Below are 56,337 nucleotides of genomic sequence, written 5' to 3' on the forward strand. Positions count from 1 at the left end.
GGGTCGCGTTTGTCATCTACACATCGGGGTGCCCTCGACCACCAGCTCGGTGCAGGGCCGCGGCCGTCTCACCGGTCGAGAACGCCTCCGCCTTGGCCACCAACCTCCCCGACACAATCGCCATCCGCGACAGCAAAAACCCCCACGGCCCCAAACTCCTCCTCACCCCCACCCAATGGCACACCTTCATCGACGACATCAAAACCGGCGAGTTCGACCGGTAGGACACCCCTTCGACAGTCCGGCGCCCTTTCCGAACCGGCCCACGGCACGGCGTGGCGGCGGCCCGCCGGGCGCGCTGGAGGAGCGACGTCCCACGGAGCCCGGCACCGTGCTGCGGGGGGCGCCGGGCGGGCGGAGCCGTACGAGAGTACGGCTTTGGAGGGGGGCCTCCTGGGGAACGAACTCTCATACTTCCTGACCGGGGAGATCGGGGAGAGAGTGGAGGGGACGCGGTCTCCCCGGTGGACGCGCCTCAGCGGCAACCCCCGGTATGCGCGCTGCGGGCTCCGCGAGGCGACGGCCGGACATGCGGCGGGCACGACTGACACGGCAGCGCCGAGATGGCAGCATGGAAGCCCAGGGAGGTGTCATGAGCGTCAACTTCACAACCATCTATCCCCAGTTGGTCAGGCTGTGCGAGAAGTACGGCATCGCTGAGCTGGCCGTCTTCGGTTCGGTCGCTCGTGGCGAGGAGGAGGACACGAGCGACGTCGATCTCCTCTACGTCCTCAAGGCGGACAGCGACATCGGGCTTGAGTTCTTCGGCTTCCAGGAGGAGGTGGAAGCCCTGCTCGGCCGTAAGGTCGACGTGGTCTCCAAGGAGGGCCTCCACTGGGTCATCCGTGACCAGGTCATCAACGATGCCCGGGTGCTGTATGCAGCGTGAGGGCCTGTACCTGGTGGACATCGTGGAAGCCGCCAGGAAGATCGCGTCTTACCTCGAAGGCGTCTCGCCGGAGGATTGGGCTGTTGACGCCATGCGCCGAGATGCCGTCATATGGCAACTTTCCATCATCGGGGAGGCAGTCGGGGGGATCTCAGCTGAAACCCGAGCCTCCGCCCCTGCGATTCCTTGGAAGCTGATCAGAGGGCTCCGCAATAACGTGGTTCACCGATACTTCAGCGTGGACTGGAAGATCGTGCACAACACCGCCACGACGGACGTTCCCGCCCTGGAACGGCAAGTCCGAGATCTACTTCAGCGCGCCTACCCTGACATCTTCAAACGCCTGGAGCAGGAGGAGTCCCGCAACACCTTCCCCCTTTGAACCGGCCCACGGTACGGCGTGGCGGCGGCCCGCCGGGCGCGCTGGAGGGGCGGGATTCCACGGAGCCCGGCGCCGTGCGGCGGGGGGCGCCGGGTGGGCGGAGCCGTACGAGAGAGCGTGGGGTTTCACGGCTGCCTGCAAGGAACGGGCCTGGTGCCGCCGTAACTCGCCTCGGCGGTCCCCGAAGGCCCAGATCGGCATTCGGTATAACCGAAGATATCTTCGGTCTATCCGAAGCGTCGCAGCGTGCCTTTCCCGCTGTCGGGGATCTCGACCTATCTCCAGCCCGTCCACCAGGCCGGAACCGTTCGACCCCGCCACGCGGAAACTCCCCGTACGGCGGGACGCCCATCATGGAGAAGACCTCCACATTAGGGATGTTGCCGGCGTGTCCTTCAGGAAACCAGTCCGTTCTCCGTGGCCCAGGCCACGAAACCACCGGAAGGAGAGGGGAGATGATACTCGGTCGAGAGAAGGTCGTCCGCGAGCGCGCCGACGAGCGCTGGAGTGAGCAGCCCCTACCGGATCGACTCACACAGGAGGGCCAACGTGGGGCAGAACTTCACCTTGAGCGACTCCGCGGCCTTCCGGGCGGCACGATCGTCGATCACGGCCACACCGCCCATGGTCGACGCGAGGGCGAGAACCCCGGCCTCTCCCCGATTGCGCTCCTTTTTGACCAGTAGCTCCGAGAACCGGCCGAAGGCTTCGATCTCCTCGGGAGTACTGAGTTCTCGATGCTCGATCCAGGCGGCGTCCAGCACGGCGGCGATACGGCCGTCCCGAGCCGCTCCGACCCTCAGCTCCTCGACGACGACATCGGGGATGACGGCACGGCGCTCACCGACAACGGCCTTCAACGGGCCGAGCCAGTTGTTCAGGGAAAAGTGGCTGAGCGGTCCGGTGTCGAACACAAGTATCTCGTCGGCGTCCATAGGGGGTTAGGAGACGAACTTCCAGATGGCGCTCTCCGGAAGTTCGGGAAGCACGGGGAGGTCGTCTTCGGTCCATGTGTCGAAGAGGAGGTCGGTTGCCCGGGCCGCGGACACGGTGGCGTTGCGATAAAGCCGCAGAACCGATTCAACATAAGGCTTGGCCAGGAAAGGCGCGCTCAACTCGTCTTGAGTGACCAGGTTGAAATCAATGATGTCAGCCTTTGTCGTGCGAACCGCGCGAACCTTGGAGGAGTCCGCCTGACCGATGAGACCGAGCTCCAGCAGCCGACGCGCCAACGTGAACATGTCCACCTGAAAAGCACTCGCGATCTTCACAGCGGCAACGCGTAGGTCCCTGTCCTTGGCGCATAGCCGCTGCCAGGTTTCCTTGAGCCCCTGTGGCGGCAGCAGAACGGCACGGGCGAAGCGATCCAGCCACGCCTCCCACATGTTGCCCCCACCCTGCTCGGCGACCCGCCAATCGACGGTGTACTCGTCGGCGAACAAGCAGTGGCCCAGCTCGTGTGTAAGAGCCAGGCGGCGGCGTCCGACACGGAGGTTGCCGTTGACGATGGCCACCCCTCCGCTGCCCAGCAGGATGGATGCGGCATCCGCCGCGTCCGCCCCCAGGTCAAAGGAGAAGGCCAGTACTCCGATTTCGGCGGCACGGCCGGGTGCGTTCAGAAAGGGTTCGGCGGCATCCAGACCAAACAGCTTCCGAGCTCTCGCGGCCGACCGCTCCGCCTCGTCCACAGATCCCGGGCGCGCCAGGGTGGGGGTGCTGAGTCTCAGATTTTCATCGTGACCGATGACAAACTCGACGTTCCTCGCGATCTGCTCGACCAGCCGGTCGATAGCCGGACTCACGGCTCCCGGCTCCTGGAGGTTGCGGTGAGACACGATCGCGGCCGGTGTCTGCTTGATGAACCACTCGATCCGCTCGTCAAGAGCGTCGGCGATGCGGGCGAGCTCCAACGCCGTGACACGCCGCGAGCCGTTTTCGATCTTGGCCAGCGCGGACCGATTAAGCGAAATCGTCGTGGCGAGGTCCGCCTGTGTCATCCCTGCCCGATGACGGGCGTCCGCGATCCGCTCGCCCAACCAATCGCCCATCATGGCAGCCACGTGTGCGATTCTAGAACATCCCACCTGGGTTCTCAATCGCCGTCCTTGATATACGGCCAGTTCAGAAGAGGGTTAACAGCGAAACGACCGTCGAGGTCCGAGGCCACATCACGGCTCGGTCGCGACGCCCTGTCCCGTGCCGCCCGGTTGAGGCCCCGAATCGTGCGGCTCCACCGATGCGGCGTGGCGGCGGCCCGCCGGGCGCGCTGGAGGGGCGGGATTCCACGGAGCCCGGCACCGTGCGGCGGGGGGCGCCGGGCGGGCGGAGCCGTAACGGGTTCCGGGCACGTGGTGCACGTGGTGAGGACGGATAGTCCGTGGCGCCGGAGAGGGGCCGGGTGCGACGATGGCGCCATGACCGAGGTGCGGGTGGCTCATACCGCCGATCTGGACGTCGCCGTCCTCAAGGCCGCGCGGGCCCTTCTCGACGAGGTCTTCGAGGGCGACATGGATGACGACGACTGGGAGCACGCCCTCGGCGGCGTTCACGCCCTGGTGTGGGAGGGGGCCGAGCTGATCGGGCACGCCTCCCTGGTCCAGCGGCGGCTGCTGCACGGCGGCCGGGCGCTGCGCACAGGCTATGTCGAGGGCGTCGGGGTGCGCGCGGACCGTCGCGGTCGCGGACACGGCGCGGCCATGATGCGGGAGCTGGAGCGGGTGGTGCGCGGCGCGTACGACCTGGGGGCGCTGGGCGCCTCCGACGAGGCTGTGGGCTTCTACACGGCACGCGGGTGGAGGCCGTGGCGGGGACCGACCTCGGCGTTCACCCCCACCGGCATCACGCGTACCGAGGAGGAGGACGGCTGCGTCTACGTCCTCCCGCTGGCCGTCCCGCTGGATCTGTCCGGTGAGCTCACCTGCGACTGGCGCGAGGGTGACGTCTGGTAGGCACGCCGTCCGGCGTCCGCCCTCCCGCCCGGCCGCGTCGGTCGGCGTCAATCGACCTGTCCGGTTTACCGTTGTCGAATGAACCGCTTTCCGGAGGGGGCGAGCCCAGGCGACCGCGCGAGTGATCATCTGGCCAACGAGCGGACCTATCTGGCGTGGCTGCGGACCGGGCTCAGCATGGCGGCACTGGGCGTGGCCGTCGCCAAGTTCGCCCCCGGTAAAGGCATGCACGCCGTCATCTCGGGCATCATCCTGCTCCTGGCCGGTCTGATGCTGATCTTCTACGGCACGTCGCGCTATCGCACGGTGAGACAGCAACTGATCGCCGGTTACTTCACGCCCGCCAGGTTCGGCGCCGTCGTGACCGTGACCCTGGCCACCCTCCTCACCCTGATCGCCGGCCTGGTCTTTCTCTGAGCCGGAACTCCGAGGGCCAGTACCGGTCGGCGGCGAGGAGCAGGGCGGCGGCGCCGACCAGGCCCGCGTCCTGCCCAAGGGCCGCCGGGACGACCCGGACCCGCCGGGCGAACTCCAGCCGGGTGTGGTCGCGCAGCGTGGCCTGTAGGGGGTCGAACAGCAGCGGCCCGGCCTGGGAGAGACCGCCGCCGATGGTGACGACGTCGAGGTCGCAGAGGTTGACGGCGGAGGCGATGGCCAGGCCCAGCGCCCGACCGGCCCTGCGCATGGCGGCCAGGGCGATCTCGTCGCCCGCCCCCGCGTCCAGGGCGAGCTGCCGCCCGCTGGCCGCCGCCTCCTCCACATAGGACGGCCCCCCACGGGACGGAGCCGCGTGAGACGGGGAGTGTACGGTTCCTCCGCCGGACAACCCGCCCCCGGCGCCGGGGGTCCAGCCCTGTTCCAGCGCCCAGGCGGCCAGGGCCGGGCCCCGGGCGATCGCCTCCAGGCAGCCTCGGCCGCCGCAGCCGCACGCCGGTCCGCCGGGCTCGACCACGATGTGGCCGATGTGCCCGGCGTTGCCGCTGCCGCCGTGGATCAGCCGGTCGCCCAGGACGAGCCCGCCGCCCACCCCCGTGGACACGACCATGCCGAGCATGTTGGCGCTGCCGCGCCCCGCGCCCCGCCAGTGCTCGGCGACGGCGACGCAGACGGCGTCGTTGTGGATCCGGACCGGTACGCCGGGGAACCGTTCGACGAGCCCGGCGCGGAGCGGAAAGCCGCGCCAGCCCGGTATGTTCAGCGGTGAGACGACCCCGTCCGGCCAGCTCATCGGGCCGCCGCAGCCGACGCCCACCCCCTCGGCCGCGGAGCCGTCCAGCACGGAGTCGATCAACTCGACGAGCGTCTTCCACAGGGCCGGGGCGTCGCCGCCGGGGGGTGTGGCCACCCGGCGGGCCCGCTGGATCTCTCCCCCGGATCCCCCGGATCCCCCGGAGTCGACCAGGGCCGCGGCGAGCTTCGTTCCGCCGATGTCGACGGCGAGCACCGATCCGGACATCTAGTGATCGTAGAGCGGGTCGGTGGCCGGACGGGAGGAGAAGACCAGGACGGAGGCGGTGAAACCGTGCACGTGGTTGTGGCCGCCGACCGGGCCGACCTCCCCCGCCGCGAAGAATCCGGCCACGCCGATGGGGCCGAGCGTGTCGTGGACCGCGACCGCGTCGTGGTCGGCGCTGCCGAACATGGCGGATCCCCTGCCGTTGCAGGAGAACAGCAGCGCCCCGTCCACGCTGCCGAACTCCTCGCGGTGGGCGTCGAGCAGTTCGTAGAGGTCCTCGTCGGCGGTGGCGGCGTCGCGGACCTGGAAGCGGACGGTGCGGCCGATCTCGACGACGTCGCCGATGGCCACGGCCTCCCGCTCCGGGTCGATGCCGAGCACGCCCCGGATCAGGAAGTCGCCGCGCTCGTGCCGGTCGGCGTACTCGTCCATGGCCACGCCGATCTGCAGCCCCGAGGCGACCAGGTCCCGGTCGTCCTCGTCCAGCGCGCTGACGATCTCCTCCAGCCTGGCCAGGGCGGGCTGTCCGGCGAGTTCGAGGAGCAGGTTCTCCTCGACGTCGGTGACGGCCATGGTGGGGCCGATCGGGCGGCAGCCCTGGCTGACCACGGTCCTGACGTTGACGGAGCCGCCGAGCAGCACCCCGACGGCGCCCTCGGTGTAGATCTTTCCGTCGGCGAACAGGCGCACCGCGCCCCGGCCCTGGAGGGCGTTGGCCAGCCCGCCGATGAGCGGGAGGTTGCCCAGCACCTCCTCCGAGCGTTCGACAAAGCCGTCCGTGGGAAAGCTGTAGGGGTCGGCGAACAGGATGGCCGCGTGGTCGTCGGGGTGGCGTTCCGGCAGACCTACCACCACAAAACGGTCATCGGCCCGTAAGGTGTCCAGGGCGAAGGTGGTCAGCCTGGCTCCGTCCAGGGTGGCGGCCCACGCGCTCACCGAGGGGGTGACCTCGACCCCTCGGCCGTCGCCGATCACCCCCGTCGCGCTGCAACCGACGACCGAGGCTCCGGGGACCATGCTCATGGCCCGCAGCCCGGCACGGGAGACGTCGTCGGGATCGTCACCGCAGATGAAGAAACAGACCAGGTGAGGGGGTCCGGTCAGGCCGGAGACGGCCTGGCGCACCGCGGTCTCCGCGGCCGTCACCAGGTCGGTTCCCACGGCGAGACCGTCGGCGAAACAACTCGTCAACAGCGCCACTCGTCTCACCTCCCCTTCTTGTCCGAAGCCTTGCCTTGGAGCGATTCTCCCCACTGTGGAGACAAGCACGCGCATTGGCCGCCACGCGATGGTCAAGATCCGAAAGCGGGATAAGAGTGCCGGTTTCGGCTCCGGGGACGTAGGCTCGATCCCGTGCCTCAAATCCCAGAGCCGCGTACTCTGCGCGAGCTTCGCGCGAGTGGCCATATGCACCGTACGGTAAAGGCCGAGATCCGCGAGAACCTTCTGGCCCGTCTCCGGGCCGGAGAGCCGCGGTTTCCCGGAATCGTGGGCTTCGACGACACCGTCCTGCCCCATCTGGAGCGCGCCCTGCTCGCCGGGCACGACCTGGTCCTGCTGGGCGAGCGCGGCCAGGGCAAGACCCGGCTCATCCGCACCGTCACCGGCCTGCTCGACGAGTGGACCCCGGTGGTCGAGGGCTGCGAGATCAACGACCACCCCTACCAGCCCTCCTGCGTCCGCTGCCGGCGCCTGGCCGACGGGGCGGGCGAGGACCTGCCGATCTCCTGGAAGCACCGGGACGAGCGGTACGGCGAGAAGCTCGCCACCCCCGACACCTCCGTCGGCGACCTGATCGGCGACGTCGACCCCATCAAGATCGCCGAGGGCCGCACGCTCGGCGACCCCGAGACCGTCCACTACGGCCTGGTCCCGCGGAGCAACCGGGGCGTCTTCTCCGTCAACGAGCTGCCCGACCTGGCCGAGCGGATCCAGGTGTCGCTCCTCAACGTGCTGGAGGAACGCGACATCCAGGTCCGGGGATACAACCTGCGCCTGCCACTGGACATCCTGCTGATCGCCAGCGCCAACCCCGAGGACTACACCAACCGCGGCCGGATCATCACCCCGCTGAAGGACCGCTTCGGCGCCGAGATCCGCACCCACTACCCGACGTCGATCGAGACCGAACTGGAGCTGATCCGCCAGGAGGCCGCGCTCGACCAGGTGGGCGCCGACCTGCCCGGCCACCTGATCGAGGTGATCGCCCGCTTCACCCGGCTGGTCCGCGAGTCCACCGCGGTGGACGCCCGTTCCGGGGTGTCGGCCCGGTTCTCCATCGCCGCGGCCGAGACCGCCGCCGCCTCCGCCGTACGGCGTGCCGCGCTGACCGGCGAGGAGCGCGCGGTGACCCGGGTGGCCGACCTGCCGGGCATCGTGCACACGCTGCGCGGCAAGGTGGAGTTCGAGGTCAGCGAGGAGGGCAGGGAGACCGAGGTCCTCTCCCACCTGCTGCGCCGCGCGGTGGCCGAGACGTTCCGGGGCACGCTCGGCGGCGTCGACCTGACCGCGCTGCTGGAGAGGTTCTCCGAGGGCGCCCAGGTCGAGTCGGGGGTCCTGGTGCCCGCGGCCGAGCTGCTGCGCGAGGTCGGCCCGGTCTCCGGCCTTTCCAAGATCATGTCAGGGCTCGGCATCGGCGACGAGTCGCCGGGGCACGCCGCGGCCGCGCTGGAGTTCGCCCTGGAGGGCCTCTACCTCCTGCGCCGCCTGTCCAAGGACGAGGTGGACGGCATGACGGTCTACCGCACCTGAGACACCCGATGTCGGTGACGTCCTCCCCGGGCCGAGGTCCGGGGTCTGCGCTGGAGGTGTTCGATGAGCTACCGCTACGGCGAATACCGGGACGGGCCCGATCCGCTCGCCCCGCCGTACGACGTGCGCTCGGCGCTCGACCAGATGGGCGACGCCGTGCTGACCGGCGCCAACCCGGGTCACGCCCTGCGCGACCTGCTCAAACAGGGCCTTCCGGGTGCGCAGGACCGGCGCGGGCTGGACGACCTGCTCCGTGAGGTACGGCGCCGCCGGCGTGAGCTGCGCGAGCGCGGGCGACTCGACGGGACGCTGGAGCGGGCGAGGGCCCTGCTGGAGCGGGCGATCGGCCAGGAGAGGTCCGAGCTGTTCCCCGACCCGTCGGACGACGCCCGGCTGCGTGAGGCGGAGCTCGACGGCCTCCCGGCGGACACCGCGAGCGCGATCCAGGAGCTGAACGGCTACCGGTGGCGCTCGGCCGCCGCGCGGCAGACCTTCGAGGAGCTGCGCGGCCTGCTCCGCCGCGAGGTGCTCGACAGCCAGTTCCGCGGGATGCGGGAGTCGCTGGCCAACCCCGACCCGGCCACGATGGAGCGGGTCAGACAGATGATGTCCGAGCTGAACGGCATGCTGGACCGGGATGCGCGCGGCGAGCACACCCAGGCCGAGTTCGAGCGGTTCATGCAGAAGTACGGAGACATGTTTCCGGAGTCGCCCCGGAACCTGGAGGAGCTGGTCGACGCCCTCGCCCGCCGGGCCGCCGCCACCCAGCGCCTGCTGGCCTCGCTCACCCCCCGCCAGCGCGACGAGCTCAACGAGCTGATCAACCAGACGCTGGAGCAGGCCGGGCTGGGCGAGCAGATGCGCCGGCTGGGCGAGTCCCTCCACGCCCGCCGCCCCGACCTCGCCTGGAACACCCCGGAGCGGCTCACCGGGGAGGGGCCGATGGGAATGGGCGAGGCGGTGACCGCGCTGGAGGACCTCGCGGACCTGACCCAACTGGAGGCCGCGCTCCGCCAGGACTATCCGGGCGCCCGGCTGGACGACATCGACGAGGCGGCGATCCGCCGTGCCCTGGGCCGGGGCGCCGTCGACGACCTGGAGGCGCTCAGGCGGATCGAGCGTGAGCTGGAGCAGCAGGGCTACCTCCGCCGCCGGCGCGGCAAGCTGGAGCTCACCCCCAAGGCCGTCCGCCGCTTGGGCGAGACCGCGCTGCGCCGGGTCTTCGCCTCCCTGGACTCCGGCCGCCGAGGAGATCACGACCAGGTGGACGCCGGTTCCGCCGGAGAGCTCACCGGCTCCTCCCGGCCCTGGCGGTTCGGCGACGAGCAGCCCATCGACGTGGTCCGCACCGTGATCAACGGCGTACGGCGCGGCGGCTCCGGCCCCTCGGTGACCCTGTCGGTCGACGACTTCGAGGTGGCCGAGACGGAGCGGCGCACGGCCGCGGCGGTCTGCCTGCTGGTGGACCTGTCCTACTCGATGGCGTTGCGCGGCACCTGGGCGGCGGCCAAGCAGACCGCGATGGCCCTGCAGGCGCTGGTCGCCTCGAAGTTTCCCCAGGACTCGGTGCAGATCGTCGGCTTCTCCAACTACGCCCGCGTCCTGCAGCCCGGCGAGCTCGCCGGGCTGGAGTGGGACATGGTCCAGGGCACGAACCTGCACCACGCCCTGCTGATCGCGGGCCGCCACCTGGACCGCCACCCCGACTTCGAACCCGTCGTGCTCGTGGTGACCGACGGCGAGCCCACCGCCCACCTGCGGCGGAACGGCTCGGCCGCCTTCGAGTGGCCGCCCACCCGCGAGACGCTGGAGCTGACGCTCGCCGAGGTGGACAAGATGACGCGGCGCAGGGCGACGCTCAACGTGTTCATGCTCGCCGACGACGAGCGCCTGAAGGAGTTCGTCGACGAGGTGGCCCGCCGCAACGGCGGGCGGGTCTTCTCCTCCGGCGCCGACCGGCTGGGCGAGTATGTCGTCAGCGACTTCCTGCGGACCCGTAGAAAGCGCTGATCCTCACCGGCACGGAGCGCCCGGCCACGGAATCCGCCCCTCCCGGAGGGCGGGAGGGGCGGGCGCCGGAAGGCGGAGGATCAGGCGTAGGCGAGGTAGCCGTTGAGAGCGCGGTCGAAGCCGTCGCGGTAGTGGCGGTAGGAGCGGTAGCAGGGCCGCCAGGCGGTGCTGTTGCCGAGACCCGCGCGGGCGTCGGCGATGGCGTCGGGGACCCGCTCGGGGGTGAGCAGAAGGCCGCCACCGAGATAGCGGGTGTCGGTGAGGATCGTGCAGTGCTCGCGGTCGCCGATCACGTAACGGCCACAACGCCAGCCGCTCTCCTCGTCCCAGACCAGGGCGTCCCCGTCGATCAGCAGGACGGTGATGGTGCGTGGGTCATATGGTCCCTCCCACCAGCCGACGACCTCGGAGCGGAGCGCCTCGACGACGCGGCTCACATAAAGAGTCGGCTGATGCAGCCACTCCTCGGTATACGGTTCAGCATGTTGAACGATCACAGCGGGCACTCCTTTGTGCCAATGTGCACGGGCTGGTTCGATGCTCGCCCGGCACAACCGCGACCTCACCGACGACGGTCTCATCACACGGGAACGAGCTCGTCAGCGATCCTACTCACTTCATTAGAGTGCTCAGGGAAGAAATAGAAAGATCTACCATCGCGCTTCCCCATAAATAAGCACTATCTAAATTGTCATGTTCCAGAAAAACCTCCCGCTAACCGATGGCCGTCGCCCCCTCGACGATATTCACCCCCGAGGGGGCGGAGACCGGAGGCCCCGATCGCCCGCCCCGCCCCGGCACGCCCGCGACGGCCTTCCAGGGGGCGTCGTCGGGCGGCGGGCGTGCGCGCGCCGTACCCGGATGAGATCACAGCGGGCTAATGTCTGGTTCATGACAGACCTGCTGCTCTGGCTGCACATCGGTTTCGCGATCTTCACCCTGGGGCCGATCACCGCGGCGACCATGTCCACGCCACGATTCATCCGCACCGGAGACCTCAACGTCCTGCGCTACCTGCACAAGACCACCCGTGTGTACGGCATCGCCGCCGTCGGGGTGTTCCTGTTCGGCCTGATCCTGGGCCGCGAGTATCTCGGCAAGCCCTACCTGTCGATCTCCATGACGCTCTTCATCGTCGCCGCGGTGCTCCTGGTCATCGTGGACCGCGACCAGATCACCGCCATCCGGGTCCTCGGCAACGAGAACCCGGACGACGACGCGAAGATGCAGACCGGGCGGATCGCCGCGCTCGCCGGGATCATCACCCTGATCTGGCTGGTCATCCTGGTGCTGATGGTCTGGGGCAGCCCGTCCTGACCGCGGCCGGCCCTGACCACCCCCGTCCCCCCGAGCCCGCCCTGCCCGAACCCCCGTTACCGAGGCGGCCCGGCCGAGGCCGCCGTCGGCCGCTCCGGCCGGGCCGCTCCGGCCGGGTCGCGCTAGCCCAGCGCCCTGCTCAGGTCCGCGAGCAGGTCGTCGATCGACTCGATGCCGACCGACAGCCGGATCAGGTCACCGGGGACCTCCAGCGGCGAACCCGCCGCGGAGGCGTGGGTCATCCGGCCCGGGTGCTCGATCAGCGACTCCACGCCGCCGAGCGACTCGCCCAGGGTGAACAGCTCGGTCCGGTCGCAGATCTCGACCGCCTCGGCCTCTCCCCCGGCGACCCGGAAGGAGACCATCCCGCCGAAACGCCTCATCTGCTTGGCCGCCACCTCGTGCCCGGGGTGCTCGGGCAGGCCCGGGTAGAGCACCGAGGTGACCTTCGGGTGGGCGAGCAGCAGGTCCACCACCCGCTCGGCGTTGTCGCAGTGGCGCTCCATCCGCACCGCGAGCGTCTTGAGCCCGCGCAGGGTCAGCCACGCGTCGAACGGCCCCGCCACCGCGCCCATGGCGTTCTGGTTGAAGGCGAGCCGGTCGCCCAGGCCCGCGTCGGCGGTGACGAGCGCGCCACCGACCACGTCGGAGTGTCCGCCCACATACTTCGTGGTGGAGTGCACGACGATGTCCGCCCCCAGCGCCAGCGGCTGCTGAAGGTACGGCGAGGCGAAGGTGTTGTCCACCACCAGCAGCGCGCCGTTCTCGTGCGCGATCTCGGCCAGGGCCGCGATGTCGGCGATGCCGAGCAGCGGGTTGGTGGGCGTCTCCACCCATACGACCCTGGTCTTCGGCGTCATCGCGTTCACCACGGCGTCCAGGTTGCCGAGCGGCACCGGGTCGTAGTGCAGGCCCCAGTCCTGATACACCTTGGCGAACAGCCGGTAGGTGCCGCCGTAGGCGTCATTCGGGATGATCACGTGGTCACTCGGCCTGCAGACCGTGCGGAGCACCGCGTCCTCCGCCGCCAGGCCGGAGGCGAAGGCCAGGCCGCGCGCACCGCCCTCGACGGCGGCGACGGCCTCCTCCAGCCCGGTCCTGGTCGGGTTGGCCGACCGGCTGTACTCGTATCCGGCGCGCAGCCCGCCCACGCCGTCCTGCTTATATGTGGACACCGCGTAGATCGGCGGCACAACGGCCCCGGTGTGAGGGTCAGGTTCCTGACCTGCGTGAATGGCCAGAGTCTCGAATCCTTCAGTCATAAGCCCACGTTACTCGTAAATGGGCGGCGACATCCGACGCCCTTATGGACGAAACGCCCCAGCCGATATGTCTCCGCCTCCCGGTCGTCGTCCCCCCGGCCTCCTCCTCCGGGCCCCGGCTTCCGGGCCCTGACCTCCCGCCCCCGGCCGCCACGGTCCCGGCCCGCCGGGGGACGTCCACTCGGCCGAACGGCTGATACTCCAGGTCAGCCGGGGGGTTAGGCTCAGTGGCCGTGGCGGAGACCCATCGCGTCGTCTACTGGATCCAGCGGCTCAGCGAGATCGTGTTGATCGGCTGGCTCCTGCTGCTGCTCCTGATCGACGTCGGGATGGCCGCGTCGAGTAGCGGCCCGACGATGTGGCCGGGCGTGATATGCGGCGTCGTCGGCATCCTGGCCGTGCTGTGGCGCCGTACCCGGCGGGTCGGCGGCCTGACCGTTCTGCTCGGGGCGTCGTTCGTCCTCACCCTGATCACCGGGATCAGCCGCGTCGGCGCGGTGCCCGGCCTGGCCGAGACCGGGTCGCTGCTGATCCTCACCATCGGCGCGCTGCGCTGGATCGAGCCGATCAGCCGGGCCGGGCTGTTCGCCCTGGCGTCCATGGTCGTGCTGGAGACCGCGGCGGGACGCCTCCGCGACGACGCCCCCGCCCTGGCCACCGGGTTCGTCATCTTCGTCGGCTGGGCCGTCGCCGCCGGGATCGGCGCCTACCTCCGCTTCCAGCTGGAGCGCCGCAAGGAGGCGGTGCGCTCGGTACGGCGGGCCGAACGGCTGGAACTCGCCAGGGAACTGCACGACCTGGTCGCCCACCACATCACCGGGATCGTGGTCCAGGCGCAGGCGGCCAAGGTCGTCGCCGAGGGGAAACCGGAGGCCGTCGTCCCCGCGCTGGACGCGATCGCCGGGGCCGGGGCCGACGCGCTGACCTCGATGCGCCGCCTGGTCAGCGTGCTGCGCGCGGAGGACCAGGCGGACCGTTCCCCCGGCACCACGCTCATGGACATGCGCACGCTGGTGGAGCGGTTCTCGGCCGGCGGCCCCCAGGTCTCGTTCGACATCGGCCAGGGCATCACCGACTCGACCCTGGCCCCGGAGGTGATGACCACCCTCCACCGGATCCTGCAGGAGTGCCTCACCAATGTCCGCAAGCACGCCCCGGGCGCCGGCTGGGTGGAGGCGGACCTCCGGCTGAGCGACGGCTCGGACCAGCGGGCCCGGTCCGGCAGGGGTCCCGGCGCCAGGCGGGACCCGCGTGACCAGGCGGGCCCCGGGACCTCCTGGGTGTGGCTGCGCGTGCGCAACTACGGCTCGGCCGCCGACATCAGGATCTCCCGCCTGGGCGGCGGGTTCGGGCTGGTCGGCATGGCCGAGCGCGTCGAGGCGCTCGGCGGGCGCCTCACCGCCGGTCACACCCCGGAGGGCGCCTGGCAGGTGCTGGCGGAGTTTCCCATCTGACCCCGGCCGGTCTAGTGGTTGTTGACCAGGAAGGCCAGCAGGTCCTGGCGGGTGAGCAGGCCGACGGGTTTGCCGTCGTCCAGGACGACCGCGGCGTCGGCCTTCTCCAGCGCGTCGACGGCGATGGAGACCGGCTCACCCGCGCCGATCATCGGCAGCGGCTGGGACATGTGCTCGGCCAGCGGATCGGTCGGCCGCACCCGGCCCCGGTAGAGGGCGTCGAGCAGGTCGCGCTCCAGGATGGAGCCGACCACCTCGGCGACCATGACCGGCGGTTCCTCCTTCATCACCGGAAGCTGTGACACGCCGTACTCCCGCATGATGGAGATGGCGGTGTCCACCGACTCGTGCGGATGGGTGTGCACGAACTCGGGCAGGCCGGAGCCCTTGCGGTTCAGCACGTCCCTGACCAGGCCCTCGTCGGTGGAGGTGGTCAGGAAGCCGTAGTCGGCCATCCACTCGTCGTTGAAGATCTTCGACAGGTAGCCCCGGCCGCCGTCGGGCAGCAGCACCACGATCACGTCATCCGGACCGGCCTGCCTGGCCACGCGCAGCGCCGCCACCGTCGCCATGCCGCAGGAGCCGCCGACCAGCAGCGCCTCCTCGCGGGCCAGGCGGCGGGTCATGCCGAAGGAGTCCTTGTCGGAGACCGCGATGATCTCGTCGCAGATGGTGGTGTCGTAGGTGGCCGGCCAGATGTCCTCGCCGACGCCCTCCACCAGGTACGGCCGGCCGGTGCCGCCGGAGTAGACCGACCCCTCGGGGTCGGCGCCGATGACCTTCACCCGGCCGCCGGAGACCTCCTTGAGGTAGCGTCCGACGCCGCTGATCGTGCCACCCGTGCCGATACCCGCCACGAAGTGGGTGATACGCCCCTCGGTCTGCTCCCAGATCTCCGGGCCGGTGGAGTGATAGTGGCTGTCGGGGTTGTTCGGGTTGGAGTACTGGTCGGGCTTCCAGGCGTTCGGCGTCTCCTTGGCCAGCCGGTCGGAGACGGAGTAGTAGGAGTCCGGATGGTCGGGAGAGACCGCCGTCGGGCAGACCACGACCTCGGCCCCGTAGGCGCGGAGCACAGCGATCTTGTCCTGCGCCACCTTGTCGGGCACCACGAACAGGCACTTGTATCCACGCTGCTGCGCCACGATGGCCAGGCCGACCCCGGTGTTGCCCGAGGTGGGCTCCACGATCGTGCCGCCGGGAGACAGCGCTCCGGATCGCTCGGCGGCGTCGATCATGCGCACCGCGATCCGGTCCTTCACCGAACCACCCGGATTGAAATACTCCACCTTGGCCAGCACCTGGGCGGGCGATCCGGCCGCCACCCTGTTCAGCCGGACAAGTGGGGTGTTGCCCATCAGTTCAACGAGCGAGTCATGCACACGCATCGCGACGATCACCTCGAAATACCAGAGCCTTGTGAGCTTGTCTGTTGAACGCCGTGACCCCCAGGGGGCGGGTGGGGCTCGGCTCTTTCAATGGCCACGCTACCGATTCAAAGGCCACGCTACCGAAGCGCGGACCGAAGCCCCGGCCCGTCCGCGACGGAGGCGGGGCGGAAACACAGCGGAGGCGGGGCGGAAACGACCGCCGGACGGACAACGGAGGGATTCTTAGGCGAAATGACCCTCGTAGGCGGGTAAAACAGAAATATGTTCCGCTATCCCGGCAGGAGGTAGTGACCCACCCGACGCCGCACGTACGGCAGGCGGCAATCGCCGTCCCCCCCGGACGGCGAGGATGCCGACGTCGCATCTCATCGAGGGGGCAACGTGATCTGGACACCGGGGGCGGCGCGGGCCGCCCGGCGCATCGCGGCCGGTGCGGCCGTGGGAGGAGGAGGGCTGACCGCGCTCGGCGCGGTCACCTACGGGCTGTTGCTCGCCGAGGCCGAACTGGCCCGCCGCATCGTCGGCCGGCCGCACGGCATGGAGGGACCGCCGTCGGACGGGATCTACGGCGACTTCGGCGGCGAGCCGATCCGGCTGGTCATGCTGGGCGACTCCACCTCGGTGGGGCTGGGCACCACCGACCCGGCCGAGACCCCGGGCGTGCTGATCGCCACCGGCCTGGCCGTCATCGCCGAGCGGCCGGTGCGGCTGACCGTGGTCGGCAAGTCGGGGGCGGCCTCCGCCGAACTCGACGAGCAGGTGGAGCAGGCCGTGGAGTCCACCCCCGAGATCGCGGTGATCTTCATCGGCGCCAACGACGTCACCACGCGGACGCTGCCCGCGCAGGCGGTACGGCACCTGGGGAAGGCGGTACGGCGACTGCGCGAGGTGGGGGTGGAGGTGGTCGTGGGCACCTGTCCCGATCTCGGCACCGTCAGGCCGATCGCGCAGCCGCTGCGCTGGGTGACCCGGCGCTGGAGCCGCCGGCTCGCCGCGGCCCAGACGGTCTGCGTGATCGAGGCCGGCGGCCGTACGGTGGCCTTCGCGGATCTGCTCGGTGCGGAATTCACTGCAAATCCGGGTGAAATGTTCGGACCCGATCAATACCACCCATCTGCCCAAGGTTATCTACAGATTGCTTACGCGGTGCTACCTTCTGTATGCACCGCGTTTGGATTGTGGCCCGAACCACGCCCCGAACGCAGTGAGTCGATTTACCTCGCGGCGGCCATGGCCGCGGAGGAACCCGGCGCCGAGGTCTCCGCAACCCAGGTCGCCGGCCGAGCAACCGGAACCCACGGACGGTGGGCGATGATGTTCCGCCGGAGGCCAGGGGTGCTGCCCAACGACGCCTGAGCACGGTTACCCTCCGCGGCGAAGCCGTAACGCCTCGCCCCCATTGGAGTGCAATGCCCGTGACCCGGCCTCACGTGAAAGCGGCTCTGGTGCTCGTCGGAGCCCTGTCCCTGGCCGGCTGCTCCGGCAGCGAAGCGGCCACACCGCCCCATCCGACCTGGCACAACGGCGAGGTGAACGCGGTCAGCCGCACCACCGCCGCGGCCGGTGTCGCCATGACGACCTCCCTCCGGCCGGAGGGCACCCTGGAGACGGTGGCCCTGGACCTGGCCACGGGCAGGAAGCTGTGGGCCCACCCCGCGACCATGGCGGGACGCCTGCCGGGCATGGGGGTTCCGGCCCCGGCGATCGTCGAGACCGGCGAGGGGAAGGCCGTCGCGGTCGCCGTCGACCCCACCCGCGCGGGCCGGTGGAACGCCACGCTCATCGGCCGCGACGCGAGGACCGGAACGCAGCGGTGGACCCGCCCCCTGCACTCCACGTTCGGGCCGCAGCGGTGCGGGGCCTTCATCTGCGTCTCCGAGCACACCGCGCTCGCCAAGGCACGGATCGTCGTGCTCGACCCGGCCACCGGCAGGCCGATGTGGAAGCTCCCCGGCATCGCCGAGGTCGAGTGGTCCGACGCCTCCCGGGCCGTGTTCCTCCGCCTGGCCCGGCACCCCGTCCTGGAGGCGCACGACCTGAAGTCCGGCAAGCTCGCCTGGCGGCTCCCGGTCGAACAGGCGCTCGGCGCCGGGGTCGACATGTCGGGCGGCTGGTCGTTCGGCGCGACGGACGACAACCTCATCGGCTACGTCGCCCCCTACACCAGACCGGCCACGGAGAAGGTCTCCTCCTTCGGCCTCTTCTCCGTCAAGCTCGCCGACGGCACGGTCAACTGGATCCGCCCCTCGGTGGTGCGGGTCTACCCCAGCGGCAGCCCCGGCTTCGCGCCGGTGGTCCGCCCGGTCGACCGGCAGGGCCGGTACGGCGGCTTCGCCCGGCTGGACGCCGAGAGCGGCCGGGTCCTCGGGCAGATCCCGGCGGCCCAGGTCCCCGGCTCGGGCTGGTGGCTGGCCTTCCCCGCCCGGATGGAGAAACTCGGCTTCCTCAAGCACGGCCGGCCCGGCACCGCCTTCGATCTGGCCACCGGCCGGGCCGCCGAGATCAAGACCGAGCGCGGCTGGTCCTTCTGCGTCACCGACCCCAAGCCGCTCCCGCTGAAGGACCAGCCCCGGGGCTTCTACTCGGTGGCCTCGCTCTGTGAGTTCGACCTGGCCGGCGGCCGGAAGACGCCCGGGGCCGAGGCGCCCCCCGCCTGGTTCACCGGCAGTCAGGACGGCTGGCGGACCTGGCGCGACGAGGCGGGCGGCCTGCACGGGATCAAGGACGGCGCCGGAACCACCCCCGGCATGTACGGCTGACCCGCCCCCCGTCCAGGATTCCCGCGTCCCCCGTACGGGGGCGCCCGGCGGACACCCGTACGGGGAGTCCCGCGCGCCCGTACGGGGAAGCCGGGCGGGCACCCGTACGGGGGAGCCTCTCGGGCACCCGTACAAAGTTCTGTTCCGGGCCGCCCCGGTCGTGGCCGCCGATCCGGCGCGAGATAACCTCCGCAAAGGAGCGACCAACCAACCCAGGAGAGCCATATGCCCGAGGCAGTCATCGTCGCGACCGCGCGCTCGCCCATCGGACGTGCCTTCAAGGGATCACTCAAGGACATCCGTCCCGACGACCTGACCGTCCAGATCATCAGTGCCGCGCTGGCCAAGGTCCCCCAGCTCGACCCGGCCACCGTCGACGACCTGATGCTGGGCTGTGGCCTGCCCGGCGGCGAGCAGGGGTTCAACCTCGGCCGCGTGGTGGCCACGCTGCTCGGGCTGGACACCGTGCCCGGCACCACCGTTACCCGTTACTGCGCCTCCTCGGTGCAGACCACCCGGATGGCCCTGCACGCCATCAAGGCTGGTGAGGGTGACGTCTTCATCTCGGCGGGAGTGGAGTGCGTCTCCCGTCTCGCCAAGGGCGACTCCGACTCGCTGCCCGACACGCAGAACGACCTGTTCGGCGAGGCCCGGTCCCGCACGGCCAAGACCGCCGAGGGCGGCGGCGGGGTCTGGCACGATCCACGCGAGGACGGGGTCCTGCCCGACGTCTACATCTCGATGGGCCAGACCGCGGAGAACCTCGCCGGGTTGAAGGGCGTGTCCCGCCGGGAGCAGGACGAGTTCGGCGTCCGCTCCCAGAACCTGGCCGAGCAGGCGATCGCCAACGGCTTCTGGGAGCAGGACATCACCCCGGTGACCCTGCCCGACGGGACCGTGGTCGGCAAGGACGACGGCCCGCGGGCGGGCACCACCTACGAGACGGTCTCCCAGCTCAAGCCGGTCTTCCGTCCGGACGGCACGGTCACGGCCGCCAACTGCTGCCCGCTGAACGACGGCGCCGCCGCGGTGATCGTGATGAGCGACACCAGGGCCGCCGAGCTGGGCATCACCCCCCTGGCCCGGATCGTCTCTACCGGCGTGACCGGCCTGTCCCCCGAGATCATGGGGCTGGGGCCGGTCGAGGCCTCCCGGCAGGCGCTGGCGCGGGCGGGCATGTCCATCGGCGACGTGGACCTGGTGGAGATCAACGAGGCGTTCGCCGCCCAGGTCGTGCCGTCCTACCGGGATCTCGGCGTCGATCTCGACCGGCTCAACGTCAACGGCGGCGCCATCGCGGTGGGGCACCCGTTCGGGATGACCGGTGCCCGGATCACCTCCACCCTGATCAACAGTCTCCGCTTCCACGACCGGTCGATCGGCCTGGAGACCATGTGCGTGGGCGGCGGCCAGGGCATGGCCATGGTCCTGGAGCGCCTCGCCTAGTGCGGTGACCACATGCCCTCACCGGGCTGACGGCCTGTCCGCCGGCCCGGAACGCCCGGACGCGCCCGCAGGCGTCGGGCGGTTCAGCCGTGGACGTCGGGACCGGCGCGGGTGATCTCGATCCTCAGGATCACCCGCCGGTCCCGCTCCATGGTCGAGCGGTACTCGTCCCAGTCGGGGTGCTCGCCGGAGATGTCCCGGTAGTAGTTCACCAGCGGCTCCATCGCCTCGGGCAGTGGGACGACCTCCGTGTCGCCCTCGATCTGAACCCACGGGCCGAAGAAGGCGTCGGTGGTGACGCAGAGCACCGCCCGGGGGTCCACGCGGAGGTTGCGGACCTTGGCCGCGGTCTCCCGGCTGCTGACGACCGCACGTCCCTCGGCGTCCAGCCCCACGGTGACCGGGGACATCTGCGGTCGCCCGTCGGCGTGCCGGGTCAGCAGGACCGCGCGATGGTTGTCGCGGATGAAGTCACGCGCTCTGTCGAGTTCCATGATCCCATGATGGCCGGGCGGCCGGGCAGGCGAAAGCCCGCACCGCCGGGCGGAGGCGCGGGCTCGCGGAGAGGTGGTCGGCGGCTTACAGATAGCGGCTGCGGCGGTGCCGCTCGTGCTCGCGCACGATGGCGGCCGCGTAGCCGTGGGTCAGCCCGTGCTCGTCGGCGAGCCAGTTGGCACGCTCTTCACAACGCAGGAAAGACGGGCCGTTGTCGATGGCTTGAAACCACTCTGGGAGTGCGCGTCCGGTGATGTCCGAGACCCTGGCGATCAGCTTGCTCTGCGTCTCCGGTGAGTGGTTCAACGACATGGGCACCTCCACGGATAGAGCTCCTTTGCTTGACAGTGCCTCACGAACTCCCAGATGGCAAGCCCTCACAACCGGGTCCCCCACCATTTTCCGTCACTCGGCGCCCGCTCCCCGTTCTTCTCGGGTCCGGCCGTGGGACCGTCCGACGATTACCGTCCGCCCGCCGCCCACCTGCCGCCCACCTGCCGTGCGGCAGCCGCGAGAGGCCGCACGGCAGCCGTGGGAAAGGAAGAACCCCCGCCGGAGCGAACTCCGGCGGGGGTCCTCATCCGTCCGCTAGTCGCTGCTGGTGAAGTAGCTCAGCAGGCGCAGAATCTCCAGGTAGATCCAGACCAGGGTGACGGTCAGACCGAAGGCCATGAGCCAGGAGTACTTCTCCGGGGCCCCGGCCCGCACACCCTGCTCGACCGCGTCGAAGTCGAGGAGCAGGAAGAAGCAGCCGATCAGAATCGCCGCGATGCTGAACACGTACGCCAGCGGGCCGCCGGAGCGGATGCCGATGCCGTCGGCGATGAAGAAGCCCGCCACCAGGTTGATCAGCATCAGGCCCATCAGACCGAGACCCGCCGCGACGACGAACTTGGTGAACTTCGGCGTGACCCGGATGATGCGCAGCGAGTACACCGTCAGCATGGCGGCGAAGGCGAGCGCCGTGCCGACCACCGCCTGGAAGACGATGCCGTTGTACAGGTCGTTGTAGATGTGACTGACCACACCGATGGCCACACCGTAGGAGACCGAGTAGCCGAGGATCAGCACCGGGTTCGTGCTCTGCTTGAACGAGACGATCAGCGCGAGCACCAGGCCGATGAGCGCACCCGCGATCAACGCCCCCTGCCCGAGGTTGAGCGCCCAGGCCACCGCGGCGGAGACGACGAGGGTGCCCAGCGTGATGAATCCACGCACCACCACGTCGTCGATCGTCATCGTCCGCTGCGCGGGGGGCGCGTAGGACGGTGCGTCGTACATACCTCGGAGCTGGTCGGGGGTCGGCGTTCCCCAGGCCTGCTGGCCATGGGACTGCCGGCTGAATACGGGGTTCTTACTCTCCATCGCTGCCTCCACGCTGCGACCTACGCGATCAGCGTATTAGATCGGTTGTCACACGGCCGTATCGTGTTCATATCCATTTTCGGTGGGAGCGGCCGTACGGCTACCGCCGAAGGATCCAACGAACGATCGTCACTCCCGGTTCCCGATCTCACAGCGACACCGTGGTCCTCTCGTCGAAGAGGCGCCGGGAGGTCTCCACCTCGTCGCGGTGGCACCGGACCCACTCGCAGATGCCGGTCACGGTGACGAGCAACTCCCGCCCGATCCCGGTGAGCGTGTACTCCACCCGGGGCGGGGAGGTGGGGTGGACGTCGCGCGCGACGATGCCGTCGCGCTCAAGAACGCGGAGGGTCCGGGTCAGCATACGTTGGTTGATCCCCTCCACCCGAGCCTTGAGCACCGAGAAGCGCTGGACCCCGTCCCCGAGCGCGGCGATCACCAGGATGGACCATTTGTCGCCGAGTGCGGCGATCACCTGCCGGGCGACCCCGTTGGCCCGCAGCACCTCGCCCAGGTTCCCTTCATCACCCATGGTTACCATTTTATACCGACTCTCGATAAACGTCAGCACCGGAAACCGCGAATCACCCCGCAACAGGTACGAACCATCCCGAAACCATGCGACAGTAACCACATTCCGTTATCGCCAGTGAACCCGCCGTGTCACCCCGGAACTTTCCTACGGAACGCGCCCGGGCCGACCGATCCCCGGCCGGGGAAAGACGCCGGCGCCCTGATTTCCCGTGCGGTTCACACGAAGGCCGACGCCGTTCCCGCAAAGAACGGTCCAATGCCGGGCCGGGCGGAGAAACCCGATCATCCATTCGCCCTGGTCGCCCGCGACGCTGGGTGACAGCCGTGGACAGCGGGGTGACACAGAACAGCCCGTGCCGACGTTTTCGCCGGTCACGGGCTTGATTCCGCAGATCAACACGAGTGCCCCCGGAGGGACTCGAACCCTCACTCTAACCCTTTTAAGGGGTTTGCCTCTGCCATTGGGCTACGGGGACGCCGCAATCATACGTAACTGACCACTCATCCGAGGAGCACAACTTTGTATCAGGCGTCACACGGACCCGTGATGAGGCGTTCCAGCCGTGGACCGCTTTCTCGTATGAGCACGTGGAAGCATGTCACGTGCGCCGGAGAGGTGACCCCGCGGCCGGAGAGCGCGGCCGCGGGGACGGGGAACCTCAGGGGAAGAAAGATGGATCTTCGGTGACGATCAGGACGATGCCGCCTTACGGAACTCGCTGCGCGGGGCCTCGATCTCGCCGAGCGAAACGGTCTCCCGCTTGAAGAACAGCGCCAGGGTCCAGTCCATCACCACGCGGACCTTGCGGTTGAGGGTGGGCACCCGCGACAGGTGATAGGTGCGGTGCATGAACCAGGCGGGGAACCCGCGGAGCTTGATCCCATAGACGTTGGCGACCCCCTTGTGGAGACCCAGCCCCGCGACCGACCCGACATACCTGTGCCGGTACTCGACCAGCGGCTCGCCGCGGAGCCTGCGGGTGATGTTGTCGGCGAGCACCCTGGCCTGCCGTACGGCGTGCTGGGCGTTGGGCGCGCAGTACTGGCCCGGGTTGGTCACGTCGGGCACCCCCGCCACGTCTCCGGCGCAGAAGGCGTCCTGGACCCCGGCCACGGTCAGGCGGGTGGTCGTCTTGATCCGGCCGCGCTCGTCCAGGGGAAGGTCACCCGCGCCCGCGATCGGGCTGGGCTTGACCCCGGCGGTCCACACGATGGTGGCCGACTCGAACTCCTCGCCGTTGGAGAGCTTCACCAGGCCGCCCACGCAGGAGTCGAGGCGGGTGTTCAGCTTGACCTCGATGCCGCGCTCACGGAGCTGCTCCGCGGTCCATCTGCCCATCTCGGGGCCGACCTCGGGAAGGATGCGGTCGGTCGCCTCGACGAGGATCCAGCGCATGTCCCGGCGGGAGAGGTTGTGGTAGTAACGGGTCGCGTCGACCGCCATGTCCTCCAGCTCGGCGAGCGCCTCGACACCCGCGAAGCCGCCGCCGACCACGACGAACGTCAGCGCCCGGCGGCGCAGGGCCTCGTCCTCGTCGGTCTCGGCCCGGTCGAGGAGCTCCAGCACCCGGTTGCGCAGCGCGATCGACTCGCCGACCGTCTTGAAGCCGATGGCGGCGTCGGCGAGGCCGGGGATGGGGAGCGTGCGGGAGACCGAGCCGGCGGCCATGACGAGGATGTCGTAGCCGATGTCGTGCGAGGTGCCGACGTTCGGCGCGAAGGTGACGGACTTGGCCGCGTGGTCGACCCTGGAGACCTTGCCGTTGAGGATCGTCGCCCTCGGCAGCACCCGGCGGAGCGGGACCACCACGTGCCGGGGCGAGAGGTTCCCCGCCGCGGCCTCCGGCAGGAAGGGTTGGTAGGTCATGTGGGATTCGGGGGTGAGGACGGTGACGCGGACACTGCCGTCGCGCAGTTCCCTGCGGAGCGTGTGCTGCAGGCGCAGCACGGTGTAGAGACCGACGTAGCCCCCGCCGACGACCACGATGTGCTTGGAGTTGCGGTTCACTGGGAACGCCATCCTTAGGTCCGGGGCTTGTGAAAGCTTTCACAAGCATATGTCCCCTCCACAGGGATCGCCACGACCGTCTTGGGCAATTTGCGACACAGTTTCCGTATTTAGAAGATCACCCCCCTCTTCTAGAGGAAAGTTCGGCGAATATTCGTCGGATGACGGGCCTTGTGATCGAATTCACAAGGCGCGGAGCGCGTTCGCCCTGGCGAAGAGCCGGTCGAGCATCTCGGCGGTCACCCGGCCGGTGAAGGTATTCTGCTGGCTGGGGTGGTAGCACCCCAGCAGACGGGCGGCGGTCCCCTCCCGGGAGATCTCCACCTCCACACCGTGCCCGAAGAGCGGACGCGGGCTCGGCAGCGCGTATCCGGCGTCCCTCAACGCCGGCCAGATCGCCTGCCAGGCGAAGCCGCCCAAGGCGACCACCACCCGCACGCTGCCGGCCACCAGCGCCACCTCCCTGGCCAGCCAGGGGAGGCAGGCCACCCGCTCCGACGGCTCGGGCTTGTTGGCCGGCGGGGCGCACCGCACGGCGGCCAGCATGCGGGCCCCCACGAGGCGCTGCCCGTCTCCCGCGTGGACACTGGTCTCCTGTACGGCCAGGCCCGTCCGGTGGAGCGAGGCGAACAGCCAGTCACCGCTGCGGTCTCCGGTGAAGATCCGCCCGGTGCGGTTCCCGCCGTGCGCCGCCGGGGCCAGCCCCACGATGAGGACCTCGGGTCTCTCCTCCCCCCAGCCCGCGATGGGACGCCCCCAGTAGGTCTCCGTGACGAACGCCCGCCGCTTGACCGTCGCCACCTCCTCGCGCCACGCCACCAGGCGCGGGCAGGCCCGGCAGACGGACTGCCGGGCGGTGAGTTCACCGAGGGTACGGCTCGCCTCCGCGAGCCGCCTCACCTGGGCGGGGTCGCCGGCCACCGGGGTGTCGGGCCGGGCGGGGTCGCCGGGCCACCCGGAGCCGGGAGGAACGAAGCTCATACCCGCGATCGTGCCACGACGGCCGTCGTGGCATCACCGCGCGCCGCGAGACGGCGGAGACGTCAAGGGGAGGAGGAGACACCCGAAGGGCGGGAACGCGCGAAGGACGGGAGCACGAGAAGGACGGGGCGCGAGGACGGTACACGGAGGCGGGAACGCGAAAGGGCGGCGCCCGCCGGATGCGGGGCCGCCCCTCCTTCACCTGACGCTCCTCAGGCGGGGCTCGGCGTCGGCCGGCCCCCTCCTGCCCCGCGCCTTGCCGCGAAGTGCCTCCTGGCCGATGGACGTCGCCCTACGCGGGCGGGGCGCTCGGAGTCGGGGTGCTCGGGGCCGGGACGGTCTTGCAGGTCACCTTGCCCTCGACGGTGCCGGTGGTCGAACCGTTGTAGAGCTCGATGGCCCGCTTGGCGGTCCCGGACTCCGAGGCGGTCCAGGAGTCGGACACGCCGCGAGCCTGGTAGCCGCGGCCGTCGAAGGAGACGGTCTCCCAGCCACCGGGGACACCGTTACGGATCCAGCGGTACTTCACGGTGCCACGACCGTGCGAGACGCTGATCGTGCCGGTGAAGGCCCGGGTGGTCGGGCAGGTGCCGTCGTAGAGGTCCGGGGCGCTGACGGAGGCCGTGACCTTCGGCGCCTCGTCCTTGCACCAGATCTTGAAGCCGACGCGGTTGGAGGAGTTGCGGACCGGGTCCACGATCTCCAGAGCCGCCCAGCCGCGCAGGTTCTCATGCGGCCTGATCACGTGAACGACCTTGCGGGAACCCTCGACGCGGACGGCGTCGCGGTCGACGACCTCCCCGTTGACGACCCAGCGGTAGTGCACCCAGCTCGGGCTGGAGGCGGTGATGCGACCGATCAGGGCCGCCTCACAGTTGCCCTCGTCGACCCAGAGCTGGGCGCCGATGCCGGGCTGGATGACGCGCTTGTCGTCACCCCGGTCGTCGCCGCCACAGGAGACCTTGAAGTAGCCCTTGCCCGAGGTGACGGCGCGCGGCGCCAGGACCTGGAGCGCCTGCCAGCCCTTGACGGACCCCTTGAAGGTGGTCCTCTCCGCGACCGTGACGCTCTTGCTGCCCTTCCCCTTCAGGGTGAGGGTCTTGACGTTGCTCTTGGACCCGTCTCCACGCAGCCAGCGGTAGGCGACCGTGGTCCTGCCCGCGACGGCCTTCACCTTGATCTTCGAGGTGAACGTCACCTTGGTCGGGCACCGGCCCGCGGGGTTGGAGAGGGACACCTTGGGGGTGCCGGCCGAGACCGAGGGCCTCGGCGCGGCGACGGCCGAGGCGGCCGTCTGGTTGGATCCACTGGCCGCCGCCGCGGGCGACGCCAGCAGACCTGTCGCCATCGTCGCCAGCATGGCCGCGCCGGCTCCCGTTGCGGCTAGCCTGCGTGCTAGTCCGGACTTCATGAGGGGATGCTCCGTTTCGTTGGGAGGCTAATGCGCTACGGAGACGGTTGCCGCCCCGACACCAGCTGTGCCGGGCCCCACGGCAAAGCCTCGCTAAAGCTTCTTTACCTAACCATGAACGGAACGATCTCTCAATACGCCATCAATAAGACGGTTGTCTAGACGCTAGGAGGGTTTGGCCACCGACCAGGCGATCCCGTCAAGGATGTCGCGCTCACTGACGACCACTTCGGCGAAGCCGTACCGCCGCAGGATTCGGTCCAGAATGAGGGCTCCGGCCCCGATCACGTCGACCCGGCCGGGGTGCATCACAGCAATCGCGGCCCGCTCGTCGTGGGTCATCTCCAATAGGCGGCGGGAGATGTCATGGACGCGATCCGCCGCAATTCGCGAATGGTGAATTTTATGCGGGTCATATCCGGGCAGGTCAAGCGCCATTCCCGCGACGGTGGTGACGGAGCCCGCGAGGCCGACCAGGGTCAGCGCCCGTTCCACGGGGACCTTCTCGGCGACCCGGTCGAGCGCGTCGTCGATGTCGGCGGTCATCGCCTCGACCACTCCGGGCGGCGGTGGGGCGACGGCGCCCCGCAGGTGCCGCTCGGTCAGCCGGACGCAGCCGATGTCCACCGAGAGCGCGGCCTCCACGTGCGTCGAGCCGATCACGAACTCGGTGGAGCCACCACCGATGTCGAACACGAGATAGGGCGGCCGGGTGCCCTCCGGGGTGGGCAGGCCGGTCTCCGGCGAGAGCCGTACCAGGTCGTGGGTGGCGCCGGTGAAGGAGAGCTCGGCCTCCTCGGCCCCCGTGATCACCTCGGGCTCCACCCCGAAGATCTCGCGCACACCGGCCGCGAAGTCCTCCCGGTTGGCGGCGTCCCTGGTGGCGCTGGTGGCCACCACGCGAACGGCCCGGACCCCGTGCCGCTCGATGAGCTCGGCGTAGCCGCGCATCGCGGTGAAGGTGCGCTCCAGGGCCTCCGGGGCCAGCCGGCCGGTGCGGTCCACCCCCTGTCCCAGCCGGACGATCTCCATCCGCCGCTCGACGTCGGTCAGGGTGTCGGCCCAGATGTCCGCGATGAGCAGGCGGACGGAGTTGGTGCCACAGTCGATCGCGGCGACACGGGTCACGTGCTCTCCTCGTGGGTGTTCGTGGTCGGTTTCACTCCGGGCCCCGGGTGGCTCCGGGGCTCGTCCGGCTCGCCGCGCGGCTCGGCCGGACAGCACGGTCCGCCGGCCCACCACTCGCCGAGCGCGTCGAGGGCCTCGCGGCCGAACGGGTTGGTTCCGGGCGCCGCGAGCTCGTGCCCGACCAGGGCGTGCAGGCACTTGACCCGGGAGGGCATCCCCCCTGTGCTCTGCATGTCCCTGGGCAGCGGCTCCAGGCCGTCCTCGGCGGCGGCCTTGTCACGGCGCGCGACGTAGTCGTCGTGGGCGGCCCGGTAGGCCCCGGCCAGATCGGGATCCTCGGCGAGCCTGGCCTGCATGGCCCGCATCATCCCCGAGGTCTCCAGCCTGCCGATGGCCGAGGCGGCCCTCGGGCAGGTGAGGTAGAACAGCGTCGGGAACGGCGACCCGTCGGGCAGGCGGGGCGCGGTCTCCACCACGTCGGGCAGCCCGCACGGGCAGCGGTGCGCCACCGCCCGCAGGCCGCGCGGCGCCCGGCCGAGCTGCCGCTCCACCGCCGCCACATCGCGGTCGTCCACCATCCGTGACACCCCCCTGAAAGACGACATCCAGGTTATCGGGGTCATCCGCCGGCCTCGGCCGCCTTCTTGCCGTTACCGGTGTCGGCGGCCTCGACCGACTCCCAGAGCGTCTGGTACCAGGGCGGCCTGGCGATCTTCTTGGCCGCGGTCGCGCCCTTGCCCTGGGCGGGCCGTTCGTTCATGACGACGTAGCACTTCTTGCCGGGGTCGCAGTAGAAGAGCCGCTCCCTGGCCAGCCGCCTGGTGTAGCCGGGGTCCATGAGCTGCCTGCTGCGATCCTCCTGCTCCTTGATCGCGGCGAGCTCCCTGGCCTGCTGCTGTTCGAGCTGGGCGATGTCGCGGCGCTGCGCGACGTACTCCCTGACCGGGTAGGCGAGGCTCATCGCGATCGCGCACACCACGACCGCGAGCACCGCGGCCCGTCCCGTCAGCTGCGGCCGTTTCGCCACACGCCCCTCCCCCTCCGTGCTCTGCCCGGTTGCCCGGCGGGTCGGCCCGCGGGGGCTCCGGGCGCCCCGACGGCGTCCCGGCCACGTCCGGTAAATCCGGCCATGTCCGGCAATATCCTGCGACGTCCTCCGGAATCGGACGGCCCGCCTCGCGGCACGACTCGCGCCCGATCAAATCGGGCGCAAGCCGTACAGTGCGAAACTACCGCTGGAAGCGCGGGAAAGCCGTGCGACCCGCGTAACGGGCGGCGTCGTCGAGCAGCTCCTCGATGCGGAGCAGCTGGTTGTACTTGGCCACGCGGTCGGAGCGGGCCGGGGCGCCGGTCTTGATCTGGCCGCAGTTGGTGGCCACGGCCAGGTCGGCGATCGTGGTGTCCTCGGTCTCACCCGAGCGGTGGCTCATCATGCAGCGGTAACCACTGCGGTGGGCCAGGTCCACCGCGTCGAGGGTCTCGGTCAGCGTGCCGATCTGGTTGACCTTGACCAGCAGCGCGTTGGCGGTGCCCTCGGCGATGCCCCGGGCCAGGCGCTCGGGGTTGGTCACGAACAGGTCGTCGCCGACGAGCTGCACCTTGTCACCGAGGGCACCGGTGATGGCGTTCCAGCCCTCCCAGTCGTCCTCGTCCAGCGGGTCCTCGATGGAGACCAGCGGATAGTTCGCGACCAGGTCCTCGTAGAAGGCGATCAGCTCGGTGGACGACAGCCCCTTGCCGTCGATGGTGTAGACGCCGTCGGAGTGGAACTCCGAGGCAGCCACGTCCAGGGCCAGCGCGACGTCCTGACCGGGCAGGTATCCGGCCTTCTCGATGGCGACCAGGATCAGGTCGAGCGCGTCGCGGTTGGACGGCAGGCTCGGCGCGAAGCCGCCCTCGTCGCCCAGGCCGGTGCCGTAGCCCTTCTCCCTCAGCACGGCCTTGAGCGCGTGGTAGACCTCGGTGCCCATGCGCACGGCCTCGCGGAACGTCTCGGCGCCCACGGGTGCGATCATGAACTCCTGGATGTCCACGTTGGTGTCGGCGTGCGCGCCCCCGTTGAGGATGTTCATCATCGGGACGGGCAGCACGTGCGCGTTCGGCCCGCCGAGATAGCGGAAGAGCGGCAGCTCGGCGCTCTCGGCGGCGGCCTTGGCCACGGCCAGGGAGACGCCCAGAATGGCGTTGGCGCCCAGCCTGGCCTTGTTCGGTGTGCCGTCAAGGTCGATCATCACCTGGTCGACGCTGCGCTGCTCGGCGGCGTCGAATCCAAGAATCTCGTCGGCGATCTCGTCGGTCACCCCGAGCACGGCCTTCTCGACGCCCTTGCCGCCGTAACGCCGGCCACCGTCACGCAGCTCCACGGCCTCGAACTGACCGGTGGACGCGCCGCTCGGAACCGCCGCACGCCCCTCACTGCCGTCGTCCAGCAGGATGTCGACCTCAACCGTCGGGTTGCCCCTGGAGTCAAGGATCTCTCGGGCGGTGACACCCTCGATGGAAGCCACGAAGTGCTCCTAAAGTCGCAGGACAGTTTGCCCTGGCAGCCTATCGAGCTAGCCGCCGGTACGGCGGTGCGGCCGCCCTGTCTCCGACTCCCAGGCACGGACCCGGTCGCGGTAGAGACGGGCCACGGCGCGCAACTCGGTCTCCGGGTCGAGGCCGGCCGCGTGCGCCTGCCGTACCAGCTCAAGCAGCCGCTCTCCCAGATCGTCGGCCGTGGCGGGCCCGGCGGCCCTAGCGGGGGAGGCGGGGAGAAGCGCGGCGGGGGCGCCGGCGCGCTCGGCGCGTCTGATCAGCTGGGCCGCCAGGGAGAGCGCGGGCTGGCCCATCGGCACGCCGTCCAGCACCGAACCGGAGTCGCCGCCGTTCTTGGCCGCGCGCTCGGCCGCCTTGATGGTCTCCCAGTTCTCGCCGACCTCCTGGGCGCCCTCCACCCTGGTGCCGGCGAACACGTGCGGGTGACGGCGGACGAGCTTGGCGACGATCCCGTCGGCCACGTCGTCGACGTCGAACCCGTCGGGGCGGTCGCGGGCGACCCGGGCGTGGAAGACCACCTGGAGGAGCAGGTCGCCGAGCTCCTCGCGCAGCGCGGCGTGGTCACCCGCCTCGATGGTCTCCAGCACCTCGTACGCCTCTTCGAGGAGGTAGGGCACCAGCGACTCGTGGGTCTGCCGGGCGTCCCAGGGGCAGTCGACCCGGAGGCGGTCCATCACCGCGACCAGGTCGAGCAGCCGCGCCCCCGGCAGGTCGTACGAACCCGGCACGACCTCGATCGTCGGCGGGTCGTCGAGCGCGACCGCGGCGTAGCCGATGGCGCGCATCAGCGCCTCGTCGGCCTCCAGCCACACGACGGTCTCGTCGCGGGCCCGGCGGACCAGCGCCGCCGGGTCCGGCACGACGACCTCGACGGCGACCCCGGCCTCGGCGAGATAGGGCAGGTGCGGATGGTCCGCCGACCCGGTGCGCACCGGGCCGTCCGCCAGAACCTGCCACGCGCGACGGCTGAGCAGCCCCGGAGCGACCCGGGGCGAGGTGGTGACGACGATCAGGGGCATGCCCAGAGGTTACTGGCCCTGCTTGACCGCGGGGATCGCGCCGAAGCGGCCCGCGTCGACGAAGAGCAGCGGCTGCGCCTGGCTCCGCTGCTCGTTGATGCGGCCGTAGCGCGGGTTCCAGGTGATCGGCATGGCCTGGAGGTCCTTGACCACCCGATCCTGACCCCGCTTCATGGCGGCCTCGTCGGTGCCGCCGCCGTACTTGGCCACCAGCTTGGTGAGCAGCAGGGTCGCCCTGGTGTGGTCGCGCACCCGCGAGGGCGCCACGGCCTGCTGGAGCATCTGCTGCCCGTACTCGACCTCGCCGCCGGCGGCCGTGATCGCCTGGTCGATCTCGGTTTCGGTGACCTTGACGCCCTTGCTCTCGGCCAGTTTGGTGTACTGCTTGGCGGTGGCGAGCTGGAAGAGCACGACCTGCGGGACACTGCCGGGGAACTCCAGCTGCGACGCGGAGACGTTGGCCTTGGCCAGCGCGCCCTCGTACTCACGCACGGTGCCGTCCAGCTCGCCGGAGCTGATCCGGTCGCCGCCCACGATGGCTGCGGCGCCGGCCTGGGCCGGCGAGCAGGCGGTCAGCGCGACTCCCGCGGCGGCGACCGCCAGGATGACGCGCACTTGAGTCGACTTCACATGCGATCCCTTCATGACAAACGCCGTTTACTTTACCGGCATGTTTTCGAGGAACATGGCCTCGACCAGGTCGCCGCACCACCTGAGCAGGTCCAGGTCGCGCAGCGGCTGGCCGCCGAGCGGCCTGGTCTTCGGCACGGGCACCAGCAACGTACCGGCCGCCTGCTTCAGCAACGCCTTCGGGTACAGCCTCTGGAGCCTGACCTGCTGGGAGTCCTTGAGCGTCACCGGAGCGAACCTGATGTTCTGGCCCTGCAGGGTGACGTCGGTCAGCCCGGCCGTACGGGCGCGGATCCGGAAGCGGGCGACCTGAAGGAGGTTCTCCACCGGCTGGGGCGGCCTGCCGTACCGGTCGACGAGCTCGTCGCGCACCGCGGCGACCTGGACGTCGGAGTCGACGGCGGCGATCCTCTTGTACGCCTCCAGGCGCAGCCGCTCGGAGGTCACGTAGTCGTGCGGGATGTGCGCGTTGATCGGCAGCTCGACCTTGACGTCCGGCCGCCCCTCCGGCACGGAGGCGCCCGACAGCTTGGCCTTCTGCTCCTGTACGGCCTCGGCCATCATCCGCACATAGAGGTCGAAGCCGACGCCCGCGATGAAGCCCGACTGCTCGGCACCCAGGATGTTGCCGGCGCCGCGGATCTCCAGGTCCTTCATGGCCACGTACATGCCCGCGCCCATCTCGGTGTGCTGGGAGATGGTGGCCAGGCGCTCGTGGGCGGTCTCGGTGAGCGGTTTCTCCGGGGGGTACAGGAAGTAGGCGTAACCGCGCTCGCGCCCCCGGCCGACCCGGCCCCGCAGCTGGTGGAGCTGGGACAGGCCGTAGTTGTCGGCCCGGTCCACGATCAGCGTGTTGGCGTTGGGCACGTCGAGACCCGACTCCACGATCGTGGTGCAGACGAGCACGTCGAAGTCGCGCTCCCAGAAGCCCACCATGATCCGCTCAAGCTGGTGCTCCTGCATCTGGCCGTGCGCGACGGCGATCCTGGCCTCGGGCACCAGCTCGTGGAGCATGGCCGCCACCCTGTTGATGCTCGCGACGCGGTTGTGGACGAAGAAGATCTGGCCGTCGCGCATCAGCTCGCGCCGGATGGCCGCGGCGATCTGCTTGTCGTCGTAGGGGCCGACGAAGGTGAGGATCGGGTGGCGCTCCTCGGGCGGGGTGAGGATCGTGGACATCTCGCGGATGCCGGTCAGTCCCATCTCCAGGGTGCGCGGGATCGGCGTGGCGGACATGGCCAGCACGTCCACCTGCGTGCGCAGGTGCTTCATGGCCTCCTTGTGCTCGACCCCGAAGCGCTGCTCCTCGTCGACGATGATCAGGCCGAGCTCCTTGAACCTGATCTCCGGTGAGAAGAGCCGGTGGGTGCCGATCACCACGTCGACCGACCCCTCCCGCAGACCCTCGATCGTCGCCCTGGCCTCGGCGTCGCTCTGGAAACGCGACAGCGGGCGGACGTTCAGCGGGAACCCGGAGAACCGCTCGGCGAAGGTGGAGAGGTGCTGCTGGACCAGCAGGGTGGTCGGCACCAGCACCGCCACCTGCTTACCGTCCTGCACGGCCTTGAACGCCGCCCGCACCGCGATCTCGGTCTTGCCGTAGCCCACGTCACCGCAGATCAGCCGGTCCATCGGGATCGCCCGCTCCATGTCGCGCTTGACCTCGTCGATGGCCTCCAGCTGGTCGCCGGTCTCCACATAGGGGAAGGCGTCCTCCATCTCCCGCTGCCACGGCGTGTCGGGGGCGAAGGGGTGCCCGGGTGAGGCCATCCGGGCGGAGTAGAGGCGGATCAGCTCCCCGGCGATCTCCTTGACCGCCTTCCTCGCCTTGGTCTTGGCCTTGGCCCAGTCGGCGCCGCCCATCCGGTTGAGCGTGGGCGCCTCGCCGCCGACGTAGCGGGTGACCTCGTCGAGCTGGTCCGTGGGCACGTAGAGCCGGTCGCCCTTGGCGTACTCGATCACGAGGTACTCACGGGTGGCGCCCTGCACGGTCCGCTGCACCATCTCGACGTAGCGGCCCACGCCGTGCTGCTCGTGCACCACGTGGTCACCGACCTTGAGCTGGAGCGGATCGACCATGTTGCGCCGTTTGGAGGGCAGCCGCCGCATGTCCTTGGTGGACGCCTTCTGCCCCACCAGGTCCAGGTGGGTGAGTACGGCCAGCCCGGGGCTGACGAAACCGTGCTCGACCAGGCCCGTGGTGACGTGGACGACCCTGGGCTCCGGCTCGCGGCCGAGCCCCCGCTCCAGCCTCGCGGGCAGATCCACCCCCTTGAGCAGCTCGACCATCCGCTCGGCCGGGCCGTGCCCCTCGCTGAGCAGCACGACGACCCTGCCGGAGTCCAGCCAGCCCTTGATGTCGCCCAGCGCCCGCTGGGTGTCGCCCCGGTACGCCTCCACCTCGCGCGCCTGGAGGGTCAGCCCGTCACCCAGGTCGTCGCCGCCGAACGGCGCGATCGACCACCAGGGCAGGCCGAGCCCGCGCGCGCGGTCGCGGACCTCCTCCAGGGTGCGGAACGCCGCCGCCCCCAGGTCGATCGGCGCCTCTCCCCCCGCCGCCGCGTTGATCCAGGACGCCTCCAGGAACTCCTGGCTGGTGCGCACCAGCTCCTCCGAGCGGCCGCGGATCCGCTCCGGGTCGCACACGAACACCGCCGACCGTGCCGGCAGGTGGTCGATGAGCAGGTCCATCTCCCCGGCGAGCACCGGCGCGAACGCCTCCATGCCCTCCACCGCGACACCCTCGGCCAGCTGGTCAAGGGTCTCGGCCAGCGCGGGATGCTCCCCGGCGAGACGCCGGGCGTTCTTCCTGACCTCGTCGGTCAGCAGCAGCTCCCGGCAGGGGGCGGCGAAAAGCCCGTCCTCCGCCACCTCAAGCGACCGCTGGTCGGCGACCTTGAACCAGCGGATCTCCTCGACGGTGTCGCCCCAGAACTCCAGCCGCAGCGGGTGCTCCTCGGTCGGCGGGAAGACGTCGAGCAGGCCGCCCCTGACGGCCACCTCTCCACGCTTCTCCACCATGTCGACCCGGCTGTAGCCGTTCTCCACCAGCCGGCGGACGACACCTTCGAGATCGGCGTCGTCACCGGCGCGGAGCCGTACCGGCCAGAGGTCTCCCAGGCCGCGCACGATCGGCTGGAGCACCGCCCGGATCGGCGCGACGATCACGTGAAGCGGACCGGCCGCGACGTCGCCCTCGACCGGGTGGGCCAGTCTCCTGAGCACGGCCAGGCGCTGGCCCACCGTGTCGCTCCGCGGTGACAGGCGCTCGTGCGGCAGCGTCTCCCAGGCCGGGAAGACCGCGACGGCGTTGCCGTCCAGGAGACTGGTGAGCGCCGCCGCCAGGTCCTCGGCCTCCCGCCCGGTGGCGGTCACCGCGAGCACGGTTCTGCGCGCGCCGCCCCCGGCTCCGTCTCTGGCCAGCGCGGCCACGGTGAACGGGCGTAGCGCGGGTGGTGCGATCAGCGACACGTCGGAGGGGTCCCCCTCGCGCACGTCCCGCAGCACGGAGGCCAGTTGCGGCTCTCCAACGACAAGGTCAAGTAGTCCGGAAAGGCTCATCAGATATGCCCACAGCCCCACGACGGCAACACGACAGGCCCCCGGCCGCGAGGGCACAGGGGGGTACCGTCCAAGGCTACTTCCACTACGACCGTCACCCGCAGCGAGTAGGAAATGCGCGACGAATCGTGCGGAGTTGACTACTGTCGGTTACATGTCTGAGGCACGGTCGATCGTCACGCGAGACGACATATTCAGCCGGCGGATCCGGGAGCAGTGCGCGGGGCAGCCGGGCAGGCGGCTCGACATCCTGGTGGCCGGCTGCGGATGGCCGGATCCGCTGGATCTGGAACGGGTGGAGGCGCGGGTCATCGGGATCGACGAGGACCTGCCGGCGCTGCGGGCGAGCACCTCCAAGCGCAAGGACCTCGACTCCTGGGCCCTGGGAGACCTGCGGTCGGTGCCGGTGCCGCCCCGCGCGTTCGACGTCGTGCACGTGCCGTTCCTGCTGGAGCGGATCGAGCATCCCGAGCTGGTGCTCGACCGGCTGCTCACCGGGTTGCGGCCGGGCGGGGTGCTGCTGCTGCGGATGCGCGACCGGTCCTCGGCCTACGGGACCTGCGACCGGCTGCTGCCCTCGGCGCTGCGGCGGCTGCTCTGGCACAGGTTCGCCCCCGACGGCACCGTGGGCCCGCTGCCCCCCTTCTACCGGGAGGTCACCTCACGCGAGGGGATGCACTCGTTCTGCCTGACCCGCGGGCTGATGGTGACCGACGACATGTCCGCGACGAGCGGGCCCGCGCTGAGCGGTCCGCTGGCGAAAGTGGCCCACCTGGCCTGCACGGCGGTGGAGACCGCCTCCCGGGGGCAGCGGCCCGCCTCGCACGACGAGATCATCATGGTGGTGCGCAAACCGCAGAACCATTTCGCCCGGATGCTGTGAGGGCCACACGGTTGGTGTGGGGCAACCCCAGTGGGTACAGTGGCGAAATCCTACTAAGTCGATCGGGATTGTGAAGCAGATGACGGCGCCTTTCGAGTGGACCCCCGACGCCCGTGAGCTGGCCGACCTGGAGCTGCTGCTCTCCGGCGCCTTCCAGCCGCTGACGGGTTTCCTGAGCTCAGCCGACGTGCGCGCGGTGGACGAGCACGGCACCCTGGCGGACGGCACACGCTGGCCCGCGCCCGTCACGTTCACCCTGCCCGACGACCACCCGGCCGTGCCCGGCGACCGGATCACGCTCCGCGACCCCGAGGGCGCCGCGCTGGCCGTGCTCACCGTCACCGGCCGCCAGGACGGTCTCGTCTCCGGCCCCGTGGAGGCGCTGGACGCGCCCGAGCACGGACCGTTCGCCCGGCTCCGCCGTACTCCGGCGGAGGTCCGCAAGGAACTGGCGGGCCGCGAGACGCTAGCGGTCACCATGCGCGGGCCGTTGGACAACGTGGAGGAGGTCTGGGCCGTCGCCGAGGAGCTGGGCGCGACGATCCTGCTGCTGCCGCTGGCGTTCGGGGAGGAGGGCCCGGCGGTGGTCCGCGCCGCGCTCAGAGCACACGACCGGCTGCCGGAGGACACGCTCGTGGCCGTGGTGCCGCTCGCTCCCAGGCAGGACCCCAGCATCGACCTGGAACTGCGCGAGCACGTGGCCGACGCCTACGGCGCGACGGAGCACCTGGCCGGGCCGGAGCCCGTGACCCTCCCCGGGCCGCCGCACCGGCGCGGGCTGGTGGTCTTCCTCACCGGGCTGTCGGGCTCGGGCAAGTCCACCGTCGCCCGGGGGCTGCGCGACGCGCTGCTGGAACGCGGCAGCCGTACGGTCACCTACCTCGACGGCGACGTGGTCCGGCAACTGCTCTCGGCGGGGCTGACCTTCTCCAAGGAGGACCGCGACCTCAACATCCGCCGGATCGGGTTCGTCGCCGCCGAGGCGGCGAGACACGGCGGGCTGGCGATCTGCGCGCCCATCGCCCCCTACGCCGCGACCCGCGAGGAGGTCCGCGCGATGGTCGAGGCGGTCGGCGCCGACTTCCTGCTGGTCCACGTGGCCACCCCCCTGCGGGAGTGCGAGCGCCGCGACCGCAAGGGGCTCTACGCCAAGGCCAGGGCCGGGATCATCCCCGAGTTCACCGGCATCTCCGACCCCTACGAGGAGCCCGACGACGCGGACCTGGTCGTCGACACCACCTCGATCAGTGTGGAGCAGGCGGTGGGGCAGGTGCTGGATCCGCTGATCCGGGGCGGCTGGGTCCGGTGAGAGAGGCCACGGGCACAGTGAGCGGGAAGTGGTGAGCGACGGATGGAGATCGACTTTCCCCTCGCCTTCGGGTCCTTCCTCGTCGCGATCGTCGTCGGGCTGACCGGCATGGGCGGCGGCGCGCTGATGACGCCGATGATGATGCTGTTCTTCAACGTGCCGCCGCTGGCCGCGGTCTCCAGCGACCTGGTCGCCTCGGCCGTCATGAAGCCGGTGGGCGGGGTCGTCCACATGCGCCGCGGCACCGTCGACCTGCGCCTGGTCGGCTGGCTCTGCGTGGGCTCGGTGCCGGCCGCCTTCTGCGGGGTGTTCGCCGCCCGCGCGTTCGGGGACGGCGAGCAGGTGCAGCAGACGGTCAAATACGCCCTGGGCGTCGCGCTGCTGCTGGCCGTGGCGGGGCTGGCGGCCAAGGCCTGGATGACCTGGCGCGGGGGCCCGGCCTCGGCGGATCTCGGCGGAATCGTCGTGCGCCCTATTCCGACCTTACTGGTCGGTATGGTCGGTGGGCTGGTGGTCGGTGTCTCGTCGGTGGGCTCCGGGTCACTGATCATCGTGGCGCTGCTCGCGCTCTACCCGGCGCTGAAGGCCAACCAGCTCGTCGGCACCGACCTGGTGCAGGCCGTCCCGCTGGTCGCCTCGGCCGCCCTCGGCCACCTGCTGTTCGGCGACTTCCAGCTGGCCGTCACGACCTCGCTGCTGGCCGGCTCGATCCCCGGCGTCTATCTGGGCGCGCGGGTCTCGGCCTGGGCGCCCGGCGGGGTCATCCGGGCGCTGCTCGCGGTGGTGCTGCTGGCCTCCGCGCTGAAGCTCCTGGGCGTGGGCAACCCGGCCATGCTCTGGATCCTCGGCGGGGTCGTGGCCGCCGGGGCCGTCACCTCGTCATTTCTCCGGAATCGCGGGGGCTCGCAGATAGGGGTCGCGGGCGAGGTCCCCGAAGGTCTTCAGGCCGCCGGAGGTGGTGTCGAACCGGGTGTCCCCCCGGGGGGCACGCGGTGAGTCGAAGTAGACCAGCGCCTTGATCTGGGGATAGCGCGGCAGCCGCCGGCGTACGTCGGTGAAGAAGGACTCCTTGAAGCCTGGCCGGTCACGGCGCTCGAACACACCCCACTCGGCGACCATGAGCGGCTTCTCCGGGAAACGCGCCCGCGCCCAGCGGTAGAACCCCGGCCAGCCGGCGAACTGCGCGCGGGTCTTGTTGACGAGCCCGTCGAAGGTCTGGACCCTGTCGTCGGCGTAAGGGTCCATGGCCACCCAGTCGACCACGTCGTCACCGGGGTAGAGCCTCTCGAACCACGGCTGGGCCGACCAGTTGGGCGCCCCCATGTAGGTCATGACGGTGACCGCGTTGTGCACGCCCCTGCTCCGCAGGCGGAGCACCACGTGCCGGAACATCGCGGCGTAGTCCTCGGCGGTCATGCCCGACCCGGGGCTCTCCCGCACGTCGTTCTCGGGTTCGTGGTGCACGGTCAGGAAGAACCTCTCGGGGAAGCCGCCGAGGATGTGGCCGGCCAGCCGGTCGATCCGCCGGTCCAGCGCGCCCCCGGCGATCTGCGCCCAGGTGTGGTCGAAGGACGGCTTCCAGTTGATCAGCAGGAGCCTGCGCCCTCCGGGGGAGCGGGCGATCCCGCGCTCCTCGGCGGTCGGGAAGAGCTCCGGGCCCCGGTGGTAGACGTGCATGATGTCGGCCGGGCGGCCCATGCGCCTCTCGGCCCCCTTGAGCGCCCGCCCCGGCCGCCTGCCGGTGAAGACCTCGGGGGCGACCCCCCACCAGGCCCCGCAGGAGGGGACGAGCTTGGCGCCGACCTCGCAGGCGGACGCGGGCCGGTGGACGCCCGGCGAGCCGTCGCCGCGGGCCGTGACGTGCCCGGCGGGAGAGCCGGGGACAACCGGGGTCTGACCGCACGCGCCCAATCCCAGCACGAGGGCGAGACCCGCGCCACCGACTCTTACCTTCACTGAAATTGTCTTTAAATCAGCATTTATCCGACGCATCGATTCCCCACAGCCGCTCCTCACCCTGATTCCCGACCTTTCCCGGGGCACAGCCTCCCACCACCGGGACGTGCCGCGTCACCGGCTCCGCCGACCCGCCCAGGAGCCGTACGGCGGCACGTAGGAGATATCGGATAAACGACAGTTATATCCCCGTGATAACCATGATGGTTTCAATGAAAATCTTGTGTATCGGATCGGGAAAACCACGGCCCAACCTATAGTTCCTAGGGTTCCCCAGCGCCGACTCCGCCCGAAAGGGAATCGCCACGCATGAGCCCGTCGCCGGACGCCCGCGTCCGCCGCCCCGGCGGAGAGCCGGCGGACTACGCGTCCCTGCTGCGCCGCAGGTGGCCGACCGTCCTGACCCTCCTCGTCGCCGGAGTCGGCGGCGGCGCCGCCCTGCTCTGGGCCACCCCGGCCGCCTACACCGCCTCCGCCCAGGTGCTGGTGACCCCGACGGGCCTCCAGGAGCAGACCAACCAGGTCACCAACCGGCAGCGTGAGCCGCTCAACCTCGACACCGAGGCCCAGATCGCCCAGTCCGCGGTGGTGGCCAGGAAGGTCCAGGCCGCGCTCAAGAGCCCACCGGGCCCCGTGGAGGTCTCGGTGCCGCCCAACACCTCCGTCCTGGAGATCTCCTACACCGCCGCCGACCCGAACCTCGCGGCGGCCGGGGCCGGCGCCTACGCCCGGGCCTACCTGGCCAACCGCGGCGAAGCCGCCACGCATGCGCTGAACCTCCAGCTCAGAGCCCTGCTCACCAAGCTGAGACAGGTCAACGCGAGCCTGACCACCGTGGTGGCCACCCTGCCCGGCCTGGCAGCGGGGACGGCGGAGCGGACCATGGCCGTGCAGCGGCAGAGCGTGCTGAGCCGCCAGGCCTACCACCTCACCGTCACATACGACGCGCTCAAGACCATCCCCGTCACCCCCGGGTCGGTGATCAGCGACGCCGTCGCCCCGGACCGGCCCAGCGCCCCCAGCCTCCCCCTCCACCTGGGCAGCGGCCTGATGGCCGGGCTGCTCGCCGGGGTCGGCCTCGCCTCGCTCCGCGACCGTCTCGACGGCGGCCGGCGCGAGGGTCCCGGCGTCAGGCGGGTACCCGGTCTCGACGTCCCCGGCACACGGGTATCCGGCCTCGACGTCCCCGGCGCGCGGGAGGCCCGGCGGACGGGCCCGGAAGGCGGGAGAGGCGGGGAGAACCGAGATGGCGAAGCGGGCGGGGAGGGCGCCGTACTGCTGGTCAGCGTGTCCGAGACGTCCCCGCGCGCCGTGGCGCGGGCCGTACGGAGGCTGAAGCGGCGCGGCATCCCGGTGATCGGAGCGCTCGTCGACCCCCCGGACAGGGCGTCCTCGGCCGACGAGACGGCCTCTCGCCGGTGAGAGGTCTGGACCGGGCCGCGTGGCCGATCGCCGCGCTGCTGGTGGGCTACCCGATCTGGTGGGCGCTGGGCTTCGGCGGGCTGTCGGTGATCGTGCTGGCCCCGCCGATGGCACTGGTCCTGTGGCGACGCCGGCCGATCAGGATGCCCCGGGGGTTCGGACTCTGGCTGCTGCTGCTCGCGGGCTACCTGGTCAGCGCGGTCATGCTCGGCGAGATGCCGCCGGACACCTACGGCGAGTTCGGCGCAGGACGGGTGATCGGCTATCTGATGCGCCTGTCCCTCTACCTCTCCCTGACGATCATGGTGCTCTACCTGGGCAACCTCACCGAACGGGAGCTGCCCCAGCTCACGCTGGTGCGCATGCTCGGCGCGCTGTTCGTCACGACCGTCGCGGGCGGCCTGCTGGGAGTGCTCGCCCCGCACGCCGGCTTCACCTCTCCGGTCGAGCGGCTGCTGCCCGGCTGGATCAGCGGCAACCCCTTCGTCCACAACCTGATCCATCCCACCTCGGCACAGATGCAGAAGGTCCTCGGTCACGCCTCACCGCGCCCCGAGGCCCCCTTCGAGTGGGCCAACGCCTGGGGCAGCAACGTCTCGGTGCTGCTCATCTGGTTCGTGGTCGGCTGGTGGGTTCACGGCGGACCCCGCAGGCGGTCGGTCGCGGTTCCGCTGGTCGCGCTCTGCGCCGTCCCGATCGTCTACTCCCTCAACCGGGGCCTGTGGATCGGCCTGGCGGTCGCCGCCGGTTATCTGCTGCTCCGGCTCGGCGGGCGGGCCCGGGTCGCGGTCTGCTCGGCCGTCGCCGCCGGGGCCCTGCTGTTCCTGCTCAGCCCGCTACCGGCGATGGTGGCCCAGCGGCTGGACAGGCCGCACAGCAACGACATCCGTGCCTTCACCGTGTCGGCGACCATCGCCGCGGCACGCACCTCGCCGATCATCGGCTACGGCAACACGCGCAACGCGACGGGCAACCACCGCACGATCACCACCGGCAGGACCGACTGGTGCGACACCTGCGGCCACCCGCCGCTGGGCAGTGACGGCCAGCTCTGGCACCTGATGATCACGCAAGGGTTCGTCGGAGCCGGGCTCTACGTGGCGTTCTTCGCCGGGGCCGTCCGCCGTCACTGGCCCGACCGCAGCCCGATCGGCCTGGCCGGGGTCCTGGTGATGATCCTGACCCTGCTCTACATGTTCGTCTACGACGGGCTGATCACACCGCTCAGCCTGTATCTGATCTCTTTCGCGCTGCTCTGGAGGAACTCGATGGCGAACGGGGCCGCATGAACGACGCCCGTGTCCGGCTGCGCTACCTCGGCCAGACGATCGGACTGCTGTTCCCCGAGTGCGGTCCGGGCCGGCCGTACAGCCTGCTCCCCCACCCCCTGCTCCCCCGCAGGCTGGCCCCCCGCGCCTGGTGGCACCCCGGCCGGAAGGTCATGGTGCCCTCCGGCGGGGACACCATCGAGACCCACCTCGGTGAGGTGCTGGGCACCCCGATCCGGGTCGTGCTGCACGTCCGCCCGGCCGGGCGGGCCAACCGCAAGCCGATCCTGGAGGCCCACGCCCCGGACGGGCCGGTCGCCTTCGTGAAGATCGGCGACACCGACCGGGCCCGCGAGCTCATCGGGCACGAGGCGCGCACGCTGGACCTGCTCGCCGTCACCCCGCTGAAGACCGTCGTCCCGCCGGCCGTGCTCCACCACGGGTCCTGGCGCGGTCTGTCCGTGCTGGCGCTGACCCCGCTCCCGGTACGGCGGGGCCCGGTCCCCCACGACCTCCTCACCGACGCGATCGGCGAGATCAGCCGGATCCCCGACCGGGGGTTCGCCTGGCACGGGGACTTCTCCCCGTGGAACATCTCCCACGCGGCGGACGGGCGGCTGCTCGTGTGGGACTGGGAGCGATTCGCCACCGGGGTGCCGCTCGGCTTCGACGCCGTCCACCACTTCTTCCAGCGCGCCCTGCGCCGCACCACGCCCGCCGTGGCGGCTCGGGCCTGCCTGGCGCAGGCTCTGCCGACTCTGGCGCCGTTCGGGCTCTCGTCCGCCGAGGCCAGGCTGACCGCGATCCGCTATCTGATCGCGCTGGCGGACCGGCACGCGGCGGACGGCCACAGCCCCCTCGGCCCGCCCGAGCGCTGGCTCAGCCCCGTCGTCGACCCCCAGGAGCTCCTGCTATGAAGCCCACGCTGAAGCGGTCCGTCCACATCGTGTCGCAGACCGCCGGGCGCCTCACCGCCGGGAGACGGGTGCTGCCCTCCTTCCTGATCGCCGGGGCGCAGCGTGCGGGGACCACCTCGCTCTACCGGGCGCTGTCACAGCACCCGCTGATCCTCAAGCCGGTGCTGCACAAGGGCGTGCACTACTTCGACGTGGCCTACGACCGGGGGCTGTCCTGGTATCGGGCGCACTTCCCGATGCGCGCCAGGCACACCAGGCTGTCACGCCGGTACGGCTGCCGCCCCCAGGCGTTCGAGTCCTCGCCCTACTACCTGTTCCACCCGCTGGCCGGTCCCCGCATCGCCTGGGACCTGCCGGGCGTGAAGCTGATCGTGCTGGTCAGGGACCCGGTGGAACGTGCCTTCTCCGCCCACGCCCACGAACTGGCCAGGGGGTTCGAGACCGAGACCTCCTTCGCCAGGGCGGTGGAGCTGGAGGAGGAGCGGCTGGCCGGGGCGGTGGACGACCTGCGCGCCGCACCGCACTCGATGAGCCACGCCCACCGTCACCACGCCTACCTGGCCAGGGGACGCTACACCGAACAGCTCGCCCGGCTGGAGCCGCTGGTCGGCAGGGAGCGGATCCTCGTGGTGGACAGCGGGCGGTTCTTCACCGAGCCGGAGGTGGTCTACGACCGGGTGCTGGAGTTCCTCGGTCTGCCGCACATCGGCGACCCGGTGTTCGAGCGGCACAACGCACGGCCCCGGCCCACCCCGATGCCCGAGTCGCTCCGCCGTGAGCTGGCCGCCCACTTCACCGGGTCCGACACCCTGCTGGTCCCGTGGCTCGGCGCGGAGCCGTCATGGCGGCGCTGATCCCCACCGGCCCGTTCCGCCCGCCGCGCCTCCCCCGCCTGAACGGGGTGGCCAGGAGCGGGCTGGCGGGGCTGGCGGGGGCCGGGGCCGGGGCCTGCGCGCAGTTCCTGGTGGTCGTGCTGGTCACCCGGGGCACCGGCCGCGAGGCGGCGGGCACCTTCTTCACGGCGACCGCGTCATGCTTGATGGCCGCCGGAATCCTGCGGCTGGACGCCGGCAACGGGCTGATCTACTTCATCGCCGGGTCCCGGCCGTCCGGCTACCGCCGCGCCCGGGGCTACGTTCGCGCGGCGCTCGTGCCGGTCGTCACGCTCTCACTGGCCGTCTCGACGGCCGCCCTCGTCTGCCTCTCCGACCCCACGCTCCGGGTGCTGGCGGTGGCGCTGCCGGCGGTGGTGTGCGCGGACGTCGTGGTGGCCGCGACGCGCGGGTTCGGCGCGATGCGGCCGACCCTGCTGCTGGACGGCGTGCTCCAGCCCGCGGTCCAGCTCTCCCTGATCGCGGCCGCGGTGCTGGCGGACGTGGAGTCGGCGCCCCTGCTCGCCGCGGCCTGGGCGCTGCCCTACCCGCCGGTCCTGCTGCTGGCCGCGCTCTGGCTACGGCGGCGGCTGCCCCGCACGCCGTACCCTCCGGGCACCGCCCGCGACCTGTGGCGCCACAACTGGCCCCGGTCGGCCGCCGCCGCGATCCAGGCGGTGTTCCAGCGGCTGGACATCGTGATCGTGGCGATGCTCGCCGGGCCCGCCGAGGCCGCGGTCTACACCGCCGCCACCCGGTTCAAGGTCGTCGGACAGCTCGCCAACCAGGGCCTGACCCGGGCGGTACAGCCGAGGCTGGTCCAGGCCCTGACCGCCGGTGACCTGCCGCGCGCCCGCGAGCTGTACCAGTCGGCCACCATGTGGCTGGTCCTGCTGACCTGGCCGGTCTGGCTGGGATACGCCGCGCTCGCGCCGTGGCTGCTCGGCCTCCTCGGCGACGGCTACGCCTCCGGCGTCCCGGTGACGTTCGTGCTCGCCGCGACGATGATGCTCGCCACCGCCTGCGGCATGGCCGACGTGGTGCTGACCTCGGCCGGGCACACCGGCGCCAGCCTGGCCGGCCTGGTCGCCGCCGTCGCGGTGACCGTCGCGCTGGACACGCTGCTGATCCCCTCCTGCGGCGCGCTCGGTGCCGCCCTCGGCTGGGCGGCGGGAACGGCGGTCAAAAACCTGGTCCCGCTCTGGCGGATCCACCACCGGTACGGCCTGCGCCCCTTCGGCGCGCACAGTCTGGCCGCCCTGACCTCGTGGCGGACCCCTTGACGCCCGTGCTGGTGACCGGGCTGCCCCGGAGCGGGACGAGCTGGACGGGCAGAATGCTCGCGGCGGGCGGCGAACTGGTCTACGTCAACGAGCCGCTCAACCCCCAGCACCCGCCAGGACGGTGCCCCGGCGTGCTCAACGCCCACGTCACCCACCGCTTCCAGTACATCTGCCCGGACAACGACGAGGTCTGGCTGCCCGCCTTCACCGACACCGTCGCCCTGCGCTACCGGTTCCTGGCCGAGCTGCGGCGCAACCGCTCGCCATACGACCTGGCGAGGATGGTCAGGTACGGCACGGCGTTCACACTCGGGCGGCTGACCGGCCGCCGGGCGCTGCTGGACGACCCGTTCGCACTGTTCTCGGCCGGCTGGTTCGCCGAACGGCTGGGCTGCCGGGTGGTGGTCCTGCTGCGTGACCCGGTGTCGTTCGTCGGAAGCTGGCAGCGGCTGGGCTGGACGGTCTACTTCCACGAACTGCTCGAACAGCCGCTGCTGGTCCGAGACCACCCGCATCTGGAGTCACTGCGCCGCCTCGTGGGCTGCCAGGACCGCATCGCCAAGGCCGTCGCCCTGTGGCGGGCGGCCGGGACCGTCGCCACCGATCTGGCGGCCCGGCATCCGGGGATCCGGCTGGTCCGCTATGAGGAACTGGCCGCCGACCCGCTGGAGGGCTTCCGCCGCCTGTACGGCCGGCTGGACCTGACCTGGTCGGCCCGCGCCGAAAAGCGCGTGTCCCGCGCCTGCACAGCCCCCGTCCACGCCGGTGGTGGCGACAACGGCGCCGGCGGTGGCGCTGGTGGCGGTTTTTCCTGGAACGGTCTGTCCCGAACGGCCTACCGGCCGATGGACTCCCGCCGGGCCCTCGCCACGGCGGCCAACCGGCTGAGTCCGGAGGAGATCCGGCGAGTCAGGGAGCTGGCCTCCTGTTAAGGCGTGTCCCGCATGTCTCCGTTCATGGACGACTGGGAACAGTCAACGCACAAGCAGTCCAAGCTTCGCGTCACCCACGGCCGATGACCGCGAAAGAGCAGGTACGGGTTAGGAGAACAGGCGGCGGAACAGGCAGGCGGTGAGCAGCCAGAGTGCGAACGGCAGGTCGTGCAGCAGGTAGCGGCGGGCCAGACGGCCTGGCTCGTTGAGCAGGCGGAAGAGCCATTCCAGCCCGGTCCGCTGCATCCACAGGGGTGCCCGGGGCACCGCGCCCGCCGCGAACGCGATCGCCGCGCCGCAGCCGACGAACCAGGTGGCCGGCAGGTCCTTGCGGAGCTGCGCGATGAGCCGATCCTGTTTGGGGAACCCGAGTCCGACGAAGACCAGCCGGGGCGCGGCGGCCACCACGGCGTCCCGCACCCTGGCGCAGCTCTCCTGGGTGGTCTCGAACCCGTACGGCGGGGCGTCCACCCCGGCGACGACCAGCCCGGGGTGCCGGTCGGTCAACCGGCCGGCCGCCTGCCTGGCCACCCCCGGCGGACCGCCCAGCAGATAGATCGGGTAGCGGTAGAAGGTGGCGGCCTCCGACAGGGACCAGATCAGGTCCGAGCCGGCGACCCTGCCGGGGACGGGCGTGCCGAGCAGTCTCGCCGCCCAGACCAGCGGCATGCCGTCGGCCACCACGAGGTCGGCGCCCTCGATGATCTGCCGCGCCTCGGGGTCGTGGGCCGCGGCCCAGCCGATGTCCACGTTCGGAGTGACCAGGTGGCCGCCCTCGCCGCGTTTCAACGCGGCGACCACGTGGTCGACCACCTCGCCCTCGGTCATCGGGTCGATCGCGAGACCGGCCACGTGCACCCTGCGGCGCAGTCTCCTGCGGGTCGCCCGGTCAGGGCGGTCGGACCGTGGCCGCCGACGCGGAACCCCGAAGCTTTTCCGAACCCCCCTGAGCGTCATCAGATGCCACGTCCACGGTGGTGGAGGGCGTTGAGCACGGCTTGCGCCGACACCAGGCCAGCCGCCACGGCGAGGGCGATGGGCGCGCGAGGCTCGCCGCGGCGTGCGGCGAACGCCCGCCACGCCCAGCGGCTCGCCTCCCGTCGCCGGCCCAGAGCCGCGTGGTGGAAGGCAAGCTGACCGTAGACCCGCGCCGCGCCGCGCGGGTCCACGGCCAGATCTGGGTGCCGGGCGAGCATCCATTCCAGCCCGGCGATCCGGTCGGCCCAGCGGGCCACATACAGCGAGCCGCCCCAGCGGACCCGCACCAGCGGACGGTCGACGTGCACGATCGGGTGACGCGCGGCGGCCCGCAGCGCCAGATCCCAATCCTCGTTCTGACCGTTCGGCGCGCTCTCGTCCACCCAGAACGCGCCGCGCCGGAACAGAAACGTCGAGGAGTGCACCATCGCCATGCGCGAGCGCACCAGATGGGCCCGGGTGACCGTGGAGGTTCCGGCGAGGCGCGAGATGCGACGTGAGCCGTACTCGACCTCGATGGCGCAGCTGGAGAACTCCGCGCCGGGTTCCGCCCGCAAGGCGGCGACCTGTGAACTGATCTTACCGGACAGCCAGCGGTCGTCGTCGTCACAGAAGGCCACCAGATCGGTGCCGAGCGCCGCGATGCCCGTGTTACGAGTGCCCGGCAAACCGGGACTACGCCGGTTGGTCACCACTCGGATACTACGCGACACCGGCGCCGTCTCCCAGGGGCCGGGAACACCTCCGGCCAGAAGGTCTGCGAGCTGGTCGACGACCGGAGCGGCGTCACCGCCGTCCACGACGACGACGAGCTCGACGGGACCCGGGTGGTCCTGGCCGAGGGCGGCGCACGCGGCGGCGCGGAGCTGCTCGGGCCGGCGTCCTCGCGTGGGGATGACCACGCCCACCGATGGACTCACGCGAGCCTCCAGTGGTAGCCGTACTTGGCCATCAGCGGCCAGGTCAGCGCGGTGACCAGGCGCCTATGCCTGATGGGGACCGCGGTGCGCCAGCCGTCGTCGGGCACCAGGCCGATCCGGCCGACCGTGAAGCGCATGGGGTTGCCTGAGGCCGTGTGAGCCTGGGAGAGCTCGGCCTCGCGGGCGGTCAGGAAGTCCAGCCGGGGTCGGAGGCCGATCCTGCCGACCAGGCGCCTGAGTGTGTCGGCCGGCGCTTCGAGCAGGTCCTCGTAGCGGATTCGGGTGACCGGAACACCTCTGCGGGCCAGGAGCTCCAGGCTGAGGTTCTGGGTCAGCCAGTGCAGCGAGGTGCGGGCCGGTGACCAGCGCGTCATCGGGCTGCCGTCCTCGGGCCGCGCGACCCGCCGATGCCAGGAGTGCGCGACCGCGCGGGGGTCGCGGACGACGTGCACCACGTGGACGTCGACCCCGGACGCCGCCAGGCAGAAGGCCAGGGAGGCGTGCTTGCTGGAGTCGATCACGACCGGGCAGTCGGCGACCTCACCGGCCGCGTCGTACAGGCGCCGGTGGGCGGCGGTGTACTCGGCCAGCTCGGCGGCCCTGGGCGACGGCCATTCCCGGCCGCCGGTCCGGTTCTCGGCCAGGAGCTGCGCCAGGGCGGGGATGCGGCGGGTGCGATCCACCCGCCGCCCGAGCGCGAGCACGCGACCGGCCAGCCCCTCGGACCAGCCCCCGAACGCGCGCTCGCCGACCCTGTGCCAGAACGGGCAGGTGCCGAACGGGGCGTGGCACCCGCACGCCTCGTCCGCCAGCACGCCCCGGGCCCAGAGGTGAGCGACCTCACCGAGGGGCGCGATGCCGGGCACCTCGCCGAGGAGTCGCTCCAGCAACGTGGTCCCGCTGCGACCAAGGCCGCCCAGGAAAACGACCCGGGCGGGGGGCGGACGATCAGACACAGGCACGAATCCTTACCCAGTGGATACGGAACGTGCCCAGACTATCGCGGAGAGTTACCGGGCGATCGGAGAACAGACAAAGGATCTACCTGGGCGGGGTCTTATCCGAGAGCGTGCCCCTATCTGGTCCCTATCTGGCCTCGACGATCATCCCGGCGCCGACGGTGTTGCTGGTGGCCTCGTCCACCAGGATGAAGCCGCCGGTGAGGCGGTTTCTCGCGTAGTCGTCCACGAACAGGGGGCGGGTGACGCGGAGCGAGACGCGGCCGATCTCGTTCAGGCCGAGCGAGGGGGCCGACTCGTCGCGGTGCAGGGTGTTGACGTCCAGCCGGTAGTGCAGGTCGCGGACGAGCGCACGGGCCGTCCGGGTGGTCTGCTTGATGGTCAGCTTGGTGCGCGGGCCCAGCTTGACGGCGTCGGTCATCCAGCAGACCATCGCCTCCAGCTCCTGGGCGACGTGCGGCTGGTTGTTCGGACGGCAGATCATGTCGCCCCGGGAGATGTCGATGTCGTCCTCCAGGCGGAGGGTCACCGACATCGGCGGGAACGCCTCGTCCACCGGGCCGTCGAAGGTGTCGATCGACGCGATGCGCGTGGTCAGGCCGGAGGGCAGGTGCGTCACCTCGTCGCCGGGCTTGAGCACGCCGCCGGCGACCTGGCCGGCGTAGCCCCGGTAGTCGTGGAAGGCCGGGTCGGTGGCCCGTTGCGGCCGGATGACGTACTGCACGGGGAAGCGCACGTCGACCAGGTTGCGGTCGGAGGCGATGTGCACGTGTTCCAGGTGGTGCAGCAGCGAGGAGCCGTTGTACCAGGGCGTGCTCTCCGAGCGGGACACCACGTTGTCGCCGTGGAGCGCGGAGATCGGGATGAACGTGAGGTCGGGCGCGTTCAGCTTGGAGGCGAACGCGGTGAACTCCTCGCGGATCTCCTCGAAGCGCTCCTGGGAGTAGTCGACCAGGTCCATCTTGTTGACCGCCAGCACCAGGTGCGGCACCCGCAGCAGCGTGGTCAGGAACGCGTGCCGGCGCGACTGCTCCAGCACGCCCTTGCGCGCGTCGATCAGGATGATCGCCAGATCCGCGGTGGAGGCCCCGGTGACCATGTTCCGGGTGTACTGGATGTGCCCGGGGGTGTCGGCGATGATGAACTTGCGCCTGGGCGTGGCGAAGTAGCGGTAGGCCACGTCGATCGTGATGCCCTGCTCCCGCTCGGCCCGCAGGCCGTCGGTGAGCAGCGACAGGTCGGTGTACTCGGTGCCCCGGTCGCGGGAGGTGCGCTCGACGGCCTCAAGCTGGTCTTCGAAGATCGCCTTGGAGTCGAAGAGCAGCCGCCCGATGAGGGTCGACTTTCCGTCGTCGACGCTTCCCGCCGTGGCAAAGCGAAGGATGTCCATTAGAACTGCTCTCCAGAGGTCGAACGGTTTTCCCGGGAAGGCCACACCGGAGGGATGTCTCGGATCACACGGGGCCGGGAGGCCGCCGGGCTCGGCCGGTGCGGCAGGACGTCACGCACTAGAAGTACCCCTCCCGCTTGCGGTCTTCCATGGCCGCCTCGGACGCGCGGTCGTCGGCGCGGGTGGCCCCGCGCTCGGTGACCCGGGTCGCGGCGATCTCGTCGATGATCTCCTCGACCGTGGCCGCGGCCGACTGGACGGCGCCCGTGCAGGTCACGTCGCCCACCGTGCGGTAGCGGACCAGGAGCTCGACGAGCGGCTCGTCCTCGTCGCGGACGATGAACTCGCTGTCGGCCAGCAGCATGCCGTCGCGCTCGAACACCTTGCGCGTGTGCGCGTAGTAGATCGACGGGATCTCGATGCCCTCCCGCCGGATGTAGTCCCAGATGTCGAGCTCGGTCCAGTTGGAGAGCGGGAACACCCGGATGTGCTCACCCTTGCGGATCCGGGAGTTGTAGAGGTTCCACAGCTCGGGGCGCTGACTCTTGGGGTCCCACTGGCCGAACTCGTCGCGGAAGGAGAACACCCGTTCCTTGGCCCGGGCCTTCTCCTCGTCGCGGCGGGCACCGCCGAAGACGGCGTCGTACTCGTTGTCCTCGATGGCGTCCAGCAGGGTGGTGGTCTGCAGGCGGTTGCGGGAGGCCCTGCGGCCGGTCTCCTCGACCACCCGGCCGGCGTCGATGGAGTCCTGGACCCCGGCCACGACGAGACGCACGCCCAGCTCCCGCGCCCGGCGGTCGCGGAACTCGATGACCTCGGGGAAGTTGTGCCCGGTGTCCACGTGCATCAGCGGGAACGGGATCGGCGCGGGCCAGAACGCCTTCTCCGCGATGCGGAGCATGACGATGGAGTCTTTGCCGCCGGAGAAGAGAAGACAGGGGCGCTCGAACTCGGCCGCCACCTCACGCATGATGTGGACGGCCTCGGCCTCAAGGACATCGAGCTGCGACGTGGTGTAGTCGCGCTGAAGCATCTGACTCTCCTAGCGGGAATTATCGGTGCAGATCCCGGATTCCAGCGAGCAACATCGGCGCCAGTCCCGGTAGGGAAACAAGGATATCGGGCAGCGAGGGGTCACCCTGGTTGTAGGCCAGCGGAGAGCCGTCGATTCGGCTCGCGTGAGCCCCGGAGGCGAGCGCGACGGCCACCGGCGCCGCGGAGTCCCATTCGTACTGGCCGCCGGCGTGCACGTAGGCCTCGACCTCTCCGGTGAGCACCGCGGAGATCTTGGCACCGGCCGATCCGATCGGCACCAGGTCGGCGCCGACGAGCCGGGCCAGGTCCTGGACGAACCCCGGCGGCCGGGTCCTGCTGACCGCTATCCGCGGCCTGACCCCGGGCCGCGGAGCGGGCAGCACGGGGGGATCGAGGGTGGAGAGCGTCCGGCCCCCGGCGGGCAGCGCCACCGCCCCGGCGGTCAGCGCGCCGCGTTCCCAGAGCGCCACGTGGACGGCCCAGTCGTCGCGCCCCTCCTCGGCGAACTCGCGGGTGCCGTCCAGCGGATCGACGATCCAGACCCGCTCGGCGGTGAGACGGCGGGGGTCGAGGCGCTCCTGCTGGGTCGCCTCCTCGGACAGCACACTGTCACCTTTGCGTGAGGTCGACAGGGCCTCCATCAGGAACAGATGGGAGGCGGTGTCACCCTCCGCGCGGAGTGCGGACGGGTCGGCGAACCCCGTCTTCTCGCGCAGGGCCAGCAGCCTCTCGCCCGCCTCCGCCGCGAGGTCCGCGGCGAGAACGTGGTCGTCGCGAATCGTCATCAGTATGCTCCAGCCCCTCGCGCGACAGCCGACCAGGTCTTCCACAGGATCTGCAGGTCCAGTGTGAGGGACCAGTTCTCCACGTAACGCAGGTCCAACCGTACCGATTCCTCCCAGGAAAGGTCCGAGCGACCGCTTACCTGCCAGAGGCCGGTCATCCCCGGCCTGACCAGCAGCCTGCGCCGGACGTCGTCTCCGTAGCGGGCGACCTCCTCCGGCAGCGGCGGCCGGGGGCCCACCAGCGACATGTGGCCGAGCAGCACGTTGAGCAGCTGCGGCAGCTCGTCCAGGGAGTGGCGGCGGAGCCGGGCGCCCAGGGGGGTCACCCGCGGGTCATTCCGGATCTTGAACAGCACGCCGTGGCCGTCGCCGACCAGGTCGATCTTCCGCCGCTCCGCGTCGGTGCTCATCGTCCGGAACTTGTAGATGGTGAACTCGACGCCGTCCCTGCCCACCCGCCGCTGCCGGAAAAGCGCGGGGCCCGGACCGGAGGCCCGGACGGCCAGCAGCAGCCCGGCCAGCAGCGGCGCCAGCGCGACCAGCAGCAGCCCGGCCCCGGCCCGGTCGAAGAGGTTCTTGACCAGCTGGCGCAGGCCGGCGATCTCGGGGTGGTCCACGTGCAGCAGCGGCAGCCCCGCCGCCGGGCGGATGGTGATCCGGGGACCGGCCACCTCCATCAGCGCCGGGGCCACCACCAGGTCGGTCTGGGTCTTCTCCAGCCGCCAGGCCAGCCGGCGCAGCGCCACCCCGTCCATCTCCGGACAGGCCAGCACCGCCACGGTGTCCGCCGACACCTGGCCGACCACCAGCGGCACGTCGACCAGGCCACCCAGGACCGCGACCCCCTCCACGTCGCCCATGCCGTCGTACGGCACGCAGACGCCGACGACCTCCATGCCGTGGTAGCGCTCCCGGCGGAACCGGCGGACCAGTTCGGCGACCGCGGCGCGGTGTCCCACGGCCACGACCCGCCGCATGCAGGCCCCCCGGGCCCGGCTGCGGTGCAGGCGGCGGCGGAGGCCGTAGCGGGCGAGGATGGTGACCAGGGTCGCCAGCGGGATCGCCAGCACCACGTAGCCTCGGGCCACGTCGGTCTTGGTCACGTAGGCGCCGATGGCCAAGGCCGCGGTGAGGGTGAACCCGCACTGGAAGACCCGCTGGAACTCCTCGGCGCCGAGGCCGATCAGGCGTGGCTCGTAGGCGCGGTTCAGCGCGATCGCGCAGACCCAGGCGACGGGGAGCGCCGCGCTCAGGATCACGTACGGCGTCACATAGGGAGTGACCTCGCCGAATCGAACGAACAGGGCCAGCACTCCGGCGAGGCAGGCGGAGAATACGTCGGCGACGACGGCCCGCGCCCTGTAACGGCGGACCCAGCCGGGCGCACGCGGACGGGTCGCCGACACGGTTCTCGGCGTCGCCTGGACGACGGTCACGTCGCGCACGCGCTCCCCCTGCGTAACCACTCGTCAACGGACAGTGATCGAATGCTAGCGGGAAGAACCGAGGCCCGAGGATTGAAGACCGAAACGTATGTCTCTGTGAACATTGAGGCCGCCGGCGCCGCGCCGGCCCCGGCGGCGGAGTCCCCGCCCCGCTAGCGGGGCGGGCCCGACACGTTCAGGTCGCCGGTGTGGAAGGCGTTCTGAGTGGGCTCCAGGCCCACCCTGATCAGTGACTCCACCACGTCGGCGGCCCGGTCGACCAGGAACGGCAGATCCTTGCGCTCGGCGGTGACGAAGTCCCTGAGGACGAAGGACGCGGCGTCCATCCGGCCGGGCGGCCGGCCGATACCGAACCGAACCCGCAGGTAGTCGCGGGTGGCCAGGGACTTGGTGATGGACTTCAGCCCGTTGTGCCCGTTGTCGCCGCCGCCCAGCTTGGCCCTGAGCGCGCCGTACGGGATGTCCAGTTCGTCGTGAACGACGATCACCCGGCCGGGGTCGACCTTGTAGAAGTCGGCCAGCGCCTTCACCGGCCCGCCGGAGAGGTTCATGAAGGAGAGCGGCTTGGCCAGCACGGCGGGGGCGCCCGCGAGCCGGCCCTCCAGCACCTCGGCCCGCGACCGGTGCGCCCTGAACCGCCCCTGGGCCCGTACGGCGAGCTCGTCGAGGACCATGAAACCCGCGTTGTGCCGGTTCCCGGCGTACTCCGGCCCCGGATTCCCCAGGCCCACGACCAACCAGCGGTCCACGGTCGGCATCCCTTCGTATGCGCGTCAGGGCAGCCCGGATGTGGACTGCCCTGACAGGTGTAGCAGAGAGGACTACTCGGCGCCCTCGGAGGTGCCCTCGGCGCCCTCCGCGGCGCCCTCTCCGGCCTCGGGCTCGCCGGTCGGGGAGGCGGTGACGTGAAGGACCAGCGTCTCCGGGTCGGCGATCAGGGTGGTGCCCTTGGGCAGCTTCAGGTCGCCCGCGGTGACCTGGGCACCGACCGCCAGGCCCTCGACGTCGACCTCGACGCCCGTCGGGATGTGGGTGGCCTCGGACTCGACCGAGATGGAGACCAGCTGCTGGTCGAGGAGGCCGTCGGCCACCTCGCCCACCACGGTGACGGGGATGTCGACGGTGACCTTCTCGCCGCGCTTGACGAGGAGGAGGTCGACGTGCTCCAGGAAGCCTCTGATCGGGTCACGCTGGACGCCCTTGGGCAGCGCCAGCTCGGCGACCGCGCCCTGGAGACGGATCAGCACGTTCGGCGTGCGCAGGGCGAGCAGGAGCTCGTGACCCGGGAGCGCCAGGTGCTGGGGGTCCGTGCCGTGACCGTAGAGGACGACGGGCACCTTGTGCTCGCGGCGGATCTTGCGAGCGGCGCCCTTGCCGAACTCGGTGCGGGGCTCGGCGTTGATGACTACTTCGGACACGGCGGATCTCCTAGGGGTCTTCGATGAACGGAAAGGTGCGCTCCCCCTCACCCGCCCTAGCGGAAGGCGTTACGAGCGCACACGATCCCCTCAGCCTATCGGTATCCCGCCGGGCTTCGACCGTGGGTCAGCTGTCCCCCTCGAACAGGCTTGTCACCGAACCGTCGTTGAACACCTCGGTGATCGCGCGGGCGATCAGCGGGGCGATCGACAGCACGGTGAGCTTGTCGAACATCTTGTCCTCGGCGAGCGGCAGCGTGTTGGTGACGATCACTTCGGAGATCCTGGAGTTCTTCAGCCGGTCCACCGCGGGGTCGGAGAACACCGCGTGGGTGGCGGCCACCAGCACGTTGGTGGCGCCCTGCTCGTACAGCGCGTCGGCCGCCTTGCAGATCGTGCCGGCGGTGTCGATCATGTCGTCGATCAGCACGCAGGTCCGGCCCCGCACCTTGCCGACGACCTCGTTCACCTTCACCTGGTTGGCCACGTCGAGGTCGCGGCGCTTGTGGATGAAGGCCAGCGGGGTGCCCAGCGTGTCGGCCCAGCGCTCGGAGAGCCGCACCCGGCCGGTGTCGGGCGAGACGACCGTGGTCGTCTCCAGGTCGAGCTTGTCCTTGAGGTAGTTGACCAGCACGGGCATCGCGAACAGGTGGTCCACCGGGCCGTCGAAGAACCCCTGGATCTGGGAGGTGTGCAGGTCGATCGACATCAGCCGGTCGGCCCCCGCGGTCTTGAACAGGTCCGCCATCAGACGGGCGGTGATGGGCTCGCGCCCCCGCCCCTTCTTGTCCTGACGGGCGTAGCCGAAGAACGGCATGATCACGGTGATCCGT

Annotated in this window: 53 protein-coding genes and 1 tRNA gene (1 of these 54 only partly in view); 21 read left to right on the plus strand and 33 right to left on the minus strand. The window is 70.7% G+C overall.

The window, feature by feature from the left end; translation table 11 throughout:
* From ACWEF2_RS25105 to ACWEF2_RS25115, 3 genes are all read left to right on the plus strand, one after another.
* Positions 1-224 (plus strand): DUF397 domain-containing protein (locus ACWEF2_RS25105; protein WP_453818797.1); only part of this gene is annotated, 224 nt, incomplete at its 5' end.
* 368 nt (positions 225-592) lie between these two features.
* Positions 593-889, plus strand: a complete 297-nt coding sequence (locus tag ACWEF2_RS25110) for a nucleotidyltransferase family protein (RefSeq protein WP_453818798.1) — start codon at positions 593-595, stop codon at positions 887-889.
* Entirely contained in the window at positions 879-1,271 is a 393-nt protein-coding gene (locus tag ACWEF2_RS25115; RefSeq protein WP_453818799.1) for a HepT-like ribonuclease domain-containing protein, read from the plus strand. The genes ACWEF2_RS25110 and ACWEF2_RS25115 overlap by 11 nt, the downstream gene beginning before the upstream one ends.
* A 518-nt stretch (positions 1,272-1,789) precedes the next feature.
* Here the strand turns inward: ACWEF2_RS25115 and ACWEF2_RS25120 are convergent.
* Positions 1,790-2,206, minus strand: a complete 417-nt coding sequence (locus ACWEF2_RS25120) for a hypothetical protein (RefSeq protein ID WP_453818800.1) — start codon at positions 2,204-2,206, stop codon at positions 1,790-1,792.
* A 6-nt stretch (positions 2,207-2,212) separates the two neighbouring features.
* Positions 2,213-3,322, minus strand: a complete 1,110-nt coding sequence (locus tag ACWEF2_RS25125; protein WP_453818861.1) for a helix-turn-helix domain-containing protein — start codon at positions 3,320-3,322, stop codon at positions 2,213-2,215.
* Between the two features lie 363 nt (positions 3,323-3,685).
* Here ACWEF2_RS25125 and ACWEF2_RS25130 point away from each other — a divergent pair, with 363 nt between their 5' ends.
* Together ACWEF2_RS25130 and ACWEF2_RS25135 are read left to right on the plus strand one after the other, a co-directional pair.
* The gene (locus ACWEF2_RS25130; protein ID WP_453818801.1) at positions 3,686-4,219 is read left to right on the plus strand and encodes a GNAT family N-acetyltransferase; all 534 of its coding nucleotides are present in this window, start codon (positions 3,686-3,688) and stop codon (positions 4,217-4,219) included.
* Between the two features lie 78 nt (positions 4,220-4,297).
* The gene (locus ACWEF2_RS25135; RefSeq protein WP_453818802.1) at positions 4,298-4,636 is read left to right on the plus strand and encodes a YidH family protein; all 339 of its coding nucleotides are present in this window, start codon (positions 4,298-4,300) and stop codon (positions 4,634-4,636) included.
* Here the strand turns inward: ACWEF2_RS25135 and ACWEF2_RS25140 are convergent.
* Together ACWEF2_RS25140 and ACWEF2_RS25145 are read right to left on the minus strand one after the other, a co-directional pair.
* Positions 4,605-5,675, minus strand: coding sequence for an ROK family protein (locus ACWEF2_RS25140; protein ID WP_453818803.1), 1,071 nt, complete (start codon positions 5,673-5,675; stop codon positions 4,605-4,607). The two genes, ACWEF2_RS25135 and ACWEF2_RS25140, sit on opposite strands and share 32 nt — an antisense overlap.
* Positions 5,676-6,875: an FIST signal transduction protein gene (locus tag ACWEF2_RS25145; protein ID WP_453818804.1), complete on the minus strand. Its 1,200-nt coding sequence runs from the start codon at positions 6,873-6,875 to the stop codon at positions 5,676-5,678.
* A gap of 207 nt (positions 6,876-7,082) precedes the next feature.
* Between ACWEF2_RS25145 and ACWEF2_RS25150 the strand changes: the two genes are divergently transcribed.
* Together ACWEF2_RS25150 and ACWEF2_RS25155 are read left to right on the plus strand one after the other, a co-directional pair.
* Positions 7,083-8,426: a sigma 54-interacting transcriptional regulator gene (locus tag ACWEF2_RS25150; protein ID WP_453818805.1), complete on the plus strand. Its 1,344-nt coding sequence runs from the start codon at positions 7,083-7,085 to the stop codon at positions 8,424-8,426.
* A 63-nt stretch (positions 8,427-8,489) separates the two neighbouring features.
* A complete protein-coding gene (locus tag ACWEF2_RS25155) occupies positions 8,490-10,436 on the plus strand; it encodes a vWA domain-containing protein (RefSeq protein ID WP_453818806.1) in 1,947 nt (648 codons plus the stop codon).
* An 80-nt stretch (positions 10,437-10,516) separates the two neighbouring features.
* Here ACWEF2_RS25155 and ACWEF2_RS25160 read toward each other — a convergent pair whose 3' ends face one another.
* Entirely contained in the window at positions 10,517-10,933 is a 417-nt protein-coding gene (locus tag ACWEF2_RS25160; RefSeq protein WP_453818807.1) for a DUF6292 family protein, read from the minus strand.
* 394 nt (positions 10,934-11,327) lie between these two features.
* Here ACWEF2_RS25160 and ACWEF2_RS25165 point away from each other — a divergent pair, with 394 nt between their 5' ends.
* Positions 11,328-11,753 (plus strand): hypothetical protein, encoded by a 426-nt coding sequence (locus tag ACWEF2_RS25165; protein WP_453818808.1) that lies wholly within the window; start codon positions 11,328-11,330, stop codon positions 11,751-11,753.
* Positions 11,754-11,875: 122 nt separating this feature from the next.
* On the opposite strand, the gene ACWEF2_RS25170 is transcribed toward ACWEF2_RS25165, so the two are convergent.
* Positions 11,876-13,015, minus strand: coding sequence for a cystathionine gamma-synthase (locus ACWEF2_RS25170; protein WP_453818809.1), 1,140 nt, complete (start codon positions 13,013-13,015; stop codon positions 11,876-11,878).
* A 233-nt stretch (positions 13,016-13,248) separates the two neighbouring features.
* On the opposite strand from ACWEF2_RS25170, the gene ACWEF2_RS25175 reads away from it, so the two are divergent.
* A complete protein-coding gene (locus tag ACWEF2_RS25175) occupies positions 13,249-14,469 on the plus strand; it encodes a sensor histidine kinase (RefSeq protein ID WP_453818810.1) in 1,221 nt (406 codons plus the stop codon).
* Between the two features lie 11 nt (positions 14,470-14,480).
* Here the strand turns inward: ACWEF2_RS25175 and ACWEF2_RS25180 are convergent, their stop codons facing one another.
* Positions 14,481-15,854, minus strand: a complete 1,374-nt coding sequence (locus ACWEF2_RS25180) for a cystathionine beta-synthase (RefSeq protein ID WP_453818811.1) — start codon at positions 15,852-15,854, stop codon at positions 14,481-14,483.
* Positions 15,855-16,238: 384 nt separating this feature from the next.
* On the opposite strand from ACWEF2_RS25180, the gene ACWEF2_RS25185 reads away from it, so the two are divergent.
* From ACWEF2_RS25185 to ACWEF2_RS25195, 3 genes are all read left to right on the plus strand, one after another.
* A complete protein-coding gene (locus ACWEF2_RS25185; protein WP_453818812.1) occupies positions 16,239-17,213 on the plus strand; it encodes an SGNH/GDSL hydrolase family protein in 975 nt (324 codons plus the stop codon).
* A gap of 89 nt (positions 17,214-17,302) precedes the next feature.
* On the plus strand, positions 17,303-18,616 hold the full coding sequence (locus ACWEF2_RS25190) for an outer membrane protein assembly factor BamB family protein (RefSeq protein WP_453818813.1): 1,314 nt from the start codon (positions 17,303-17,305) through the stop codon (positions 18,614-18,616).
* Between the two features lie 225 nt (positions 18,617-18,841).
* Positions 18,842-20,062, plus strand: coding sequence for an acetyl-CoA C-acetyltransferase (locus ACWEF2_RS25195; RefSeq protein WP_453818814.1), 1,221 nt, complete (start codon positions 18,842-18,844; stop codon positions 20,060-20,062).
* Between the two features lie 83 nt (positions 20,063-20,145).
* Here the strand turns inward: ACWEF2_RS25195 and ACWEF2_RS25200 are convergent, their stop codons facing one another.
* From ACWEF2_RS25200 to mfd, 15 genes are all read right to left on the minus strand, one after another.
* Positions 20,146-20,556, minus strand: coding sequence for a PPOX class F420-dependent oxidoreductase (locus tag ACWEF2_RS25200; RefSeq protein WP_453818815.1), 411 nt, complete (start codon positions 20,554-20,556; stop codon positions 20,146-20,148).
* Positions 20,557-20,641: 85 nt separating this feature from the next.
* The gene (locus tag ACWEF2_RS25205) at positions 20,642-20,869 is read right to left on the minus strand and encodes a DUF4287 domain-containing protein (RefSeq protein WP_355595337.1); all 228 of its coding nucleotides are present in this window, start codon (positions 20,867-20,869) and stop codon (positions 20,642-20,644) included.
* Between the two features lie 276 nt (positions 20,870-21,145).
* Positions 21,146-21,922 carry a Bax inhibitor-1/YccA family protein gene (locus ACWEF2_RS25210; protein WP_453818816.1) on the minus strand — a complete coding sequence of 259 codons (777 nt, stop codon included), beginning with the start codon at positions 21,920-21,922 and terminating at the stop codon, positions 21,146-21,148.
* 148 nt (positions 21,923-22,070) lie between these two features.
* On the minus strand, positions 22,071-22,454 hold the full coding sequence (locus ACWEF2_RS25215) for a winged helix-turn-helix transcriptional regulator (protein ID WP_453818817.1): 384 nt from the start codon (positions 22,452-22,454) through the stop codon (positions 22,071-22,073).
* 405 nt (positions 22,455-22,859) lie between these two features.
* A tRNA-Leu gene (locus ACWEF2_RS25220) sits at positions 22,860-22,932 on the minus strand.
* 215 nt (positions 22,933-23,147) lie between these two features.
* Positions 23,148-24,476 carry an NAD(P)/FAD-dependent oxidoreductase gene (locus tag ACWEF2_RS25225; protein WP_453818818.1) on the minus strand — a complete coding sequence of 443 codons (1,329 nt, stop codon included), beginning with the start codon at positions 24,474-24,476 and terminating at the stop codon, positions 23,148-23,150.
* Positions 24,477-24,647: 171 nt separating this feature from the next.
* Positions 24,648-25,445 (minus strand): uracil-DNA glycosylase, encoded by a 798-nt coding sequence (locus ACWEF2_RS25230; protein WP_453818819.1) that lies wholly within the window; start codon positions 25,443-25,445, stop codon positions 24,648-24,650.
* 292 nt (positions 25,446-25,737) lie between these two features.
* Positions 25,738-26,805: a hypothetical protein gene (locus ACWEF2_RS25235; protein ID WP_453818820.1), complete on the minus strand. Its 1,068-nt coding sequence runs from the start codon at positions 26,803-26,805 to the stop codon at positions 25,738-25,740.
* Between the two features lie 216 nt (positions 26,806-27,021).
* Positions 27,022-27,984 (minus strand): Ppx/GppA phosphatase family protein, encoded by a 963-nt coding sequence (locus ACWEF2_RS25240; protein WP_453818821.1) that lies wholly within the window; start codon positions 27,982-27,984, stop codon positions 27,022-27,024.
* A complete protein-coding gene (locus tag ACWEF2_RS25245) occupies positions 27,981-28,562 on the minus strand; it encodes a DUF501 domain-containing protein (protein ID WP_453818822.1) in 582 nt (193 codons plus the stop codon). The genes ACWEF2_RS25240 and ACWEF2_RS25245 overlap by 4 nt, the downstream gene beginning before the upstream one ends.
* 41 nt (positions 28,563-28,603) lie before the next feature.
* Entirely contained in the window at positions 28,604-29,011 is a 408-nt protein-coding gene (locus ACWEF2_RS25250) for a septum formation initiator family protein (protein ID WP_453818823.1), read from the minus strand.
* A gap of 202 nt (positions 29,012-29,213) precedes the next feature.
* A complete protein-coding gene (gene eno / locus ACWEF2_RS25255; protein WP_453818824.1) occupies positions 29,214-30,491 on the minus strand; it encodes a phosphopyruvate hydratase in 1,278 nt (425 codons plus the stop codon).
* Positions 30,492-30,539: 48 nt separating this feature from the next.
* Positions 30,540-31,541, minus strand: a complete 1,002-nt coding sequence (locus tag ACWEF2_RS25260) for a MazG family protein (protein WP_453818825.1) — start codon at positions 31,539-31,541, stop codon at positions 30,540-30,542.
* Between the two features lie 9 nt (positions 31,542-31,550).
* Entirely contained in the window at positions 31,551-32,171 is a 621-nt protein-coding gene (locus tag ACWEF2_RS25265; RefSeq protein ID WP_453818826.1) for a SurA N-terminal domain-containing protein, read from the minus strand.
* A 27-nt stretch (positions 32,172-32,198) separates the two neighbouring features.
* Positions 32,199-35,732, minus strand: a complete 3,534-nt coding sequence (gene mfd, locus ACWEF2_RS25270) for a transcription-repair coupling factor (RefSeq protein WP_453818827.1) — start codon at positions 35,730-35,732, stop codon at positions 32,199-32,201.
* 154 nt (positions 35,733-35,886) lie between these two features.
* Between mfd and ACWEF2_RS25275 the strand changes: the two genes are divergently transcribed.
* The 3 genes from ACWEF2_RS25275 to ACWEF2_RS25285 all read left to right on the plus strand — a co-directional run bounded on the left by ACWEF2_RS25275 (position 35,887) and on the right by ACWEF2_RS25285 (position 38,920).
* Entirely contained in the window at positions 35,887-36,615 is a 729-nt protein-coding gene (locus ACWEF2_RS25275; RefSeq protein WP_453818828.1) for a class I SAM-dependent methyltransferase, read from the plus strand.
* 79 nt (positions 36,616-36,694) lie between these two features.
* Positions 36,695-37,924 (plus strand): adenylyl-sulfate kinase, encoded by a 1,230-nt coding sequence (gene cysC, locus ACWEF2_RS25280; protein ID WP_453818829.1) that lies wholly within the window; start codon positions 36,695-36,697, stop codon positions 37,922-37,924.
* A 42-nt stretch (positions 37,925-37,966) separates the two neighbouring features.
* A complete protein-coding gene (locus ACWEF2_RS25285; RefSeq protein WP_453818830.1) occupies positions 37,967-38,920 on the plus strand; it encodes a sulfite exporter TauE/SafE family protein in 954 nt (317 codons plus the stop codon).
* Here ACWEF2_RS25285 and ACWEF2_RS25290 read toward each other — a convergent pair.
* Positions 38,804-39,880, minus strand: coding sequence for a glycoside hydrolase family 26 protein (locus ACWEF2_RS25290; protein ID WP_453818831.1), 1,077 nt, complete (start codon positions 39,878-39,880; stop codon positions 38,804-38,806). The two genes, ACWEF2_RS25285 and ACWEF2_RS25290, sit on opposite strands and share 117 nt — an antisense overlap.
* Before the next feature lie 309 nt (positions 39,881-40,189).
* Here ACWEF2_RS25290 and ACWEF2_RS25295 point away from each other — a divergent pair, with 309 nt between their 5' ends.
* From ACWEF2_RS25295 to ACWEF2_RS25320, 6 genes are read left to right on the plus strand one after another with little or no spacing between them, the layout of a single operon-like run.
* Positions 40,190-41,302: a YveK family protein gene (locus tag ACWEF2_RS25295; protein ID WP_453818832.1), complete on the plus strand. Its 1,113-nt coding sequence runs from the start codon at positions 40,190-40,192 to the stop codon at positions 41,300-41,302.
* The gene (locus tag ACWEF2_RS25300; RefSeq protein WP_453818833.1) at positions 41,299-42,591 is read left to right on the plus strand and encodes an O-antigen ligase family protein; all 1,293 of its coding nucleotides are present in this window, start codon (positions 41,299-41,301) and stop codon (positions 42,589-42,591) included. The genes ACWEF2_RS25295 and ACWEF2_RS25300 overlap by 4 nt, the downstream gene beginning before the upstream one ends.
* Complete coding sequence (locus ACWEF2_RS25305) at positions 42,588-43,487, plus strand: hypothetical protein (protein ID WP_453818834.1); 900 nt, start codon at positions 42,588-42,590, stop codon at positions 43,485-43,487. Before ACWEF2_RS25300 ends, ACWEF2_RS25305 begins: the two co-directional genes overlap by 4 nt.
* On the plus strand, positions 43,484-44,341 hold the full coding sequence (locus ACWEF2_RS25310; protein WP_453818835.1) for a sulfotransferase domain-containing protein: 858 nt from the start codon (positions 43,484-43,486) through the stop codon (positions 44,339-44,341). The genes ACWEF2_RS25305 and ACWEF2_RS25310 overlap by 4 nt, the downstream gene beginning before the upstream one ends.
* Entirely contained in the window at positions 44,329-45,642 is a 1,314-nt protein-coding gene (locus ACWEF2_RS25315; protein ID WP_453818836.1) for a lipopolysaccharide biosynthesis protein, read from the plus strand. The genes ACWEF2_RS25310 and ACWEF2_RS25315 overlap by 13 nt, the downstream gene beginning before the upstream one ends.
* Positions 45,643-45,647: 5 nt before the next feature.
* Positions 45,648-46,574: a sulfotransferase gene (locus ACWEF2_RS25320; RefSeq protein WP_453818862.1), complete on the plus strand. Its 927-nt coding sequence runs from the start codon at positions 45,648-45,650 to the stop codon at positions 46,572-46,574.
* Positions 46,575-46,682: 108 nt separating this feature from the next.
* Here ACWEF2_RS25320 and ACWEF2_RS25325 read toward each other — a convergent pair whose 3' ends face one another.
* From ACWEF2_RS25325 to ACWEF2_RS25370, 10 genes are all read right to left on the minus strand, one after another.
* Entirely contained in the window at positions 46,683-47,426 is a 744-nt protein-coding gene (locus ACWEF2_RS25325; protein WP_453818837.1) for a WecB/TagA/CpsF family glycosyltransferase, read from the minus strand.
* Positions 47,427-47,530: 104 nt separating this feature from the next.
* The gene (locus tag ACWEF2_RS25330) at positions 47,531-48,472 is read right to left on the minus strand and encodes a glycosyltransferase family 2 protein (protein ID WP_453818838.1); all 942 of its coding nucleotides are present in this window, start codon (positions 48,470-48,472) and stop codon (positions 47,531-47,533) included.
* Positions 48,469-49,428, minus strand: coding sequence for a sulfotransferase (locus ACWEF2_RS25335; RefSeq protein ID WP_453818839.1), 960 nt, complete (start codon positions 49,426-49,428; stop codon positions 48,469-48,471). Before ACWEF2_RS25335 ends, ACWEF2_RS25330 begins: the two co-directional genes overlap by 4 nt.
* A 130-nt stretch (positions 49,429-49,558) precedes the next feature.
* Positions 49,559-50,821, minus strand: a complete 1,263-nt coding sequence (gene cysN / locus ACWEF2_RS25340) for a sulfate adenylyltransferase subunit CysN (protein ID WP_453818840.1) — start codon at positions 50,819-50,821, stop codon at positions 49,559-49,561.
* Positions 50,822-50,939: 118 nt separating this feature from the next.
* Complete coding sequence (gene cysD / locus ACWEF2_RS25345; RefSeq protein WP_355595391.1) at positions 50,940-51,854, minus strand: sulfate adenylyltransferase subunit CysD; 915 nt, start codon at positions 51,852-51,854, stop codon at positions 50,940-50,942.
* A 19-nt stretch (positions 51,855-51,873) separates the two neighbouring features.
* Positions 51,874-52,641, minus strand: coding sequence for a 3'(2'),5'-bisphosphate nucleotidase CysQ (locus ACWEF2_RS25350; protein WP_453818841.1), 768 nt, complete (start codon positions 52,639-52,641; stop codon positions 51,874-51,876).
* On the minus strand, positions 52,641-54,086 hold the full coding sequence (locus ACWEF2_RS25355; protein ID WP_453818842.1) for a sugar transferase: 1,446 nt from the start codon (positions 54,084-54,086) through the stop codon (positions 52,641-52,643). Before ACWEF2_RS25355 ends, ACWEF2_RS25350 begins: the two co-directional genes overlap by 1 nt.
* A gap of 152 nt (positions 54,087-54,238) precedes the next feature.
* The gene (gene pth, locus ACWEF2_RS25360; protein ID WP_453818843.1) at positions 54,239-54,844 is read right to left on the minus strand and encodes an aminoacyl-tRNA hydrolase; all 606 of its coding nucleotides are present in this window, start codon (positions 54,842-54,844) and stop codon (positions 54,239-54,241) included.
* 63 nt (positions 54,845-54,907) lie between these two features.
* Positions 54,908-55,504 (minus strand): 50S ribosomal protein L25/general stress protein Ctc, encoded by a 597-nt coding sequence (locus ACWEF2_RS25365; protein ID WP_453818844.1) that lies wholly within the window; start codon positions 55,502-55,504, stop codon positions 54,908-54,910.
* Positions 55,505-55,631: 127 nt separating this feature from the next.
* Positions 55,632-56,337, minus strand: the 3' portion of a protein-coding gene (locus ACWEF2_RS25370; protein ID WP_453818845.1) for a ribose-phosphate diphosphokinase. It continues 272 nt past the right edge of the window; only the last 706 of its 978 coding nucleotides appear in the window; its start codon lies off the right edge, out of view; it ends in the stop codon at positions 55,632-55,634.

Source organism: Streptosporangium sp. NPDC004631, assembly GCF_053601935.1.

What these genes read in the sequence shown, in the direction of transcription:
- ACWEF2_RS25110 (WP_453818798.1), top strand. Translation starts at nt 593, where the DNA reads ATGAGCGTCAACTTCACAACCATCTATCCCCAGTTGGTCAGGCTGTGC.
- ACWEF2_RS25115 (WP_453818799.1), top strand. Translation starts at nt 879, where the DNA reads ATGCAGCGTGAGGGCCTGTACCTGGTGGACATCGTGGAAGCCGCCAGG.
- ACWEF2_RS25120 (WP_453818800.1), bottom strand. Translation starts at nt 2,206, where the DNA reads ATGGACGCCGACGAGATACTTGTGTTCGACACCGGACCGCTCAGCCAC.
- ACWEF2_RS25125 (WP_453818861.1), bottom strand. Translation starts at nt 3,322, where the DNA reads ATGATGGGCGATTGGTTGGGCGAGCGGATCGCGGACGCCCGTCATCGG.
- ACWEF2_RS25130 (WP_453818801.1), top strand. Translation starts at nt 3,686, where the DNA reads ATGACCGAGGTGCGGGTGGCTCATACCGCCGATCTGGACGTCGCCGTC.
- ACWEF2_RS25135 (WP_453818802.1), top strand. Translation starts at nt 4,298, where the DNA reads ATGAACCGCTTTCCGGAGGGGGCGAGCCCAGGCGACCGCGCGAGTGAT.
- ACWEF2_RS25140 (WP_453818803.1), bottom strand. Translation starts at nt 5,675, where the DNA reads ATGTCCGGATCGGTGCTCGCCGTCGACATCGGCGGAACGAAGCTCGCC.
- ACWEF2_RS25150 (WP_453818805.1), top strand. Translation starts at nt 7,083, where the DNA reads ATGCACCGTACGGTAAAGGCCGAGATCCGCGAGAACCTTCTGGCCCGT.
- ACWEF2_RS25155 (WP_453818806.1), top strand. Translation starts at nt 8,490, where the DNA reads ATGAGCTACCGCTACGGCGAATACCGGGACGGGCCCGATCCGCTCGCC.
- ACWEF2_RS25165 (WP_453818808.1), top strand. Translation starts at nt 11,328, where the DNA reads ATGACAGACCTGCTGCTCTGGCTGCACATCGGTTTCGCGATCTTCACC.
- ACWEF2_RS25170 (WP_453818809.1), bottom strand. Translation starts at nt 13,015, where the DNA reads ATGACTGAAGGATTCGAGACTCTGGCCATTCACGCAGGTCAGGAACCT.
- ACWEF2_RS25180 (WP_453818811.1), bottom strand. Translation starts at nt 15,854, where the DNA reads ATGCGTGTGCATGACTCGCTCGTTGAACTGATGGGCAACACCCCACTT.
- ACWEF2_RS25195 (WP_453818814.1), top strand. Translation starts at nt 18,842, where the DNA reads ATGCCCGAGGCAGTCATCGTCGCGACCGCGCGCTCGCCCATCGGACGT.
- ACWEF2_RS25200 (WP_453818815.1), bottom strand. Translation starts at nt 20,556, where the DNA reads ATGGAACTCGACAGAGCGCGTGACTTCATCCGCGACAACCATCGCGCG.
- ACWEF2_RS25205 (WP_355595337.1), bottom strand. Translation starts at nt 20,869, where the DNA reads ATGTCGTTGAACCACTCACCGGAGACGCAGAGCAAGCTGATCGCCAGG.
- ACWEF2_RS25210 (WP_453818816.1), bottom strand. Translation starts at nt 21,922, where the DNA reads ATGGAGAGTAAGAACCCCGTATTCAGCCGGCAGTCCCATGGCCAGCAG.
- ACWEF2_RS25215 (WP_453818817.1), bottom strand. Translation starts at nt 22,454, where the DNA reads ATGGGTGATGAAGGGAACCTGGGCGAGGTGCTGCGGGCCAACGGGGTC.
- ACWEF2_RS25225 (WP_453818818.1), bottom strand. Translation starts at nt 24,476, where the DNA reads ATGGCGTTCCCAGTGAACCGCAACTCCAAGCACATCGTGGTCGTCGGC.
- ACWEF2_RS25230 (WP_453818819.1), bottom strand. Translation starts at nt 25,445, where the DNA reads ATGAGCTTCGTTCCTCCCGGCTCCGGGTGGCCCGGCGACCCCGCCCGG.
- ACWEF2_RS25235 (WP_453818820.1), bottom strand. Translation starts at nt 26,805, where the DNA reads ATGCTGGCGACGATGGCGACAGGTCTGCTGGCGTCGCCCGCGGCGGCG.
- ACWEF2_RS25245 (WP_453818822.1), bottom strand. Translation starts at nt 28,562, where the DNA reads ATGGTGGACGACCGCGATGTGGCGGCGGTGGAGCGGCAGCTCGGCCGG.
- ACWEF2_RS25260 (WP_453818825.1), bottom strand. Translation starts at nt 31,541, where the DNA reads ATGCCCCTGATCGTCGTCACCACCTCGCCCCGGGTCGCTCCGGGGCTG.
- mfd (WP_453818827.1), bottom strand. Translation starts at nt 35,732, where the DNA reads ATGAGCCTTTCCGGACTACTTGACCTTGTCGTTGGAGAGCCGCAACTG.
- ACWEF2_RS25275 (WP_453818828.1), top strand. Translation starts at nt 35,887, where the DNA reads ATGTCTGAGGCACGGTCGATCGTCACGCGAGACGACATATTCAGCCGG.
- cysC (WP_453818829.1), top strand. Translation starts at nt 36,695, where the DNA reads ATGACGGCGCCTTTCGAGTGGACCCCCGACGCCCGTGAGCTGGCCGAC.
- ACWEF2_RS25285 (WP_453818830.1), top strand. Translation starts at nt 37,967, where the DNA reads ATGGAGATCGACTTTCCCCTCGCCTTCGGGTCCTTCCTCGTCGCGATC.
- ACWEF2_RS25295 (WP_453818832.1), top strand. Translation starts at nt 40,190, where the DNA reads ATGAGCCCGTCGCCGGACGCCCGCGTCCGCCGCCCCGGCGGAGAGCCG.
- ACWEF2_RS25305 (WP_453818834.1), top strand. Translation starts at nt 42,588, where the DNA reads ATGAACGACGCCCGTGTCCGGCTGCGCTACCTCGGCCAGACGATCGGA.
- ACWEF2_RS25310 (WP_453818835.1), top strand. Translation starts at nt 43,484, where the DNA reads ATGAAGCCCACGCTGAAGCGGTCCGTCCACATCGTGTCGCAGACCGCC.
- ACWEF2_RS25315 (WP_453818836.1), top strand. Translation starts at nt 44,329, where the DNA reads ATGGCGGCGCTGATCCCCACCGGCCCGTTCCGCCCGCCGCGCCTCCCC.
- cysN (WP_453818840.1), bottom strand. Translation starts at nt 50,821, where the DNA reads ATGGACATCCTTCGCTTTGCCACGGCGGGAAGCGTCGACGACGGAAAG.
- cysD (WP_355595391.1), bottom strand. Translation starts at nt 51,854, where the DNA reads ATGCTTCAGCGCGACTACACCACGTCGCAGCTCGATGTCCTTGAGGCC.
- ACWEF2_RS25350 (WP_453818841.1), bottom strand. Translation starts at nt 52,641, where the DNA reads ATGACGATTCGCGACGACCACGTTCTCGCCGCGGACCTCGCGGCGGAG.
- pth (WP_453818843.1), bottom strand. Translation starts at nt 54,844, where the DNA reads ATGCCGACCGTGGACCGCTGGTTGGTCGTGGGCCTGGGGAATCCGGGG.